At 69.1% G+C, this 57,170-nt stretch carries 50 protein-coding genes (2 of these 50 cut by a window edge); 18 read left to right on the forward strand and 32 right to left on the reverse strand.

Annotated elements, in window-relative coordinates:
- On the forward strand, nt 1-1,428 hold the 3' portion of the coding sequence (locus CFN17_RS01125) for an NINE protein (protein WP_208749588.1). It extends 144 nt beyond the left edge of the window; 1,428 of the gene's 1,572 nt are visible here — the last part of the coding sequence; the start codon falls outside the window, past its left edge; the stop codon is at nt 1,426-1,428.
- Between the two features lie 19 nt (nt 1,429-1,447).
- Here CFN17_RS01125 and CFN17_RS01130 read toward each other — a convergent pair whose 3' ends face one another.
- Nucleotides 1,448-2,320, reverse strand: a complete 873-nt coding sequence (locus CFN17_RS01130; RefSeq protein WP_208749589.1) for a universal stress protein — start codon at nt 2,318-2,320, stop codon at nt 1,448-1,450.
- Between the two features lie 190 nt (nt 2,321-2,510).
- Here CFN17_RS01130 and CFN17_RS01135 point away from each other — a divergent pair, with 190 nt between their 5' ends.
- Entirely contained in the window at nt 2,511-3,368 is an 858-nt protein-coding gene (locus tag CFN17_RS01135; RefSeq protein ID WP_208749590.1) for a hypothetical protein, read from the forward strand.
- Nucleotides 3,369-3,491: 123 nt separating this feature from the next.
- On the opposite strand, the gene gabT is transcribed toward CFN17_RS01135, so the two are convergent.
- Nucleotides 3,492-4,847: a 4-aminobutyrate--2-oxoglutarate transaminase gene (gene gabT / locus CFN17_RS01140; RefSeq protein WP_208749591.1), complete on the reverse strand. Its 1,356-nt coding sequence runs from the start codon at nt 4,845-4,847 to the stop codon at nt 3,492-3,494.
- Between the two features lie 107 nt (nt 4,848-4,954).
- The gene (locus CFN17_RS01145; RefSeq protein ID WP_208749592.1) at nt 4,955-6,385 is read right to left on the reverse strand and encodes a gamma-aminobutyraldehyde dehydrogenase; all 1,431 of its coding nucleotides are present in this window, start codon (nt 6,383-6,385) and stop codon (nt 4,955-4,957) included.
- Nucleotides 6,386-6,531: 146 nt separating this feature from the next.
- Between CFN17_RS01145 and CFN17_RS01150 the strand changes: the two genes are divergently transcribed.
- The 5 genes from CFN17_RS01150 (at nt 6,532) to CFN17_RS01170 (ending at nt 13,922) form a co-directional block, all read left to right on the forward strand.
- On the forward strand, nt 6,532-7,974 hold the full coding sequence (locus CFN17_RS01150) for a PucR family transcriptional regulator (protein WP_208749593.1): 1,443 nt from the start codon (nt 6,532-6,534) through the stop codon (nt 7,972-7,974).
- 169 nt (nt 7,975-8,143) lie between these two features.
- A complete protein-coding gene (locus CFN17_RS01155) occupies nt 8,144-9,376 on the forward strand; it encodes an MFS transporter (RefSeq protein WP_261792298.1) in 1,233 nt (410 codons plus the stop codon).
- A complete protein-coding gene (locus tag CFN17_RS01160; RefSeq protein WP_208749594.1) occupies nt 9,373-10,053 on the forward strand; it encodes a FadR/GntR family transcriptional regulator in 681 nt (226 codons plus the stop codon). The genes CFN17_RS01155 and CFN17_RS01160 overlap by 4 nt, the downstream gene beginning before the upstream one ends.
- 238 nt (nt 10,054-10,291) lie before the next feature.
- On the forward strand, nt 10,292-11,125 hold the full coding sequence (gene ppk2, locus CFN17_RS01165) for a polyphosphate kinase 2 (protein ID WP_222612647.1): 834 nt from the start codon (nt 10,292-10,294) through the stop codon (nt 11,123-11,125).
- Nucleotides 11,126-11,153: 28 nt separating this feature from the next.
- Complete coding sequence (locus CFN17_RS01170; RefSeq protein WP_261792299.1) at nt 11,154-13,922, forward strand: HAD-IC family P-type ATPase; 2,769 nt, start codon at nt 11,154-11,156, stop codon at nt 13,920-13,922.
- A gap of 18 nt (nt 13,923-13,940) precedes the next feature.
- Here CFN17_RS01170 and CFN17_RS01175 read toward each other — a convergent pair whose 3' ends face one another.
- The gene (locus tag CFN17_RS01175; protein WP_208749595.1) at nt 13,941-14,477 is read right to left on the reverse strand and encodes a hypothetical protein; all 537 of its coding nucleotides are present in this window, start codon (nt 14,475-14,477) and stop codon (nt 13,941-13,943) included.
- Between the two features lie 226 nt (nt 14,478-14,703).
- Between CFN17_RS01175 and CFN17_RS01180 the strand changes: the two genes are divergently transcribed.
- Nucleotides 14,704-15,285: a hypothetical protein gene (locus CFN17_RS01180; protein WP_208749596.1), complete on the forward strand. Its 582-nt coding sequence runs from the start codon at nt 14,704-14,706 to the stop codon at nt 15,283-15,285.
- 45 nt (nt 15,286-15,330) lie between these two features.
- On the opposite strand, the gene CFN17_RS01185 is transcribed toward CFN17_RS01180, so the two are convergent.
- From CFN17_RS01185 to CFN17_RS01215, 7 genes are all read right to left on the reverse strand, one after another.
- On the reverse strand, nt 15,331-16,323 hold the full coding sequence (locus tag CFN17_RS01185) for a DNA topoisomerase IB (protein ID WP_208749597.1): 993 nt from the start codon (nt 16,321-16,323) through the stop codon (nt 15,331-15,333).
- Between the two features lie 161 nt (nt 16,324-16,484).
- Entirely contained in the window at nt 16,485-17,963 is a 1,479-nt protein-coding gene (locus CFN17_RS01190; RefSeq protein ID WP_208749598.1) for an FAD-dependent oxidoreductase, read from the reverse strand.
- Nucleotides 17,964-18,052: 89 nt separating this feature from the next.
- Nucleotides 18,053-19,324, reverse strand: coding sequence for a uroporphyrinogen-III C-methyltransferase (gene cobA / locus CFN17_RS01195; RefSeq protein WP_208749599.1), 1,272 nt, complete (start codon nt 19,322-19,324; stop codon nt 18,053-18,055).
- A gap of 240 nt (nt 19,325-19,564) precedes the next feature.
- Complete coding sequence (locus CFN17_RS01200) at nt 19,565-19,861, reverse strand: putative quinol monooxygenase (protein WP_208749600.1); 297 nt, start codon at nt 19,859-19,861, stop codon at nt 19,565-19,567.
- A 185-nt stretch (nt 19,862-20,046) separates the two neighbouring features.
- Nucleotides 20,047-20,985: an ABC transporter permease gene (locus tag CFN17_RS01205; RefSeq protein ID WP_208749601.1), complete on the reverse strand. Its 939-nt coding sequence runs from the start codon at nt 20,983-20,985 to the stop codon at nt 20,047-20,049.
- Nucleotides 20,975-21,700, reverse strand: a complete 726-nt coding sequence (locus CFN17_RS01210; protein WP_208749602.1) for an ABC transporter ATP-binding protein — start codon at nt 21,698-21,700, stop codon at nt 20,975-20,977. Before CFN17_RS01210 ends, CFN17_RS01205 begins: the two co-directional genes overlap by 11 nt.
- A 58-nt stretch (nt 21,701-21,758) precedes the next feature.
- Complete coding sequence (locus CFN17_RS01215) at nt 21,759-22,952, reverse strand: ABC transporter substrate-binding protein (RefSeq protein WP_208749603.1); 1,194 nt, start codon at nt 22,950-22,952, stop codon at nt 21,759-21,761.
- A 327-nt stretch (nt 22,953-23,279) separates the two neighbouring features.
- Here CFN17_RS01215 and CFN17_RS01220 point away from each other — a divergent pair, with 327 nt between their 5' ends.
- Nucleotides 23,280-23,606: a GYD domain-containing protein gene (locus CFN17_RS01220; protein ID WP_208749604.1), complete on the forward strand. Its 327-nt coding sequence runs from the start codon at nt 23,280-23,282 to the stop codon at nt 23,604-23,606.
- Between the two features lie 133 nt (nt 23,607-23,739).
- Here the strand turns inward: CFN17_RS01220 and CFN17_RS01225 are convergent, their stop codons facing one another.
- The 5 genes from CFN17_RS01225 to CFN17_RS01245 all read right to left on the reverse strand — a co-directional run bounded on the left by CFN17_RS01225 (nt 23,740) and on the right by CFN17_RS01245 (nt 29,459).
- Nucleotides 23,740-25,158, reverse strand: a complete 1,419-nt coding sequence (locus CFN17_RS01225; protein ID WP_208749605.1) for a sulfate adenylyltransferase subunit 1 — start codon at nt 25,156-25,158, stop codon at nt 23,740-23,742.
- Complete coding sequence (gene cysD / locus CFN17_RS01230; protein ID WP_208749606.1) at nt 25,158-26,132, reverse strand: sulfate adenylyltransferase subunit CysD; 975 nt, start codon at nt 26,130-26,132, stop codon at nt 25,158-25,160. Before cysD ends, CFN17_RS01225 begins: the two co-directional genes overlap by 1 nt.
- A complete protein-coding gene (locus CFN17_RS01235; protein WP_208749607.1) occupies nt 26,129-26,872 on the reverse strand; it encodes a phosphoadenylyl-sulfate reductase in 744 nt (247 codons plus the stop codon). Before CFN17_RS01235 ends, cysD begins: the two co-directional genes overlap by 4 nt.
- Complete coding sequence (locus CFN17_RS01240; protein ID WP_261792301.1) at nt 26,836-28,581, reverse strand: nitrite/sulfite reductase; 1,746 nt, start codon at nt 28,579-28,581, stop codon at nt 26,836-26,838. The genes CFN17_RS01235 and CFN17_RS01240 overlap by 37 nt, the downstream gene beginning before the upstream one ends.
- A 131-nt stretch (nt 28,582-28,712) precedes the next feature.
- The gene (locus CFN17_RS01245; RefSeq protein ID WP_208749608.1) at nt 28,713-29,459 is read right to left on the reverse strand and encodes a sirohydrochlorin chelatase; all 747 of its coding nucleotides are present in this window, start codon (nt 29,457-29,459) and stop codon (nt 28,713-28,715) included.
- A 60-nt stretch (nt 29,460-29,519) separates the two neighbouring features.
- Here CFN17_RS01245 and CFN17_RS01250 point away from each other — a divergent pair, with 60 nt between their 5' ends.
- Nucleotides 29,520-30,185 carry a trimeric intracellular cation channel family protein gene (locus CFN17_RS01250; protein WP_208749609.1) on the forward strand — a complete coding sequence of 222 codons (666 nt, stop codon included), beginning with the start codon at nt 29,520-29,522 and terminating at the stop codon, nt 30,183-30,185.
- A gap of 20 nt (nt 30,186-30,205) precedes the next feature.
- On the forward strand, nt 30,206-30,628 hold the full coding sequence (locus CFN17_RS01255) for a hypothetical protein (protein ID WP_208749610.1): 423 nt from the start codon (nt 30,206-30,208) through the stop codon (nt 30,626-30,628).
- 143 nt (nt 30,629-30,771) lie between these two features.
- Here the strand turns inward: CFN17_RS01255 and CFN17_RS01260 are convergent, their stop codons facing one another.
- From CFN17_RS01260 to CFN17_RS01275, 4 genes are all read right to left on the reverse strand, one after another.
- Nucleotides 30,772-31,608, reverse strand: a complete 837-nt coding sequence (locus CFN17_RS01260; RefSeq protein ID WP_208749611.1) for a DUF559 domain-containing protein — start codon at nt 31,606-31,608, stop codon at nt 30,772-30,774.
- 385 nt (nt 31,609-31,993) lie between these two features.
- A complete protein-coding gene (locus CFN17_RS01265; protein ID WP_208749612.1) occupies nt 31,994-33,094 on the reverse strand; it encodes a polyprenyl synthetase family protein in 1,101 nt (366 codons plus the stop codon).
- Complete coding sequence (locus CFN17_RS01270; RefSeq protein ID WP_208749613.1) at nt 33,091-34,464, reverse strand: geranylgeranyl reductase family protein; 1,374 nt, start codon at nt 34,462-34,464, stop codon at nt 33,091-33,093. The genes CFN17_RS01265 and CFN17_RS01270 overlap by 4 nt, the downstream gene beginning before the upstream one ends.
- 13 nt (nt 34,465-34,477) lie before the next feature.
- A complete protein-coding gene (locus CFN17_RS01275; RefSeq protein ID WP_208751274.1) occupies nt 34,478-35,269 on the reverse strand; it encodes a demethylmenaquinone methyltransferase in 792 nt (263 codons plus the stop codon).
- A 136-nt stretch (nt 35,270-35,405) separates the two neighbouring features.
- On the opposite strand from CFN17_RS01275, the gene CFN17_RS01280 reads away from it, so the two are divergent.
- From CFN17_RS01280 to CFN17_RS01295, 4 genes are all read left to right on the forward strand, one after another.
- A complete protein-coding gene (locus tag CFN17_RS01280; protein ID WP_208749614.1) occupies nt 35,406-36,752 on the forward strand; it encodes an isochorismate synthase MenF in 1,347 nt (448 codons plus the stop codon).
- Nucleotides 36,753-36,949: 197 nt separating this feature from the next.
- Complete coding sequence (locus CFN17_RS01285) at nt 36,950-37,903, forward strand: ABC transporter substrate-binding protein (RefSeq protein ID WP_208749615.1); 954 nt, start codon at nt 36,950-36,952, stop codon at nt 37,901-37,903.
- A 35-nt stretch (nt 37,904-37,938) separates the two neighbouring features.
- On the forward strand, nt 37,939-38,910 hold the full coding sequence (locus CFN17_RS01290; protein WP_208749616.1) for an amino acid ABC transporter permease: 972 nt from the start codon (nt 37,939-37,941) through the stop codon (nt 38,908-38,910).
- Nucleotides 38,907-39,683 (forward strand): amino acid ABC transporter ATP-binding protein, encoded by a 777-nt coding sequence (locus tag CFN17_RS01295; RefSeq protein ID WP_315968643.1) that lies wholly within the window; start codon nt 38,907-38,909, stop codon nt 39,681-39,683. Before CFN17_RS01290 ends, CFN17_RS01295 begins: the two co-directional genes overlap by 4 nt.
- 96 nt (nt 39,684-39,779) lie before the next feature.
- On the opposite strand, the gene CFN17_RS19850 is transcribed toward CFN17_RS01295, so the two are convergent.
- Complete coding sequence (locus CFN17_RS19850) at nt 39,780-40,112, reverse strand: hypothetical protein (RefSeq protein ID WP_261792302.1); 333 nt, start codon at nt 40,110-40,112, stop codon at nt 39,780-39,782.
- Nucleotides 40,113-40,267: 155 nt separating this feature from the next.
- Here CFN17_RS19850 and CFN17_RS19855 point away from each other — a divergent pair, with 155 nt between their 5' ends.
- On the forward strand, nt 40,268-40,408 hold the full coding sequence (locus CFN17_RS19855; protein ID WP_261792303.1) for a hypothetical protein: 141 nt from the start codon (nt 40,268-40,270) through the stop codon (nt 40,406-40,408).
- A gap of 261 nt (nt 40,409-40,669) precedes the next feature.
- On the opposite strand, the gene menD is transcribed toward CFN17_RS19855, so the two are convergent.
- From menD to CFN17_RS01320, 4 genes are all read right to left on the reverse strand, one after another.
- Nucleotides 40,670-42,418 carry a 2-succinyl-5-enolpyruvyl-6-hydroxy-3-cyclohexene-1-carboxylic-acid synthase gene (menD, locus tag CFN17_RS01305; RefSeq protein WP_208749617.1) on the reverse strand — a complete coding sequence of 583 codons (1,749 nt, stop codon included), beginning with the start codon at nt 42,416-42,418 and terminating at the stop codon, nt 40,670-40,672.
- On the reverse strand, nt 42,415-44,202 hold the full coding sequence (gene argS, locus CFN17_RS01310) for an arginine--tRNA ligase (RefSeq protein WP_208749618.1): 1,788 nt from the start codon (nt 44,200-44,202) through the stop codon (nt 42,415-42,417). Before argS ends, menD begins: the two co-directional genes overlap by 4 nt.
- Before the next feature lie 188 nt (nt 44,203-44,390).
- Nucleotides 44,391-46,475, reverse strand: coding sequence for a PhoX family phosphatase (locus CFN17_RS01315; RefSeq protein WP_208749619.1), 2,085 nt, complete (start codon nt 46,473-46,475; stop codon nt 44,391-44,393).
- Between the two features lie 158 nt (nt 46,476-46,633).
- Nucleotides 46,634-47,671, reverse strand: coding sequence for an o-succinylbenzoate synthase (locus CFN17_RS01320; RefSeq protein ID WP_208749620.1), 1,038 nt, complete (start codon nt 47,669-47,671; stop codon nt 46,634-46,636).
- A gap of 305 nt (nt 47,672-47,976) precedes the next feature.
- Between CFN17_RS01320 and CFN17_RS01325 the strand changes: the two genes are divergently transcribed.
- Nucleotides 47,977-48,912 carry a phosphatase PAP2 family protein gene (locus CFN17_RS01325; protein ID WP_208749621.1) on the forward strand — a complete coding sequence of 312 codons (936 nt, stop codon included), beginning with the start codon at nt 47,977-47,979 and terminating at the stop codon, nt 48,910-48,912.
- A gap of 22 nt (nt 48,913-48,934) precedes the next feature.
- Here CFN17_RS01325 and CFN17_RS01330 read toward each other — a convergent pair whose 3' ends face one another.
- From CFN17_RS01330 to CFN17_RS01345, 4 genes are all read right to left on the reverse strand, one after another.
- Nucleotides 48,935-50,149 carry an MFS transporter gene (locus tag CFN17_RS01330; RefSeq protein ID WP_208749622.1) on the reverse strand — a complete coding sequence of 405 codons (1,215 nt, stop codon included), beginning with the start codon at nt 50,147-50,149 and terminating at the stop codon, nt 48,935-48,937.
- A gap of 45 nt (nt 50,150-50,194) precedes the next feature.
- Nucleotides 50,195-50,932, reverse strand: coding sequence for a GAF and ANTAR domain-containing protein (locus tag CFN17_RS01335; RefSeq protein WP_208749623.1), 738 nt, complete (start codon nt 50,930-50,932; stop codon nt 50,195-50,197).
- A 35-nt stretch (nt 50,933-50,967) separates the two neighbouring features.
- Nucleotides 50,968-52,254, reverse strand: a complete 1,287-nt coding sequence (locus CFN17_RS01340; RefSeq protein WP_208749624.1) for a MinD/ParA family protein — start codon at nt 52,252-52,254, stop codon at nt 50,968-50,970.
- 116 nt (nt 52,255-52,370) lie between these two features.
- Complete coding sequence (locus CFN17_RS01345; RefSeq protein ID WP_208749625.1) at nt 52,371-53,186, reverse strand: MBL fold metallo-hydrolase; 816 nt, start codon at nt 53,184-53,186, stop codon at nt 52,371-52,373.
- Nucleotides 53,187-53,408: 222 nt separating this feature from the next.
- On the opposite strand from CFN17_RS01345, the gene CFN17_RS01350 reads away from it, so the two are divergent.
- A complete protein-coding gene (locus tag CFN17_RS01350) occupies nt 53,409-54,038 on the forward strand; it encodes a TMEM175 family protein (protein WP_208749626.1) in 630 nt (209 codons plus the stop codon).
- A gap of 23 nt (nt 54,039-54,061) precedes the next feature.
- On the opposite strand, the gene CFN17_RS01355 is transcribed toward CFN17_RS01350, so the two are convergent.
- The 3 genes in view from CFN17_RS01355 to pdhA are tightly spaced (at most 2 nt apart) and all read right to left on the reverse strand, a layout consistent with a single transcriptional unit that may run on beyond the window.
- A complete protein-coding gene (locus CFN17_RS01355) occupies nt 54,062-55,744 on the reverse strand; it encodes a dihydrolipoamide acetyltransferase family protein (protein ID WP_208749627.1) in 1,683 nt (560 codons plus the stop codon).
- A 2-nt stretch (nt 55,745-55,746) separates the two neighbouring features.
- Nucleotides 55,747-56,859: an alpha-ketoacid dehydrogenase subunit beta gene (locus tag CFN17_RS01360; RefSeq protein WP_208749628.1), complete on the reverse strand. Its 1,113-nt coding sequence runs from the start codon at nt 56,857-56,859 to the stop codon at nt 55,747-55,749.
- Nucleotides 56,856-57,170, reverse strand: the 3' portion of a protein-coding gene (gene pdhA / locus CFN17_RS01365; protein WP_208749629.1) for a pyruvate dehydrogenase (acetyl-transferring) E1 component subunit alpha. The gene runs 900 nt beyond the window's last position; the window shows 315 of its 1,215 coding nt (coding positions 901-1,215); the start codon falls outside the window, past its right edge; it ends in the stop codon at nt 56,856-56,858. Before pdhA ends, CFN17_RS01360 begins: the two co-directional genes overlap by 4 nt.

Genomic DNA, 57,170 nt, shown 5'->3' on the forward strand with positions numbered 1-57,170 from the left:
CCGATCATCTGGGACGCCCCCGGCACGGACGGCGCCGAGATCCGGCATCACCTGCAGAGCATGGCGGACCTCATGGACACCAGCCTTCCCGTGGTGGACCTTGGCTGCGGCCACGGCACCATGTCACGGCAGCTCACCGAAATCTTCCCCACCGTGCTGGGCGTCGACATCTCACCGGAGGCCGTGGCCGCCGCAGAATCAGCCCACCCGCGGGTCCCCGGCCTTGCCTTCAAGAGCCTGGACGCCACCGACCCCGCGGCCGCGGCCAGGCTCGCCCGCGGCCTGGGCGACGCCAACGTGTTTGTCCGCGGCGTCTTCCACGTCCTGAGCCGGCGCCGGCAGGCACGCCTGGCGGAGTCGGTCGCCGCGCTCCTCGGCACCACGGGGCGGGTGTACCTAGTGGAAACGAACGTCGGCGGCGGCGCGCTGAACTATCTCCGGGGCCTCGGGGCCACCGGCAGCCACATCCCGGGACCGCTCCGCCAGGCCATCTCCGCCCTCCCGAAGCCGGGCCACTTCGGTGCCCGGCAACGCTCGCTGGCGTTCCCGGCGCGGCACTGGACGCTCATCGCGGAAGGTCCTGCCGTCCTGGAAACGGTGCCCATGGCGGCCGGCGGGTCGCCCGGGAGCATCCCCGCGTACTGGGCGGTCCTGGGCGTCCGGCCCCGAACGAATCGTCGGGCCGGGACGCTGGCTCGGAACACCGTGGACATCCCCACGGGGTTGTCCGAGAATCGGATTGTGCCCCCGACTGAGCCGTACGGGCTTTCCTTCGAAGGTGACCTCCTGCCGATGCGCTCCCTGCGCACTGCCTGGCTGCTATCCCTGTGTCTGGGCTTTACCGGCGCGGACCGGTTCTACCTGCGCAGGCCCGGCACCGGCGCCCTGAAACTGCTGACACTCGGCGGCGCCGGCATCTGGTGGCTCATTGACCTGTTCCGAATCACCAAAGAGTACGCTGCCGACGGCGCGTCCATGCCGTTGGCCGGGACCAACACCCTGCGCCGCGGCCTGCGCCTGGCCTCGACCGTCCTGACCGTCGTCCTCGTAGGTACGGTGATCTGCGTCAGCGCGGCTCCCGTCACCGGCACTGTCACCGCCACCGTCACCGCCGTCAACGCAGTGCTGAACCCGGGCCCACCACCGCCGGTGAAGGAATGGGTCACCGTCGCGGAGGCTTCCGCGACGAATCCCTCCGGGCCGGTCCTGACCCTCACTGGCAAGCTCCACATCGAGTACACCTTTACCGGGCCGGCCGTCGCCTACCTCCAACCCGCGAAAGGACCGGCGCTCACCGTGCTGTCCCTGGTCAAAGCCAGCGCCGGGGCGATCGGCGTCGCGCTCGACCCGGGGACCTACACACTGATCGTCAGCACTACCGGCACGCTCTGGCATCTCACGGCCGAGGAGTACCGCCTCCCCGGATAGCGGGGGGCGGCGGCGCCGCCTAGACCTCGGGCATCGTGTCCACCCGCTGGTAGTCACGCGGGACCACCACCATCGGCACCGGGAGGGCCCGCAGCACCTTATTGGCCGTGCTGCCGATGAACAGCTTGTACTTCTCCGCCAGGCGCGAGGAGCCCACGATCAGGACCTCGCCGTCGTCCCACTCCAGGTCATCAATCGCTTCCTCGATGGTGCGGCCGTGGGCCACCTCCACACTGACCTGGTGGCCTTCCGGCAAGCGGTGCGCGGCGGCGGCGAGGACCGTATTGGCGTGGATATGGGCGGCATTGACGTTTTCGCCGCCGTCGCCCTCGGCGTCCAGCTCCACGAGGGACACCAGGCGCAGTGGAACACCGCGGCGCTCGGCAGATTCAATCGCGACGTCAATGGCCGCCTCCGCGCCGGGGCGCTGGCCCACAGCGAGGGTCAGGCGCGAGACCGCCTCGGTCCGGCGGTAGCCGCGCGGCGCCAGTGCCACCGGGACAGGTGCGGCGTGCAGGAGGGCGTTGGCCACGCTGCCCACGGTGTGCCGTTTGAAGAGGCCGCTGCTCGCGGCGCCGACCACGATCAGGCCGGCCCGGTACTCGATTGCCGCATCGATGAGGCCCGCCGCGAAGGAGTCCGCCTGGCGGACATGGAACTGTGCCTCCAGGCCTTCCGGCACCAGCGCCATCCCCTGGCTCTCGGCCGAGTGGATCTGCTGCTCCGCGGCGCTGGCCCGGCTTCCCTCCGGATTTGTGGCCCCGTAAGGCGTGTGCCGGTCCACCACAAAAACTAGGTCGAGATGCGCTCCCTGGGCCCGGGCCATGGCTGACGCCAGGGCAACGGCATCCGCGCCGCGCTCGGTGGGTGTGTAGCCGACTACGTATCGCATGAATGAACCCCTTATGGGTCTGTGGCAGATGCCAGCTGCGCCCCGGGGGTTCCGGGCGTCGTCGGCCGGTCTGCGTGCCTGCAGTGGTAGGAACGACTCTAGTCCAGCGGCCCCGGAAAAGGTGGTGACTAATGGCCCTGAGCTGCAGAATCTTCCGCGCCTACGCTGGGATGGTCGAGGGGAGGCGGCCATGAACACCAGCAGCAGCCGCAGGGCCAACGTGGGGTCGGGGCAGGCCGCAGTGAGCCGGGCCGGGGCACGGGCCGGAGCACGGGCCGCCGGACTCGGAGCCCTGACGCTCGCGCTGCTCCTGGCCGGCTGCACGCCGCCGGCCCCGCAGCCCTCCGCCGGCAGCCAGCCGGCGTCCCCCTCCGCCACGGCGACGGCCGCCACGACGTCGGCGACACAGACAGCGACACCGTCGGCGAGCCCGGCGCCGTCGTTGAGCGGCGATGCTGACGAAACCGCCCCGCCGCAGCCCGGCGACAAGGTGATTTCCTCCACGATCACGCACGACTGGGCCGTTCCAGGGCCCAATGCGCCGTTCCGCACGGACCACCAGAACCCCGTGCCGGTCGCGCCGCCGCCGGCGCCTCCCTTGCCCGCTCTCCATGCCATCGGGGCGGGCCAGCATCCCTCCGACGCCCCGCCCTATGACCAGCTGAGCTTCCGGTTCACCGGCGGGTTTCCCAGTTACGACGTCGAGACTGTTGACGAACTCGTCGCCGACGGCAGCGGACAGCCCATCGACATGCCCGGCACCGGTTCGATCCTCGAAGTGACGTTCCACGGCGCCCAGGCGCACACCGCCGACGGCACGGCCAGCACCGTGACGAGTGCCCCGGCGCCGGCGATCGGGTACAAGGCGCTCACGAGCTACGCGCCGGCCGGGGACTTCGAGGGGGTGCTCAGTTACGGGATCGGCGTGGGCCGTCCGATGGAGACGGTCCCGGAGACCAGGGTCCGGGTCTTTGAGGTGGAGAAAATCGAACAGGGCCAGCACCTGTACGTGGTGGCGGTCCAGCTGGACGCGACCAACTGGAAGTAGGCCGGCCCAGAAGTGCCGGACAAAGCAGACGAGCCGCGGATGGTCTCCGCGGCTCGTCCGTTGTTCCGGTTGGACCGGTCCCCGGGAAGGGATTGCCTTCCCGGCAGCTTGTTGGGTGGGTGCCTAGGCGTGGGCCTTGATGGCCGCGGCCAGGACCTCCAGGCCGTCCAGCAGCAGTTCGTCGCTGATGACCAGCGGCGGCAGCAGCCGGATGACGTTGCCGTAGGTGCCGCAGGTGAGGATGATGACACCCTCCTTGAGGCAGGCGGCGGCGACGGCCTTGGTCAGCTCCGGGTTCGGCTCCTTGGAACCGGCCTGGACGAGCTCGATCGCCAGCATGGCGCCGCGGCCGCGGACATCGCCGATCACCGGCTGCTCAGCCGCGAGGGCGCGCAGCTTGCCGAGGGCAAGCTCTTCGATGTGCTTGGCGCGGGCGTTGAGGCCGTACTGCTCCATCGAACCGATCGACGCGAGCGCCGCGGCGCACGCCACCGGGTTGCCGCCGTAGGTCCCGCCGAGACCGCCCGGGTGGACGGCGTCGAGGAGGTCCGCACGGCCGGTGATGGCGGAGAGCGGCATGCCGCCGGCGATGCCCTTGGCCATGGTCAGGATGTCCGGGACGACTCCTTCGTGGTTCACGGCGAACCATTCGCCGGTGCGGCAGAAGCCGGACTGGACCTCATCGGCGATGAAGACGATGCCCTTGTCCTTGGCCCATGCGGCCAGGGCCGGCAGAAAGCCCTCGGCCGGGACGATGAAGCCGCCCTCGCCCTGGATGGGTTCGATGATGATCGCGGCCACCTGGTCGCCGCCGATCTGCTTCTCGATCATGGTGATGGCGCGCTTGGCGGCCTCGGCACCGGTGATCTCCGGGTTCTCCTCGCGGTACGGGTAGCTCATCGGCATGCGGTAGACCTCGGGCGCGAACGGCCCGAAGTTGGTCTTGTACGGCATGGCCTTGGCGGTCAGCGCCATGGTCAGGTTGGTGCGGCCGTGGTAGGCGTGGTCGAACGCGACGACGGCGTCCCGGCCGGTGGCCAGGCGGGCCACCTTGATGGCGTTTTCGACGGCCTCGGCGCCGGAGTTGAACAGGACGGTGCGCTTCTCGTGGTCGCCCGGGGTGAGCCGGTTCAGCTGCTCGGCGACGGCGACATAGCCTTCGTAGGGCGTGACCATGAAGCAGGTGTGGGTGAAGTGCTCCACGGCCTCCTTCACGGCGCCGACGACGGCGGGGTCCGAGGCGCCGACGCTCGTCACGGCGATGCCGGAGCCGAGGTCGATGAAGGAGTTGCCGTCGACGTCATGGATGATCCCGCCGTCGGCGTCGGCCACGTACACCGGGACGCTGGACGCGACGCCGGCGGCCACAACCGACTTGCGGCGCTCGGTCAGGGCGACGGACTTGGGGCCCGGGAAGTCTGCCTGGACGCGGCGCTTCTGCTCGAGCCGGTAGGTGATTTCGTGTGCGGTGGTGGTCATGGGAAGGCCTTTCTAAGCGTGCGGTTGATGCGCGCGGGTTATTGCGTCAGTTCAGTCTTGCGCCGGCGGCTGCGGCAGTTGTGCGGGACGTTTGAGCGCCCGGCGCGTCAGGCGTCCAGCGCGCTCATCACGTGCTTGATGCGGGTGTAGTCCTCCACGCCGTACATGGACAGGTCCTTGCCGTAGCCGGACTGCTTGAAACCTCCGTGCGGCATTTCGGCGGTGAGGAGGATGTGGGTGTTGATCCAGACGGCGCCGAAGTCGAGGTCGCGGCTCAGGCGCATCGCGGTGCCGTGGTTGGTGGTCCAGACGCTCGAGGCGAGGGCGTAGTCGACGTCGTTCGCCAGTTCCACAGCCTCTTCCTCGGTGCTGAACTTCTGCACCGTAATGACCGGGCCGAACGCTTCCTTCTGCACGATGTCATCGCTTTGCCGGGCGCCGGTGACGATCGTGGGCTCGAAGAAGAAGCCCTTGTCCCCGGCCTGGTGCCCGCCGGTCTCGATCCTGCAGTTCTCCGGCAGGGACTCCACCAGGGACTTGACGGCGTTGAAGTGGTTGACGTTGTTCAGCGGGCCGAAGTAGTTGTCTTCGTCGTTCTGCGAACCGGTGCGCAGCGTCTTGGTGTGCTCGACGAGGGCGGCGACGAGGTCATCGTACGCGGCATCCTCCACGAGGACGCGGGCGATCGCTGTGCAGTCCTGGCCGGCGTTGAAGAACGCGAACTCGGCGATGGCCGCGGCGCTCTTCTTGATGTCGGCGTCGGCGAACACCACCGCGGGGGCCTTGCCCCCGAGCTCCAGGTGGGCGCGCTTGAGCCCCTTGGCGGCACCCGAGGCGACCGCGATGCCGGCGCGAACGGACCCGGTGATGGACACCAGGCCAGGGACCTTGTGATCGACCATCATGGCGCCGGTCTCGCCGGTGCCCAGGACCACGTTCAGCACGCCGGCCGGGAAGATCTCGCCGGCGAGCCGGGCCAGGACCAGGGTGGACTCCGGCGTGGTGTCCGACGGCTTGAGGACCACGGTGTTGCCGGCGGCCAGAGCGGGGCCGATCTTCCAGATGGCCATGAGGAACGGGTAGTTCCACGGGGCGACCTGGGCCACGACGCCGATCGGCTCGCGCCGGACATAGGAGGTGTGGCCTTCGAAGTATTCGCCGGCGGACTTGCCTTCCATGATCCGGGCGGCGCCGGCAAAGAAGCGCAGCTGGTCAGCGCCGGCGGCTACTTCCTCGGACGCGATCAGCGACCGGACCTGGCCGGTGTTGCGGTGCTGGGCTTCCACGAGCTCGTCGCTGTTGGCCTCAACGGCGTCGGCAAGCTTGAGCAGCATGAGCTGGCGCTGCCCCGGCGTGGTGTGCTTCCAGGTCTTGAAGGCGTTCTTGGCCGCCGTCATGGCGGCGTCGACGTCAGCCTGCACCGAGACCGGCGCCTGGGCCACCACGTCGCCGTTGGTGGGGTTCACAATGGGCAGCAACCCTGTGCCGGCGGGGGTGACGAACTCGCCGTTAATGAAGTTCTGCAAGGTTTGGACCACGATGTGCAACCTCTTTCTTACTGCCAATGACGGATGTGGGGCTGGTCACGAGCCTATGCCAGCGCGGCACGCCAGGGAATAGGCACCTGCACACCATCTCCGCGAAGCTTTAGTGCGCTTGCCCAGCACCCGGCTATCCTGAATCCATGGCCATTTCACTCGCCGCGCTGCTGGGGGTTCCGTCCCTCAAACTCACCAAGGCCGGTCTCGCCGAGACCACGTCGCACCAAGACATTCTCTGGGTGGCGGTCACGGAGCAGGAGGATCCGCAGCGCTTCCTCAACGGCGGTGAACTGATCCTGACCACGGGCATGCGGCTCAAGAGTGCCGCGGAGCAGCGCCGCTTCGTGCGCCAGGTCCAGCGGGCCGGGGCCGTGGGGATCGGTTTCGGCGTCGGCCTGACGCACGACGTCGTGCCACCGGCCCTCATCGCGGAGGCCAACCGCTGGGGGCTGCCGGTGGTGGAGGTGCCCTACGAGACCCCGTTCATCGCGATCGGCAAGCTCGTGGCCGATGCCCAATCGGCGGACCACTTCGTCAAGCTCGAGCGGCTCATCGCCGGGCACCAGATCCTGGCCCGGGCCCTGCTCACCGGCGGCGGCCTGGCCGAGCTCCTCAAGCACCTGGGCTCGATGCTGCGCACCGAGATCATCCTGACCCAGTTCACCGCGCAGCTGTACAACAGCATGCCCGGCCATCCGGCCCCGACCGCCGAGGGCTGGGCCTCCTACCCCATCCCGACGGGCCGCCGCGACGCCTGCACGCTGTGGGTGAAGCAGCCCTTCGAGGACTCGGGCATTGTCGGCTACGCCCAGAACCTGATCAGCGTCGAGCTGAACAACATGGTCAAGCAGCGCCAGGCCCAGCGCGCCCTGGCCGGCCAGGTCCTCGAGGACGTCATTCACGGAACGCTGGAGACGTCCGAGGCCACCCGGCGGCTTGCCGGCGTCGGCATCAACAGCACCCGCAAAAACGTGGTTCTGCTCGCCGAGTCGGCCGCCCACCACAAGCAGCTCGGGAGCTCCTCCCTGCCCCAGCCGCTCGAGAACGCGGTCAGCGCCGTCGTCGGGAAAGACCTCGTGGTGGTGACGCCCGACGACGGCAGCGGCGCCAGCACCCTCGCCCGCGGCCTCAGCGACCACCTGGCCGAGGCCGGAATCCATGCCACGATCGGCATCGGCGGGGCCTACACCAAGCCCAACGGCCTGCGCTGGAGCTACTTCGAGGCCCGCGACGCGGCCACCCACGGCCTGCCGGTCAACGAACCCGAGCGGCTGAGCCTGACCTCGCTGCTGCTGGCCAGCGAGGACGTTCCGTTGGCGGACATGGCCAACGAGTCGCTGAACCCCCTGCGGGCCTTCGACGCGGCGCACGGCGCCGAGCTCATGACCACGCTGGAGAGCTACCTGAACAACAACGGCTCGGTGGCCGCCGTCGCCGAGGAACTCACCCTGCACCGCAACACGGTCCGCTACCGGCTGGCCCAGATCACCGACCTGACCGGCTATGACCCGGCCCAGACGGCGGACCGGGTGCAGCTCTGGCTGGCGCTGGCTGTCCAGCGGCTCGGCGCCCGCCACCCGCGCTGACAGCCCCCTTCCCACTGCAGCGCCACCGCAACGCGGGGTCAGATATCGCCCATCCCGGGGCCTTTCATGGGCGATATCTGACCCCGCGTTGCTTTTGGGAGGTTCTCCGGACGGGAGATGTTCACCACTAAAGGCTGACTCTCAAACATCAAACGTCTAACCTTTAACCATGGCTAGCAGCACCGCGGTTTCCGCCCTCCCCCAGACAGCTCCGCCCGGTACCGGACGCCCGCGCGGCGTGGTCGTCGCCGGCGTCGTGGCACTCGTGCTGATCGGCCTCAACCTCCGCGCCGGCATCACCGGGTCCGCGGCGCTCTTCCATGACCTGCAGTCCGTACTCGGATACGGCCCGCTGATCGCGTCGCTGCTCCCCTCGATCCCGACCCTGTGCTTCGCGGTCGCCGGCGCGGCCACCGCCTGGCTCACGCGCCGGCTCGGCCTGGAAAAGGCCATCCTGCTCTCCCTCGTTATGCTCGCCGCAGGGCTGCTTCTGCGGGGCATCCCGTCCACCGGCATGCTGCTCGCCGGAACGGTGGCCGGAATGTCCGGGCTGGCCGTCTGCAACGTGGCCATGCCGGCCTTCATCCGGGTTCACTTCGCGGACCGCACATCCCTCATGACCGCCCTCTACACCGTGACCATGACCACCGGGGCCACGGTCACCGCCGTGCTGATCGTGCCGGTGGCACAGGCCCTGGGCTCACCGTCCGCCGGAGTGGGCGCCATCGGCTTCCTGGCCCTGTCCGCGTGCCTGGGCTTCCTGCCGATTGCGGTGCACGCCCACCGCAACGCCACCGCCGGCAAGGCCGCCCGCGTGTCCCCGTGGCCGCTGCTGCGCACCCGCACCGGGGCGCTGATCACGCTCGGCTTCACGGTGCAGGCGCTCCTGGCCTACGCCGTCCTGAGCTGGTTCCCCTACATGCTGGCCACCATGGGGCTCACCGCCTCGGACAGCGGGCTGATGTTCGGGCTCATGCAGCTCATCTCCGTCCCCGCCGGGATGGTGCTGGTGGCCATCGGTTCGCGGCCCCGGATGCTGCGGCCCTCCTTCTACCTGGCCACGGTGACGATGGCGCTTGGCGTCCTGGCGATGCTTGTCCTGCCGGCGGCCCTTGCGCCGCTGACCGCGGTCCTGCTGGGCTTCGGACTCGGCATCTTCCCGCTGGTCATGGTGATGATCAGCCGCAGCGGCCGCACCACCGCCGAGACCACCGCGCTGTCCACCGTGGCCCAGTCGGCCGGCTACCTGCTGGCAACCCTCGGGCCGTTCGGCATGGGCCTGCTGCACAGCGCCACCGGCTCCTGGACCCCGCCGCTGGTTCTCCTGCTGGCAGTGGCCCTGGGCCAGATCGCCGTCGGCCACCTGCTGACGGCCACCCCGGCAGGAAGGACCCGGCGATGACCCTCACTGCCTCACACCGCCCGCCGCTGGCGGAGGAAATCACGGCCAAACTGCGCGCGCTGATCCATTCGGGGGAATGGCCGCTGCAGCAGCGCATCCCGGCGGAACCGGAGCTCATGGCGGCGTTCGGCGTCTCCCGCGGGACACTGCGCGAGGCCATCAAAGCACTGGCCCACTGCGGGATGCTGGAAGTCCGTCGCGGGGACGGCACGTATGTGCGTGCCACCAGCGAGATCGCCGGGGCCACCCAGCGGATGCAGCAGGACCATTCCCAGGAGCACATCCTCGAAGTCCGGGTGGGGCTGGACACCCAGGCCGCCCGGCTCGCCGCCCGCCACGCCACGGACGACGACGTCGAGGCCCTGCGGGCGCTGCTCACCGAACGCCGCGACGCGTGGCTGGCCGGAGACTACGCCGGCTGGGCCCGCGCCGATTGGGACTTCCATGTGCGGGTGGCCCAGGCCTCCGCCAACCCGCTGCTGCACGAGCTGTACAGCAGCTTCGGCGCGGTCTTCCACAACGACCTGCTCCGGCAGCAGCGGCGGGGAGGATTCAACGGACTGCCGCTCGAAGGCCATGACGAACTCGTAGAGGCCATCGCCGTGCGGGACGAGGCCGCCGCCGTCGAAAGCGTCACCCGGAACCTCAACACCTGCGCCGAGTGGCTCCGGGCGTAGCTTCCTAGGGTTTTTCCAAGGCCGCGGTACCAAGCTCAGTCTCAGCCGTGCCCCTGCGCCCAGCAGCAGGGGCTCGGCGCTTCATTAGGGTCTTAGTGCCGTAGACCGGACACTGCCCCGGGTCAACACTGAGACTTGCAGGACGCTGCACGCGCATGCACGCGGTTTGGGCGCAGGCCGGATCCCGTAACGCGGCTTCCTGATTCGCCCCGGCAAGCACCCGGCGAGGAGGTCGACGGTGGGCAAGAAAAAGAAGAAGAACGCCGACAAACAGGCAGGCCCTGACGGGCAGTCCCGGAAAAAGATGCCCCGCAAGGAATACGAAGCCGAGATGGCTAACCTGCAAGGCGAACTGGTCGCGATGCAGGAATGGGTGAAGGCCACCGGAGCCAAGGTCTGCATCGTGTTCGAGGGACGCGACACGGCCGGCAAGGGCGGAACGATCAAACGGATCGTCGAACGGGTCAGCCCCCGGGTGTTCCGGGTAGTGGCGCTGCCGACTCCCACCGACCGGGAGAAGTCGCAGATGTACCTGCAGCGTTATATGGGGCATTTCCCGGCGGCCGGCGAAGTGGTCATCTTCGACCGCAGCTGGTACAACCGGGCGGGCGTGGAGCGCGTGATGGGCTTCTGCACCCCGGAGCAGACACAGCGGTTCCTGGACATGACACCGCTGGTGGAGAAGGCGATGGTCGACTCCGGGATCATCCTGCTCAAGTACTGGCTCGAAGTCAGCCCCGACGAGCAGACCCGGCGGCTGGAGAGCCGCAAGGACGATCCGCGCAAGACGTGGAAGCTGTCGCCGATGGACCTGAAGTCCTACAGCCGGTGGTATGACTACTCCCGGGCCAGGGACGCCATGTTTGAGGCCACCGACACCGCGTGGGCGCCGTGGTATGTCGCCAACAACGACGTCAAGAAGCGCGGCCGGCTCAACATCATCAGCCACCTGCTCAGCCAGGTGCCCTACGAGCCCTTCCCGGGGCTCGACGTCGAACTGCCCAAGCGCCAGAAGCCCGGCAACTACCGCGAGCCGACCCTGGCAGTGCGGCGCATCCCCACTCCGTTCTGAGCAGTGCCCCGGCGATGAGGAGGAAGTCATGAACGACAATCCCGGAGCAGCGGCGGGGCTGGCCCCGGCCGAAGCGGACGCGGCCTGGTACGCCCTGGCACCCGCGGAGGTGGCAACCGAGCTGGGGGTGGACCCGGCAAGCGGGCTGAGCGCAGCCGAGGCGCAGCAGCGGCTGCAGGAGTACGGCCCAAACGCACTGGCTGCCGCGAAGCAGGAGCCGGTCTGGAAACGGTTCTTCAAGCACTACCGGGACTATATGCAGATCGTGCTCGTGGTCGCCGCCCTGGTCAGCCTGGTGATTGCGGAATACGGGACAGCAATCGGGCTCGCCCTGCTGACGCTGTTCAACGCGTGGCTGGGCTATCACCAGGAGGGCAAGGCCGAAGCGGCCGCCGCTTCCCTCAGCCAGATGATGAAGTCGATGGCCAAGGTCCGGCGCGACGGCGACGTGGTGGAACTCCCTGCCGAGGAAATCGTGCCCGGGGACATTGTGGTGGTCGACGCCGGCGACCGCGTCCCGGCCGACGGCCGGATCATCCAGGCCGCGACCCTGCAGATCGAGGAGGGCGCCCTGACCGGCGAGAGCGTCGCGGTTGAGAAGGATACCGGCGCCATCAGCGGGCACGACGTCGGCATCGGCGACCGCCTGAACATGGCGTTCATGAACACCAACGTGACCCGCGGTCACGGCGAAATCCTCGTCACCACCACCGGCATGGGCTCGGAGGTCGGCCACATCGCCCACATGCTGTCCGGGCAGAAAGTGGAGAAGACCCCGCTCACCAAGCAGGTGGACCGGCTCACCATCTTCATCATCATCGCCGCCCTCTTCGCCTTCGTCGCGATCGTCGTGATGGGCCTCGCAGCGGGCGACTCCTTCGCGGTGCTCTTCGGGATCGGCGTGGCACTGGCCGTCGGCTCCATCCCTGACGCGCTGCCCGCCGTCGTCACCACCATCCTGTCCGTGGGATCGGTCAACATGGCGAAGAAGAACGCCATCATGAAGGTCCTGCCGGCAGTCGAGACGCTGGGATCCACCTCGGCGATCAATTCGGACAAGACCGGCACCCTGACCCTGAACCAGATGACGGTGCGCGAGTTCAGCACGGTGCAGCACCACTACACCGTGAGCGGTGAGGGTTACAGCTTCGACGGCCAGGTCCAGCGGACCACCGGGGATGCCGAACGCGACCTCGACTACGTGATGTTCCCCTGTGCCCTGTGCAATGACTCTGACATCAACGACGGCGAGGTGGTCGGCGACCCGACCGAGGCGGCCCTGTACGTGCTGGCGCAGAAGGGCGGCGTGGACGTCAAGGAATTCCGCAGGAACAACCCACGTGTGGCGTCGGTGCCCTTCGACTCCGACTACAAGTTCATGGCCACGTTCCACCTGATGCCCGGGGCCGACGGCCGGTCCGTGGTCCGGGCGTACGTGAAGGGCGCCCCCGATGTCGTCCTGGGCCGGTCATCCTTCGGGCGGATGCCCGGCGGGATCGCCGAGCCCCTCACCGAGGAAATGCGCGGCAAAGTCCTCGCCGAGAACGACCGCATCGCGGGCCAGGGCCGGCGGGTGCTCGCCCTGGCCCAGCGGGAGTTCGATCCGGCCACCTTCGACCCCGACGGCGACCTCATGGCGCTCATGCAGGATCTGGAGATCTCGGCGCTGATCGGCGAGGTCGACCCCCCGCGCGCCGAGGCGGTGGCGGCCATCGCGACGGCCAAGCACGCCGGCATCCGGGTCCGGATGATCACTGGCGACCATGCCGTCACCGCTGCGGCGATCGCCGGCGAACTTGGCATCCGGGGCCGTGCCGTCACGGGTGCCGAGTTCGCCGCAATGAGCGACGACGAGGCCGACAGCCAGGTGGACGGAATCGGCGTGATTGCCCGGGTGGCGCCCGAACACAAAGTCAGGCTGGTCGAAGTCCTCAAGCGCAAGGGCAACGTCGTCGCCATGACCGGCGACGGCGTGAACGATGCGCCAGCCATCGCCGCGGCCGACATCGGAATCGCGATGGGCATTACGGGCACCGACGTCGCCAAAGGTGCGGCCAAGATGATCCTGGCCGACGACAACTTTGCCACCATCGTGGCGGCCGTCGAAGAAGGCCGGCTGGTATACGACAACCTGCAGAAGTTCATCCGGATCCAGGTCGCCAACCTGTTCATGTTCATCCTGGCGTTCATCGGATCGTCCGCCTTCGCGATTGCCGGCACGGCACTGCTCAGCCCCGCCCAGGTGCTGTGGATCCACATGGCGATCGTCGCCCCGATCGGCGCGGTCATGGGGCTGGACCTCGCCACACCGGGCATCATGGACCGCAAGCCGAGGCCCTTCAACCAGCCGATCATTGTCCGTTCGATGATGGTGCGCCTGTTCGTCGTCGGGCTGTTCATGGCGGCCGCGACGCTGGTCCTCGTGCAGGTTGGCAAAACCTCCTACGGCTCCCTCGAGATCGGCCAGAGCATGGCCATCGTGGGGCTGGGGCTGATGAACATCGCCGTCGCCCTCAACCTGCGCTACCCCGCCGAGAGCGCCTTCGGCCCCTCCACGATCTCCAACCCGAAGCTGCTCTGGGCGTTCGCGTGGGCCTTTGTCGGTTCGATGCTGATCACCCAGATCCGGGTGCTGCAGGACCTGTTCGGCACCGTCCCGCTGACCGGCGCACAGTGGCTGGCCTGCCTGGTGCCGGCCGTGCTGCTGCTGCTCCTCGGCGAACTGTTCAAACTCATCCTGCGGTTCCGGCATGCCGGAGCGCACGCCAGGGGCGCGGCTCCGGCAGTGCCGGCGTAGCCGGGACCCGGGCCCGCGTTAGCGGACGAGGCCCTTCAGGACGTTCCTGGGGCGCTGCATTTCGCCGTGCTTGGCGCCGAGAACGATCACCCAGCCGGCAAAGACAGGGATGGCCCACTGCAGGATCTTCAACTGCTGCTGCGCGGACCGCAGTTCGGCTGAAGCTTCAGGCTTCGGTTCGGTGGCGCCCTTGGCGCCCTCTGCGGCCAGCTTGTCCACCTTGGCGCCCTGCAGCCCGGCGTACAGGGTGACCGCCGCACCGGCAAGGGTGACAACCGACTTGTACACGCTCAGGCGGGCCACGCCGTCCTGCGCGGCAAGCCGCCCCTTGTTTTCACGCATGATGGCGAGTCCGGAAATCAAATGCGCACCGAATGCGGCAGCCTGGTACGGCGCCCACTTCTTCCACCCCAGGCTCGACAACCGGGTGCGCTCCGCCGGGTCCTTGGCTTCCGCCGTGGCGCCGTTGAGTCCGATGGCACCCATCAGCGAACCCCCGAACCAGGCGGCGGCGGTGAGGTCATGAATGGAGCGGGCCACAAGATTTCCTGCCATGTTGAGCTTCCTATCGTCTGTCTTCGAATCCGGAATCGCCGGGCGCCGCAACGCCCGGGCTAAGGTAAGCATACTTATCACCAGCGGGATAGTCCCTCCTGGCGGCCTCGTCCCCGCCGCGTCGGGCCGCGGCTTCCTTGTTGGCACCAGGCCCCGGGACTATCGTGGATATACCTTCGGGCCGGGCTGGGACGGTCATCGGTGGCAGGTCTCGCAGAGGTATGTCATGAGCTATATCCCCGTCAGCAGACGCACCATCAGAAGGCACCGCGAATCCGAGCGCTCCACGCGGCGCCTCGTGTTCGTCCTGTGCGCCGTGGCCGCGGTGGCGTGGCTGCTGTCCGTCGTATTGTCCACCGAAGTCCACGTGGACAGCTTCGCCTTCAACGTCGCCGTCGTGATGCATGTGCTGGCCCTGGTGGTGGCTTTCGGAGCCATCATCCTGGTCGACTGGCACGGCTTCCTGTGGCTCATCGGCAGGCGCGAACTGGGCGAGATCATCCGCCTCGACGGCGCGGCCACACCGCTGATCTGGGGCGGGCTCGGCGGCCTGCTGGCCACGGGCGTGTTCCTGAGCCCGCACCTGTACAACCCGATGACGGACGTCAAGCTCGCGGCCGTCCTCGTGCTGAGCCTGAACGGGATCCTGCTCATCCCGCTCATGCGGCGGCTGGCCCGGCTGCCGGCCGACGCGGCATTCACGGACCTGACCAGGGGCCAGCGCGTGCACATGGTGTCCTGCCTCGTGATCTCGCAGCTGTGCTGGTGGACCGCCATCATCATCGGGTTCATCAACGGCCAGTTCTGAGCAGCAGCTCGCCGGGAATTGTCCGCCAGGCCGCACCCGGCCGGGCTAGCCGCGCAAGGGCACCACTTCGCCCTGCTGGTAGAGCAGCGCCCGGACCTCGGATTCGGCGGAGTCCAGGCGTTTGGGGTCAATGGTCGCGCCGGAGGCGAAATGGTCCAGGAGCCGGGGGTCCACGTAGCTTTTCCGCGCAATCGACGGCGTGTTGCCCAGCACCTCCGACGCCTCGACCATGGCCCGGCTCACCGCCCGTTTGCGCGCGGACACCTTGGCCTGGGGCCCGCTCCGCGCCAGGCTGACGGCCGCCGCCACGGTCCCGCGGAGGGTGCGGAAGTCCTTCGCGGTGAAGTCCTCCCCCGTGCGTTCCTTGACGTATTCATTGATGTCCGCACTGGACACCGGGTGCCAGCGCCTGCCGTCCTTGTAGGCGAGCAGCCGTGAGTTGCCGCCGCGCCGCTTGAGCTGGCGCACCACGGCGGCGAGGTCGGCGTCGTCAATCCGCGACTCCCAGTTCTTGCCGCTCTTGGCCGGAAAACTGAGCCTGAGTTCGTCCTGGCGGACGCGGACGTGGGCGCACAGCAGGGTGGCCAGGCCGTGGCTGCCGTTCTCGTTCGTGTACCGCTCGGAGCCCACCCGGAGGGATCCGCTGTCCAGCATCCGGAACGCGGCCGCCAGCACGCGCTCCCGGGTGAGTCCCTCCGAGCGCAGGTCCATGGTGACGCGGCGGCGTGCGGCCGGGAGCGTCTCGGCCAGCTGGAGGGCGCGGTCAAACTTGAGCCGGTCCTTTTTCTCGCGCCAGCTCGGGTGGTAGATGTACTGCCGCCGGCCGACGGCGTCGAGCCCGGTCGCCTGGATATGCCCGTTGTCATAGGGCGCGATCCAGACGTCGGTCCAGGCCGGGGGGATGCCGATATGCTCCAGCCGGTCCCGGACGGGGCCGGCCGGCAGCGTGGACCCGTCCAGGTCCTTGTAGCTGAAGCCCGTGCCGGCGGGGACCCGGCGGTACCCGCGGCCGGACGCGTTGCTGTGCCGGAGCCTCACCGGAGGCCTCCAGGGGGGACATGCTCATCCATGACGGTAAGCCTACTGACTACCGCCGCGGTTTTCCTCCCGAAACAGCAACGCGGGGTCACTCCGCGCCCATAAATCCCGCTGGAATGGGCTGTGAATGACCCCGCGTTCGGAGGTGAGTAGGTAGCGGGTTAGAGGTGGGCTGCCACGCCGCCGCGGGAAATCGACACCATGTCCTCGCGCGGGACCACCTTGACGCGCTCGCGGGCGACCTCCACGCCGTGCGTGGTGCCGGCCGCCGTCGCGGCGTCACCCAGGGCACGTTCGTGGGCGTCGAGCGCCAGCCAGCCTTCCCAGCTGGTGTACTCCACACCGCGGCGCTCCAACAGCTCGACGACGGCGTCCGGGGCCGGGGCCGCGGCCAGCGGCAGGTTTTCCCGGTCCTCGAGCAAGTAGGTGACGGTTTCGAGCGCGTCGCCCTTGGTGTGGCCGATCAGCCCCACCGGTCCCCGCTTGATCCAGCCGGTGGCGTAGATGCCCGGCACGTGGGTGCCGGAGGCGTCCAGCACGCGGCCGCCGTCGTTCGGGATCACACCCTTGCTGTGGTCGAACTCGACCTCGGGCAGCGCCGAGCCGAAGTAGCCGATCGCGCGGTAGACGGCCTGGACCGGGTAGTCGACGATCTCGCCGGTGCCGCGGGCGTTGCCGGTGCCGTCGAGCTCGGTGCGCTCGAACTTGATGCCGGCGACGCGGCCCGGGTCCCCGGCTCCGCCGGTAGTGTCCCCGTACACCTCGACCGGGCTGTGCAGGAAGTGCAGGTGCAGCCGGCGGGAGGCCTTGAGCTCGGAGAGGTCCTCCGGCTGTTCGGCGATCCAGTTGGTGAGCGTACCCACCATGGTCTTGGTCTGGTTGTTGGTCTGGATCTGCCGGTCGGATTCGGCGTCGAACTCGAAGTCCTCGGCGTAGAGGATGATGTCCACGTCCTTGGAGTGGGAGAGCTCGCGCAGCTCCAGCGGCGTGAACTTCACCTGGGCGGGCCCGCGGCGTCCGAAGACGTGGACGTCGGTGACGGGCGAGGCCTTCAGCCCGGCGTAGACGTTGTCCGGGATTTCAGAGACCAGGAGGTCGTCGGCGTGCTTGGAGAGCATGCGGGCGACGTCCAGGGCCACGTTGCCGTTGCCGATCACGGCGATTTCCTTGGCCTCGAGCGGCCACTCGCGGGGCACATCGGGGTGGCCGTCGTACCAGGAGACGAAGTCGGCGCCGCCGTAGGAGCCCTCCAGTTCGATGCCGGGGATGTTCAGGTCCGCGTCCTTGATGGCGCCGGTGGCGAAGATGACGGCGTCGTAGTGGGTGCGGAGGTCCTCGATGGACAGGTCCGTGCCGTAGTCCACGTTGCCGAAGAAGCGGATGTCGCCGCGGTCCAGCACCTTATGCAGGGCGTTGACGATGCCCTTGATGCGGGGGTGGTCGGGGGCCACACCGTAGCGGATCAGGCCGTAGGGTGCCGGGTAGCGGTCGAAGAGGTCGATGCTGACGGTGAGTTCACCGCTCTTGACGGCCTCGCTCTTGGTCAGGATGTCAGCGGCGTAGACGCCGGCGGGGCCGGAGCCGACGACGGCGACGCGCAGCGGGCGGGCGGCAGTTCCTACGGTGGTGCTAGATGACACGGCTGTGTTCCTTTGTTCTTCTGCATCCGGTGCTCCGTAACTGCCCTTTTCGGGCCTGATAACGGCAGTCGTGGAGCAATCGACGGGGTTTAGGGGGTCAGTACGCGGGCTTTGGTGGTGCGGGGGGTGTTCGGGGTGGTGGTGCTGTAGTCCGCGGTCTTGAAGTGCGACGGCGCGAACGGGCTGACGCGGACGACGTCGCCGATCACGATCACGGCGGGATTCGCGACGCCAGCGGCCTCGGCCTGGTCCGCGATGGTCCCGAGCGTCCCGATGGTCACCCGCTGGTCAGGCAGGTAGCCATTCTCTACGATGCCAACCGGCGTGCCGGCTGGCAAACCGGCGCGGGCCAGGGAGGCCGCGGATTCCCGCAACTGGCCCACGCCCATGAGCAGGATCACGGTGTGGTCGGCGCGGGCCGGGACTTCGGAGAGCTCCTCGTGGCCGGTGACCACGCTGAATCCCTTGGCCAGGCCGCGGTGCGTGACGGGGATGCCGGCGGCGGCCGGGACGGAAATGGCGGACGTGACGCCGGGGACCACCTCGACGTCGACGCCGTGCTGGCGGCAGAATTCGGCTTCTTCGCCGCCGCGGCCCAGGACGTAGGGGTCGCCGCCCTTGAGCCGGACCACGCGATGGCCCAGGAGCGCCTCGTCAACCAGGATCCGGTTGATCTCGGATTGCGGCACGGGGTGGTGGCCCGGGGTCTTGCCGACCTCGATCACCCGGACGTCGGGGGCGAGTTCGGCCAGGAGGTCCCGCGGGCCGAGCCGGTCGGCGACCACGACGTCGGCCTGGCCGAGCAGCCGCCGGCCGCGGACCGTGATGAGCCCGGTGTCACCGGGACCGCCGCCCACCAGGGCAACGGATCCGGTCGAGGCGCGGCGCCGGCGCAGCGGCAGGTCACCGGTTTCCAGGGCGGTCGCGACGGCGTCGCGCAGGGCCATGGCGCGGCGCGGGTCTCCGCCGGCGTTGACGGCAATCTTGACGTCATCGACGACGGCGACCGCGGGCGTCCAGGCGGCGGAGGCTTCGTGGTCGGAGGCGTTGACGCACCAGATGCGCTGCGCTTCGGCGTCGGCGGCAACCCGGGCGTCCACGGCGGCGTCGCCGGTGGCGGTCTGCACGAACCAGACGGCGTCGACGTCGGAGGAGCGGTACGGGCGGGCCTCCCAGGTGAGGAGGCCGGCGGCGGCCAGTTCGGCGAGCGCGGGAGAGGCAACGGGCGCCACGACGGTGACGCGGGCGCCGGCGTCGAGCAGGCCCTTGGCGCGGCGCGCAGCGACGGGTCCGCCGCCCACAACCAGCACGGCCCGGCCGAGGAGGCGCAGCGCCGTGGGGTAAATGTCCTGAATTGCCATGCATCGACGATAGGGGGACGTCACATTGCGGAACAACGGTGCGGAAACACCAGTTCACGCAAGGTAACGCCGCGTCACATTCTTGGCAGCGTCTCCGGCCCTGCCCGGGACGCGGTCCGGGACGCGGTCCGGGGGCACTTTGACGGCCGCCGGAGCCGTTTTGGGCGCAAACGACGGCGTGTCCCCGGTCAATGTGCCCCCGTCCGGCAGCCGGGCACGCCGCGGGGGAGCACCCGGGGGTTATTTCACGGCGATGAGTTCGATCAGCTTGATGTCCGGGTCCTTGGCCAGCATGGCCGGCCCGTGTTCGCCGAGCGCGGCGGGGATGGCCCCGGTGAGGTGGGCCTGCCGGTCTTCCTCGGAGTCGAAGGTGTCGAAAATGCCGAAGGTGTTTTCGTTGACCCGGAAGGCGTACCAGGTCCGGGTTCCGGGCTCGGTGAGCACGATCTCGCGGCCCCCGTTGAGGAAGGCCCAGACATCCTGTTCTTTCCCGGGCTTCGCCTCGACCAGGGCCAGCACGCCAAATTTTGGTGCCACAGCTATCTCCTCAGGTTCGGACCGGGAACCGGCCGTTGCCCGGCCTCTAGGCGTGAGTGTAGGCCCGTGCCCGGGCCCCGGCAAGGCCCCGCACAAAGAGCAACGCGGGGTCATCTACGGCCGATAAATCCGGGGATTATGGGCTGTAGATGACCCCGCGTTGCTGTGGCGGGGTGGCGCTGTAACTAGCGGGTGCTGCCGGCGAGGAGGCCGCGGCGGCGCAGGAGCCGCTTCTCGATCGGGGCGAAGACGAGCAGTTCGATCAGGATGCCGACGGCGAGGATCAGCAGGATGGCGGACATCACGATCGTCATGTCGGACAGGACGCGGCCCTGGTCCAGCATGGAGCCCAGGCCGAAGCCGATGGTGCCGCCGACGGCAATGATTTCCGCGGCCATCAGCGAGCGCCACGAGAACGCCCAGCCCTGCTTGAGGCCGCTGAGGTACCCGGGCAGGGCGGCGGGCAGGATGATCTGCAGGGCCAGCTGGAGCCGGGAGGCGCCCAGGACCTTGCCGACGCTGCGGTACTGCGGCGGAATCTGGTCCACGCCGGAGATCAGGCCGTTGATGATCGAGGGAATGGCCCCCATGAACACCACGAAATACACGGTGGCGTCGGTGAGGCCGAACCAGAGGATGGCCGCGGGCACCCAGGCCACGGAGGGCAGGACCTGCAGGCCGGAGATCAGCGGGCCGAAGGCCCGGCGCAGGGGTGTCACCTGGGCCAGCAGGAGTCCCACCGGCGTCGCGATGACCACGCTGATCAGGAAGCCGACGACGCCGCGCTGCAGCGAGGTCCAGACCGCTTCCTGCAGCTTGCCCTCGGCCCACAGGGTTCCGACCTGGGCGAGCACGTCGAGCGGGCCGGGCACGATGTCGCGCCGCTTGAACCCGAGGGACACGTACAGCTGCCACAGGATCACCAGCACGGCGAGCGCGGCGACCGGCAGCAGGATCCGGCTCCAGTCGACGCGGGCTTTGCGGACGGCGTCGGACTGGAGGGAGTCGAGGCCCGCTTCCAGCTCGCGCAGGTCTTCCTGGCCGCTGGAGGAGCGGGTCAGGGCCGCGTGAACCTTGCGGGTCTCGGCCGGGGCGTCGGCCACTGGGAGTTGGTTACTTGGCATGGCGGCGGATCTCCTCGCGTAGCCGGGCGGTGATGACGCCGGTGAGCTGGCCGGCGAGGCCGGCATCGGTGCGGTGTTCTTCGGTGACGTGCCACTCCTGCACCACGCGGCCTGGCCGGGAGGAGAGCAGGAGGACGCGCTGGCCAAGCCGGACGGCTTCGCGGACATTGTGGGTGACAAAGACGATGGTCCGGCCGGTTTCCTTCCAGATCCGTTCCAGCTCATCGTGGAGCAGGTCCCGGGTGATGGCGTCGAGGGCCGCGAACGGCTCGTCCATCAGGAGCAGCTGCCGGTCCTGGGCCAGCGAGCGGGCCAGGGCCACTCGCTGGCGCATCCCGCCGGAGAGTTCGTGCGGGCGCTTGTCCCCCGCGCTGCCCAGGTGCACGAGATCCAGCAGCTCGCCGGCTTTGGCCCGGCGCTCGGCCTTCCCGAGGCCGCGCAGTTTCAGGGCCAGTTCGATGTTTTCCCGGGCGGTCAGCCACGGGAAGAGGGCTGAGTCCTGGAACATGAACGCGGCACCGTCGCTGGGCACTTCCAGGGCGCCCGACGTCGGGGCCTCCAGTCCCGCCATGATGTTGAGCAGGGTGGACTTGCCGCAGCCGGAGGCACCGAGCAGGGCGACGAACTCGCCCTGCCCGATGGTGGCGTTGACGTCGTCCAGCACCGGGGCACCGTCGCCGAAGCGCTTGCCCAGGTTTTCCAGTACGACTGGCATGGTCGGGTCCTTACTGTTGGAGCGGAACTGTGGTGGTGGATGGCCGGCGGCCGGGTCGCTAGTCCTTGCCGAGGCCTGCGGCGGAGATCTTTTTCCCTGCCGCGCTCTCGGGCAGGACGGTGTTGAGGGCGGTGAGGTCGAAGAGGCCGGTGAGGTCGGCCTGCTTGGTGGTGCCGGCGTCGACCCCGTCCTGGAGCAGCTTCTTGTACGTCCCGGCGAGCGGGTCGACCGTGAAGACGATGTTCTTCAGCGACCGGTCGATCACGTCCGCGGCGAGCGCGGACCCGGCCGCGGCCTTCAGTCCGGCGTTCAGGACCGTGGCCTTCTCCGCCGGGGCGGCGGCGTTGAGCCAGTCCACCGACTCCACATGGCCCTTCAGCAGCGCCTGCACCGTGGCCGGGTGCTCGGCCGCGAACTTCTTGTTCACAATCAGGACGGTAGTGATGAATTCGCCCTTGTCCCACAAATCCTTCTCATCGACCAGGACCTTCGCCCCGGCCTGCAGCACCAGCCGCGACGCCCACGGCTCCGGCAGCCACGCCCCGTCCAGCTTGCCGTCCTGGAACAGCTTCAGCGTCTGGGCGTTCTCGGTCGGGTTGATAGCCACGTCCCCGCCGCCGTCCGTGGAGGTCTTGAACCCCTGCTTCCCCAGCCAGGCCCGCAGCGCCACATCCTGGGTGCCACCCAGCTGCGGCGAGGCGAGGGTCTTGCCCTTCAGGTCCGCCGCCGAGTTGATTCCGGGCTTGACCACCAGCTGCGCCCCGCCGGACGCGGCACCGGCGATGATGCTGATCGACTCGCCCTTGCTCTTCACGAACGAGTTGATCGCCGGGTTCGGGCCGATATACGTCGCGTCGATCGCGCCGGCGTTCAGCGCCTCGATCGCGGCCGGACCGGCGTTGAACACCTGCGTGGTCAGCTTCGTCTGGCCCAGCTCCTTGGCGATGAACCCCTGGTTCACCCCGACCAGGGCCGGGCCGTGGGTGATGTTGCCGAAGTAGCCGAGCTTCAGCTCCGCCGCCGGGCTGCCATCCGCCGCGGCTACCGGCGCGGCCTCCGGGCCGCGGGACAAGGTCGACGCCACCGCCGCACCGCCGCCGATCAGGAGCACCAGGGCGGCGGCCAGGGCGATCTCAAGGATGCGCTTGCGCTTGGGCTTGCCGGTTTCACCGGCAACGATCCGGATGGTGCCCGGCGTCCCCGACGTGCCGGGCTGCGAACCGGGCGTGCGGTTCTCGGGGGTGCGTGACATGGGGTGAGGTCCTGTTCTGGGGTGGGTGCGGAAATACCGGTCTGCGTGGTCAGCCCCGGCGGCATCGCCCCTGGAGGTTCCTGCGGGGGAAGCCGTGGATCCATTCCGTCGTCTTCATTCCTAAACCATAGGGAGTGGCATAAACGCGGTTCAACGGTCCGGAAACCGGGGGTCACGCGAGTTCATGCAGCGTCATATTCGGGACATATGGGTTCAGGCCATTCCCGCCGGGACAGGGTCCGGGATCCGTTGCCGGCCGGGCGCCGGACTGCCATTCTGGCTGGATCGACCCGCCGGCACTGCCGGCACTGACGAAAGGACGGGACGATGCCGCTCTATCTGTCGAAGTTCAGCTACACGCCGGAGACCTGGGCGAAACTGATGCATAACCCGGAGGACCGCAGAAAGGCCGCGCAGGCGTACATCGAGGCGGTCGGCGGGAAGCTGCACGGCTTCTGGTACGCGTTCGGCTCCCATGACGGCTTCAATTTGTGGGAGGCCCCGAACAATGTGTCCATGGCGGCGGTGGCACTGGCGATCAGCGGAGGCGGGGCGCTGAGCTCCTTCGAGACGACGGTGCTCCTGACGGTCGACGAGACACTGGAGGCCCTGCGGCAGGCCGAGCAGATCAAGTACCGGCCTCCCGGAGCCTAACGGTCATTGCCCGGCTCCTGCCCCCGCCAATTACCCGGCCAAATACCGGAAGCCCCGGTCCGGTTCATTCCGGACCGGGGCTTCCCGCGCCGATCAAGTAGCCGATCAACGAACGGCGGACCAGTCCAGCAACCTAGATCGAGTAGCGCTCGTCCTCGTGGTCGCCGGGGTGGTCGTTGACCAGGCCCGCGGCGAGCGTGTTGCCGTCGAGCGGGTCGATCACCAGGAACGCCCCGGTGCGGCGGTGGTGCAGGTAGTTCTCCAGCGGCAGGGGCGCGGCCAGCCGGAGCTGGGCATGGCCAATGTCGTTCAGTTCCAGGGTGCTGGCGGGCCCGAGCTGGAAGCTCGCGAGGTCCAGCTTGCCCGTCACGTTCCGGACCAGGGCCTGGACCGTGCGGGTGCCGTGCTTGACCAGCACCTTCGCGCCTTCCCGCAGCGGCTTGGGCGAGAGCCAGCACAGCGCGGCATAGAGGTCCGCCGAGGCCTCCGGTATTGTGCCCCCGGCGGGCCCCGCCGCGGCGATCGTGTCGCCGCGGGCGACGTCGAACTCGTCCGCCAGCCGCAGCGCCACGGACTGCGGGGCGGCCGCCTCGGCCAGCTCGCGGCCGGCGAAGTCGATTCCGGTGACGGTGGTGGTGCGCGGTGCCTGGCCCGGCGTCAGGACGCTGACGTGGTCCCCGACCTTCACGGAGCCTTCGGTGATCTGGCCGGCGTAGGCCCGGTAGTCGCGGTACGCCTCGGGATCCAGGCCGCCGTCGACGGCGTCGGGCGCCAGCGCGCCCTGCGGCCGGATGACCAGCTGGACCGGGAAGCGGAAGCTCTCCAGGTGGCTTTCGAGTTCGTCGGCTGCCGGCAGCGTCTCCAGCACTTCCAGCAGTGCCGGGCCGCTGTACCAGGGGGTGCGGTCGGAGCGGTCCACGACGTTGTCGCCGTCGAGCGCCGACACCGGGATGACCAGCAGGTCGCTGATTCCGTCGGACCCCAGCCCGAGCTCGCGGCCCACCTGCTGGACGTCGGCCTCAATGGCGCGGAACACGTCCTCGCTGAAGTTCACGAGGTCGATCTTGTTCACGGCAACGATCACGTGCGCCACGCGCAGCAGCTGCAGGACCGAGAGGTGACGGCGGGTCTGTTCCAGGACACCCTTGCGGGCGTCGATGAGGACGACGACGGCATCCGCAGTGGACGCGCCGGTCACCGTGTTCTTGGTGTACTGCACGTGGCCCGGGCAGTCCGCGAGGATGAAGCTGCGGCGGTCCGTGGCGAAGTAGCGGTAGGCGACGTCGATGGTGATGCCCTGCTCGCGTTCGGCGCGCAGGCCGTCGGTCAGCAGGGCGAGGTCGATCCCGCCTTTATCGCCACCGAAGCCGCGGTCCGCGGACGTCCGGGCGACGGCGTCGAGCTGGTCGGCGAGGATCGCCTTCGAGTCATGCAGGAGCCGGCCCACCAGGGTGGACTTGCCGTCGTCGACGGAGCCGGCGGTGGCAAAGCGGAACAGCGTGGTGGGCAGCGCGTCCAGTCCGGCGTCGGGGAGGAAAATTTCGGTGCTCATTAGAAATAGCCGTCCTTCTTGCGGTCTTCCATGGCGGCCTCGGAAATGCGGTCATCGGCCCGGGTGGCGCCGCGTTCGGTGATGGTGGAGGCGGCAACTTCAATGACGACCTCGCGCACGGTGGCGGCGGCCGATTCCACGGCGCCGGTGCAGGACATGTCCCCGACGGTCCGGTACCGGACGGTCTTGGTGATGACTTCCTCGTGCTCGAGCGGCCGGGAGACCTCGCCGACCGCGCGCCACATGCCGTCGCGGGCGAAGACTTCACGCTCGTGGGCGTAGTACAGGCCCGGCAGTTCGATGTTCTCGCGTTCGATGTAGCGCCACACGTCCAGTTCGGTCCAGTTGCTGATCGGGAAGGCCCGGACGTGCTGGCCAACGGTGTGCCGGCCGTTGTAGAGGTTCCACAGCTCGGGCCGCTGGTTGCGCGGGTCCCACTGGCCGAATTCGTCGCGCAGGCTCAGGATCCGTTCCTTGGCCCGGGCCTTGTCCTCGTCGCGGCGGCCGCCGCCGAAGACGGCGTCGAACTTGTTGCGCTGGATCGCGTCCAGCAGCGGCACGGTCTGCAGCGGGTTCCGGGTGCCGTCGGCGCGTTCGGCCAGTTCGCCGGAGTCGATGAACTCCTGCACGGAGCCGACGACGAGTTTGAGGCCCAGCCGTTCCACCGTGCGGTCGCGGAAGTCGATGACCTCCGGGAAGTTGTGGCCGGTGTCGACGTGCAGCACCGGGAAGGGCACCTTGCCGGGCCAGAACGCCTTCGTGGCCAGGTGGAGCATGACCACGGAGTCCTTGCCGCCGGAGAACAGCAGCGCGGGCTTCTCGAACTCGGCGACGACCTCGCGGATGATGTGGATGGCCTCGGACTCAAGCGTGTCCAGGCTGGAAAGGCGGGCCGGGGCGGCAACCGGTGTCGCAGCAGCGTCGTTATCCAGCACAGCCAGCTCCAGGTCCTCGTTGGTGATTTGAGTGCTCATACGTGTAGTCCGCATTCTGTCTTGTCGGTTCCTGCCCAGCGGCCGGCGCGGGGGTCCTCGCCGGGCGCTACCTTGCGGGTGCAGGGCTGGCAGCCAATGGACGGGTAGCCCTGGGAAAGCAGCGGGTTGACGGGCAGGAGGTTGTCATCGGAGTACTGCACCAGCTGGTCGAACGTCCACGCCGCGACGGGGTTGACCTTGACCAGCCCGTTGGCTTCGTCCCAGGTGATCAGCGGGGTGTTGGTCCGGGTGGGGGCCTCGTCGCGGCGGACCCCGGTGAACCAGAGTTCGTAGCCGGCGAGGGTGCGCCGCAGGGGCGCGACCTTCCGCAGGGCGCAGCACTGGGCGGCGTCGCGGGCGAAGAGGTCCTTGCCCAAGAGCCGGTCCTGCTGCTCCACGGTGTTTTCCGGCAGGACGTCCACGATGTTGACGCGGAGGTTCGCCGCGACCTCGTCACGGGTCGCGTAGGTCTCCGGGAAGTGGTAGCCGGTTTCGAGGAAGAGGACGTCGACGCCGGGGAACTGGTCCGCGACGAGCGCCGGCAGGACGGCGTCGGCCATGGAGCAGGCGACGGCGACCGCGGGGAGCTCGAAGTTGCGGGCCACCCAGGCGATGACGTCGCGGGCCGGGGCATCCCAGCCGAGCTCGGCGGCGCCGGCCTCGGCCAGGGCCTTGAGCTCTTCCTTGGACCGGAGTGCCGTTGTCACTGGAGCGCCTCCTCGTCTGCGGCGTGGGCCCATTCGGCGAAGGTCTGGCCCTCGGCACGGTCCGCCACGAACCTGCGGACCACGCGTTCGACGTAATCCGGGAGGTCGGCGACGTAGACCTTGAGGCCGCGGACGGTGCGGCCCAGGCCGGCCTCTTCCCGGCTGCTGGACGCCAGCCCGCCGCCCAGGTGGACCTGGAAGCCGGGGGTGGGGTCGCCGCCGGGCGTGGGCAGCATCATGCCCTTCAGCCCGATGTCCGCGGTCTGGATGCGGGCGCAGGAGTTGGGGCAGCCGTTGATGTGAAGGGACAGTGCCTGCGGCAGCTGGCCGCTCCCGGCGAGGTCCGCCAGGCGGCGTTCCAGCTCGGCAACGGCGGTGGCCGCGGTGACCTTGGTTTCCACGATGGCCAGCTTGCAGTACTCGATGCCGGTGCAGGCGATGGTGCCGCGGCGGAATACGGACGGCCGGGCGGACAGGCCCAGTTCGTCGAGTTCGGCGACCAGCGGTTCGACCGCGTCCTTGGGCACGTCCAGCACTACCAGCTTCTGGTGCGGCGTGGTGCGCAGACGGTAGGAGCCGCGGGCTTCCAGGGTGTCCGCGAGCTTCACCAGCTGGGAGCCGGAGAGCCGGCCGGCAATCGGGGTGGCGCCGATGAAGAACTTGCCGTCCTTCTGCTCGTGCACGCCGACGTGGTCGCCCGGGGTGGACGGCTTGGGCGCGGCGGGGCCGTCGGCCAGCTTGTAGCCGAGGTATTCGTCCTCGAGGATCTGGCGGAACTTCTCCGGGCCCCAGTCGGCCATCAGGAACTTCAGGCGGGCCTTGGTGCGCATGCGCCGGTAGCCGTAGTCACGGAAGATGCTGGTGACGCCAAGCCACACGTCGGCTGCCTGCTCCGGCGTGACGAACGCGCCGAGGCGCTTGCCGAGCATCGGGTTGGTGGACAGGGCGCCGCCGGCCCAGAGGTCGTACCCGACGCCGAGCTCGGGGTGCTTCACGCCGACCAGGGCGAAGTCGTTGATCTCGTGCACGACGTCCTGGCTGGGGTGGCCGGTGATGGCGGTCTTGTACTTGCGCGGCAGGTTGGACAGCAGCGGGTTGCCGATGAACCGCTCCCCCAGCTCGGCGATGAGCGGGGTGGGGTCGATGATTTCGTCCTTGGCGATGCCGGCCACGGGCGAGCCCAGGATGACGCGGGGCACGTCGCCGCAGGCTTCGGTGGTGGACAGGCCGTTGCTCTCGAGCCGGCGCCAGATCTCCGGGATGTCCTCCACGCGGATCCAGTGCAGCTGGATGTTCTGGCGGTCGGTGAGGTCGGCGGAGTCGCGGGCGAAGTCCACGGAGATCTGGCCGATGACGCGCAACTGCTCGGTGGTGAGTGCGCCGCCGTCGATCCTCACGCGCAGCATGAAGTACTTGTCCTCGAGCTCATGCGGCTCCAGCGTTGCCGTCTTGCCGCCGTCGATCCCGGGCTTGCGCTGGGTGTAGAGGCCCCACCAGCGGAAACGGCCGTGCAGGTCCTGGCCGGGGATGGAGTCGAAGCCTTCCTTGGAATAGACGGATTCGATACGCTCCCGGACGTTGAGGCCGTCGTCTTCCTGCTTCCAGGTTTCGTTGGCGTTCAGCGGCGTGGTGCCGTCCACTTTCCACTGGCCGTGCGGTTTTGCGGCGGGGCGGGAGGGGCGCTTGGTGCGGCCGGCGGCAGCCTCGTCCGTGGACGCTCCGGCTAGAGCTGTATCAGTCATGCATCGACTGTAGGGGTGGCCGTAATGCCGTCACAAAGGGTCGGAAACGAAGAGTCACCTAGGGAAACAATTCGTCACGAACCGCCGGGAAACCTTGAACAAGCCGCCCGGCTGTGCATCCCGGCGGCCGGTCAGGCCGGGGGCAGGGCGGCCGCCGCCAGCGCGGCGTCATAGCGTTCCAGGGCGATCTCGGCGAGGACCGGCGAGGGCAGCAGCGGCGCCGTCACGAGATCCGCGCCGGCCTTGGCCAGCTGGTCGTGGAAGAAACCGGGCGCCAGGAGGTAGGAGGCGATCACCACCCGTCCGCCCAGGTCCACTCCCCCGGCCGATTCCCCTGCCCCGGCGCCCCCGGCGGCTTCCTCACGAAGCATGGCGACGGCGTCGGGCACCGAGGGGGTGGCGGAGGCGCCGTAGGCGGCGACGATGCGGTTGGAGCGCAGGGCGCCGAGCTGTCCGGCGAGTTCCTCGACGTTGCCCGAGGCGCCGGGGTCGGAGGACCCGGCGGCGGCGAGGACCACGGCGTCGTTGTCCGTCACGCCGGCCTCGCGCAGGCGCTGGTCCAGCAGCGCCGCGAGCCGCGGGTCCGGCCCCAGCGGCGCGGCGGCCAGGGTGTCCGGCCGGCTCTTCACGGCCCGGGCGATGTCCACCTTGACGTGGTATCCGACGCTGAGCAGCAGGGGAACCACGACGGCGGTTTCGCCCGCCGGGAGCCCGGACACGACGGCCGGCAGCTCCGGATCCTGCACGTCGACGTAGGCCTCGCGGACGTCGAGTCCGGGGCGGAGCGCGGCGATGCCGTCGCGGAGCGCGTTGACTTCCGTGGCTCCGAGCGGGCTGGACGTGCCGTGGGCGCAGGCGATCAGGATGGGGCTATTCATAGCCGTTAGCGTAACCTTGGAGCCGCCCTATCCGCCCCCTGTTATCGACCGGGACGCTTCATGACTTTCTCCTTCAACCTTGTCCTGGTCTGGCTCGACCTCGCCGGCGTCTTCTTCTTCGCGGTCTCCGGTTCGCTGCTCGCGGCGCGGAAGCAGTTCGACATTGTCGGCTCGGTGCTGCTGGCCTCGGTGGTGAGCCTGGGCGGCGGCGTCATCCGCGACATCATCATCAACACCGGGCCGCCGGCGGCGTTCACGAACCCGGCTTATCTGGCCCCTCCCTTGCTTGCCGCGGTGCTGGTCTACTTCCTCTTCTCCAGCGTCCAGCGCTACACCTCCTTGCTGGTCCTGTTCGACGCCGGCGGCCTGGCCCTGTTCTGCATTACCGGCACCCTCAAGGCCCTCGCGGCCGGGATGAATCCCGTGGCCGCCGTCCTGCTGGGAGTCACGACGGCGGTGGGCGGCGGCCTGCTGCGCGACATCACCGCCAACGAGGTCCCGCAGTTGTTCGACCCCAGGGACCTCTACGCCTTGCCGGCGTTCGCCGGGGCGGCCTCCACCGCGGTCCTGTCCCTCACCGGGACCTTCACCGCGGTCACCGCCACGGCCGTCACCGCCGTCGTTTTCGCCTTCCGGGTCACGGCCTGGCGGCGGCACTGGCACGTTCCCCTGGCCGTGCGCGGCTGGCACCGGCTGGGCCTGGGCCCTGCGGAAAACGGCCGCTGAGGATTAGCTAGGATAAGACCATGACTGACATGTTCCTCGAGAAATTCCGTGCGCTGGTCCCGAAGTATCTCGAAGACGAATGGCAGGAAGAGGACGGGCTCACGGCGGACGAACTCGACGCCGCCCTGGCCGACCACCAGTTCCAGATCCCCTTGGTCCTGCGCGAGTTCTACCTGGCGCTCGGGGGCTGCGAGGACCTCATGGAGGCCTACCACTACTTCTGGGACCCCGAAGAGCTCGAAGTCGATGACGAAGGCTTCCTCATGTTCCTCGAGGACGAGGAAGAGCAGTTCACCTGGGGCTTCCGGATCGGCGACCTCGGTGTGCCGGACCCGATCGTGTACCGCCGCAACAACGCCCGCGGCCAGTGGAAGAGCGAGGAAGGGACCTTCTCCGAGTTCGTCTTCGACATGTTCGAGTGGGCCTTCGAGGACGAGGACTAGGCGGGGCTCGCCCAGGGTCTGGACTCCCCCAACGTGACGCCTTGCCGCCGTCCGGGGGCACTTTGACACGGACACGCCGGGCTTTTCCCCTCAACCGGCGATTCCAGCCTTCAAAGTAGCCCCGGAGCGCTTCACCGCACCGCTCAGGGGTGAAACGCACCCCGGCGCCACAGCTCCAGCACGGTTTTCACCTCGGCCACCATGCGCTCGGGGTGGTGGACGACGTCGTCGTATCCGTACCTCAACACGAGGTACCCGCCCACCACGGACGCATTATTGCGGCGGCGGTCCTTCTTGACCTGCTGCGGTTCCAGATGGCTGCCGCCGTCGGTCTCCACGATGATGCAGTCCTCCACAAGGAAATCCACCTCCCCCACGGCGGGAATCTCCACGTGGCGGCGAACGGTCAGCCCGGCGCGGCGGAAAGCCATGTTCGCCAGGACCTCCAGGACCGAGTCGGCCCGCGGAATCACGAGATCCAGAACAGACCTCGCCCGCGCGTTCCGGTTCCCCACCAGCTTCCGGCGCAGGAAATCCAGGCTGATGTCGCCACGGCCGACGGCGCATTGCACCATCACGAGCGCCTGCCGGTCCGGCAGGCAGCGCACAGCGTGGATCAGCACATCCGCCAGTCCGGCGACCGGCAACCACGGATGCTTCGGGTAATGGCACGGGCCGTGCGGCACGACGCCGGCGGGATGAGCCCGGTGCCCGACGCACAGGTGCAGTTCCTGCGCCGGAGCCAGGGTCCACAGCCCGTAACTGGGTGCCGCGGACAGACACGTCAGCCGGCCGCGCAGTTCCCGGGCAGCCCGGAACGCCGTCGCGTCCTCCGGCAGTCCGTAGTGGCCGCGGCGGATCCTGGCGATGGCGCCCGCCCTCAGCGCGGCGTCGATGTCACTTCGGCCGAATCCGGCCCGGATGATGCCGGCGGTAATGGCCGACCCGCCGTTCGCTGCAAGGAAAGCTTCGAGTCTCATGTTCCCAAAGTGCCCTGCGGCCGGCTGCCCCGGTGGACCCGGCTTGGTCCATGTGGACAACCCCGCGCCGTCCGGGGGCGCTTCGACACGGACACGCCGTCCCAGGGCCCGGTACCAGCCGATCTGCCCCTCAAAGCCGCCCCGGACGGCGTCACGGGCCGCCTGCAAACGCGTGAAAAGTTCATTTACAAAAATGCTGGACAGCGTGACAAATCTGTCATAGTCTCTTTCTTGGGTTCACCAAATGCCTCCGGTGGACCTGATGCGAACGGAGAAATGGCCCCGGTTCGGCACAACGGATGACTCGAACGTTGTGAGGAACCGGGGCCATTCCGTTTAAGAATCCGCCCAGGCAGCGGCAGCCGTGCCGCGACTATTCAGCAGGCTAGGAGCTGCGGTCGACGACGGCGCGGGCGAAGCTGGTCAGCGACGCCTTCACGACGCCTTCGGGCAGCGGGGCCAGGGCGGCGATGGCGTCGTCGGCCCAGGCGCGGGCCACTACCCACGACTCCGCGGTGACGGGGTGTTCGCGGAGCCCGGCCACGGCCGCCGCGAGGGCCTCGTCCGAGCTGAGGTCGCCGTCGATCAGCTTCAGGAGGTCGACGGCGGACTGGTCGCCTTCGCGGGCGGCGCTGCGCAGCAGCAGCACTGGCAGCGTCGGGACGCCTTCGCGCAGGTCGGTTCCCGGGGACTTGCCGGACTTGACCTTGATGCCGGTGACGTCAATGACGTCGTCGGCCAGCTGGAACGCGACGCCCACCTTCTCGCCGTACTCCACCAGGTGGGCCTCGTAGGCCTCGTCGGCGCCCGAGAAGATCGCACCGAGCTGGCCGGAGGCCGCCACCAGCGAACCTGTCTTGTCCGCAATCACGGACAGGTAGTGCGCCAGCGGGTCTTCGTCGGGGCGGGGACCCACGGTCTCGTGCAGCTGGCCGAGGCAGAGCCGCTCAAAGGTCCGGGCCTGGATGCCCAGGGCACGGGAACCGAGCTCGGAGACCAGGATGGAGGCGCGGGCAAAGATGAGGTCGCCGGTCAGGACGGCGACGGAGTTGCCCCAGACCTCGTGGGCCGTGGGAGCACCGCGACGGAACGGGGCCGAGTCCATGACGTCGTCGTGGTACAGGGTGGCCAGGTGCGTCAGCTCAACGACGACGGCGGCCTGCACCACGGCGGGCAGCGAGGCATCGCCGAGGTGCGCGCACAGCAGGGTCAGGAGCGGGCGGATGCGCTTGCCGCCGGCTTCCACGAGGTGACGCGACGTCGCGTCGGCCAGCGGGTCCGAGTTGGCAATGGCTTCCCGCAGCTTCTTCTCGACCCGCGCCAGGTTGGTGGTGATGGCGGGGCCAAGCTCGGGGTCGCCCGCGATCGCCGCGAAGCCTGCCGGCAGCTGGAGTCCGGTGGCGATCGCCGTGGTGTTGAGGCTGGGTTCAGAGCCCGGCAGGCCGTGTCCGGCGTGCTCCCAGCTTTGGTCTGCAGAGTTGGTCACGGGTTAACCCTAACTTTTGTTGCGGAAACCGCGGAGTCGGCGCCGGAGTGCGGACCGCCGTCCGTGGCGGGCATGGCCTGGTTGGACGTGGCGGGCACCAGTGATTCCAGGATCCGGATAACCCTGTCCTCGAACCCCCTGGCGGCCGGATCGGTGAGGTTGGCCAGCATCCGGACCACGAACCTCATGAGCACGGGGATGGGCATGCCCGTCCGGAGGGCGAGCTTCATCACGGCCGGTTTGCCGATCAGCGCGGCGAAGGCCCGGCCCAGAGTGAAGTGCGAGCCCCACTGCTGCCGCACATAGTCCGCGTACCGCGCAAGGTGCGCGTCGGCGTCGGCCGTCACAGCGGAACCGGTCAGGCCGGTCGAAGCGGACCGGGCGGCGGCGTCGGCGATGAATTCGGCGGCGAACCGGGCGGACTCCATGGCGTAGGAGATGCCTTCGCCGTTGAACGGGGACACCATGCCGCCGGCGTCGCCGAGCAGCAGCAGGCCGGGTGAGTAGTGCGGCGTGCGGTTGAAGCCCATGGGCAGGGCGGCGCCGCGGATCTCGCCCACTTGGTTCTCCGGGGTGAAGCCCCACTCGCCGGGCATGCCGGCGGTCCATTCGCGCAGCACCTGCTTGTAGTCCAGCTTGCCGAAGTCCTTGGAGGAGTTCAGGATGCCCAGGCCCACGTTGGAGGTGCCGTCGCCCACACCGAACACCCAGCCGTAGCCGGGCAGCAGCTTGCCGTCGCGGCCGGGAAGTTCGAGCCAGCCTTCCATCCAGTCGTCGTCGTGCCGCGGGGACGTGAAGTAGGTCCGGACCGCCACTCCGAGCGGGCGGTCGTCCCGCTTCCGGATGCCCAGCGAGACGGCGGTGCGCGTTGAGTTGCCGTCCGCGGCGAGCACGACGTCGGCGCTGAAGTCGCGCGTCTCGCCCGTCTTGCGTCCGGCGTCGTCCAGCACTGCGGCACGGACGCCGGTGACCCGGCCGTCCTCGGCGCGCAGGGCCTCGGTGACACTGTGGCGTTCGAGCACGACGGCGCCCGCGGACCGGGCGTGCCGGGCGAGCTCTTCGTCGAAGCCGAGGCGGGTCCGGATCAGCCCGTACTGCGGGAAATCGGAGACCTCCGGCCAGGGCAGCTCGATGGTGCGGCCGCCGGCGATCAGGCGCAGGCCCTTGTTGCGCCGCCAGCCCCCGGTTTCGGGATGCGGCAGCCCCAGCTTCTGGATTTCACGGACCGCGCGCGGGGTCAGCCCGTCGCCGCAGACCTTCTCGCGGGGAAAACTGGTCTTCTCCAGCACCGTGACATCAATGCCGGCCTTGGCGAGGTAGTAGGCGGCAGTGGATCCGGCCGGCCCTGCCCCGACGATCAGTACATTCACAGCAGGTATCGGCCTAACGCCCGGGCCGGGCGATATTGCGGCGCAGCTTCGCCACGGGCCCGGTGTGGGCGGCGATGGCCGCCGCGCCGGCGGCAGGGCCGGCTTCCGGACCGGCCGGCTTCTGGGCGCGGTGCACAGCGACAATGCCGCCGCTGAGGTTGCGGTATGTGACGGACTCCCAGCCGGCTTCCTGCAGCCAGGCGGCCAGGTGGTCCTGGTCCGGCCACGCGCGGATGGACTCGGCGAGGTAGACGTAGGCATCCGGGTTGGAGGAGACCTTCACGGCGATCGCCGGCAGGGCGCGCATGAGGTATTCGGTGTACATGGTGCGCCAGAGCGGCACCACGGGCTGGGAGAACTCTGCGATGACCAGCCGGCCGCCGGGCTTGGTCACCCGCAGCATCTCGGCCAGGGCCTTCTTGGGCTCGTTGACGTTGCGCAGGCCGAAGGAAATGGTGCTGGCATCGAACGTGTTGTCGGCGAACGGCAGGCGGGTGGCGTCCCCGGCGATGAAATCGATGTCCGGGCGGCGGCGCTTGCCGACCTTGAGCATGCCCAGGGAGAAGTCGCAGGCAATGACGTTGATGCCGGCGTCGGCGTAGGGCTCGCTGGAGGTCCCCGTGCCGGCGGCCAGGTCCAGCACCCGCTGGCCGGCCGAAACGCCCATGGCCTCTACCACTACCTTGCGCCAGCGGCGCGTCTGCCCCATCGACAGAACATCGTTGACGACGTCGTATTTGGGGGCGACGTCGTCAAACATCGTGGCTACTTCGTCCGGACGCTTATCCAAGGATGCTCGGTTCACCATGACATTGTCTCAAATGATCGGCGCCCCCACGAACCACGGCCCGGGGCGGCCTGAGCAGGGAGTCCGGGCATGGAAAGTCACTGTGCGCCGCCGAATCCGGGGCGGGGAAACACAGTAGTAGTGTTATGCCATCATGACGAGCACGTTCCGCACCGGCATTATCAAGACACTGACAGTTCCCCTCCATGCCGAATCTTTCCCCGGGGGCCTGCCGTCGTTTCTGGTGCGGGATGACATCCTCTGCTGGACCCGCCGCGAGGCAGGGCTGGTGGGCTTCGGCGAGATCGCCCGGTTCACCGCCACCGGACCCGAACGGTTCCTGGAGGCGGACATCTGGTGGCGCCACCTGGTCCTGGAAGCGGACATCGAGGACGCGGTCGATTGCCCCGGCACCGGGCCGGTCGCGTTCGGCTCGTTCGCCTTCTCCAAAGTTTCCGCCCACGAGTCGCGCCTGCTGGTCCCGGAAATCGTGGTGGGCCTGCGTGACGGCCAGGCCTGGCTGACCCAGCTCACGTTCGACGACGGCGAGCTCACCGAAGCCGGCGCCCGCGCCGCCCTGGACCGCTGGCTTCGCAGCGACAGTGCCAGCGCCGACTCTGATCCCCCGCTGCTGGCGGCGGAGGCTCCGGCGACGGAGGCAACACTCCACACCGGCTCGCTGAGCGAGGAAGACTGGATGTCCGCCGTCGCCGCCGGGGTGAAGGAAATCCGGACCGGTGCCCTCGAGAAACTGGTCCTGGCCCGGGATATCGTGGCCACCATCCCGGCCGGCGTCAACGCCGCCCGGGTGCTGCGCGAACTGTCCGCCCGCTACCGCGAATGCTGGACGTACGGGGTGGATGGGTTGGTGGGCGCGACGCCGGAGATGCTGATCCAGGTGGAGGGCCGCACCGCCCAGGCCCGCGTACTGGCCGGCACCCTGGACCGCCGCGACGCCGACGGCATGGCCGGTTCCCCGCTGGAGTTCGCCGAGCGGGTCCTTGCCGGGTCCGAGAAGCAGCGACACGAGCACGACATCGCCATCCAATCCCTGACCACACAGCTGGCCCCCTTCTCCGAAGCCATGAATGCCCACAGCGAGCCGTTCATCCTGGAACTGCCCAATGTGTGGCACCTGGCTTCCGACGTGAAGGCCGAGCTCGCCGAGGTGGAGGGCCACGTCCCCACGTGCCTCGCGCTGATCAATGCGCTGCACCCCACGGCGGCGGTCTGCGGCACCCCCACCACCGTGGCCGGAGCCCTGATCCGCAAGCTGGAGCACCTGGACCGCGGCCCGTACGCCGGACCGGTGGGCTGGCTCGACGCCGCCGGCAACGGCGAGTGGGGCATCGCGCTGCGCGGCGCGGTCATCGAGTCCCCGCAGACGGTCCGGCTGTACGCGGGATGCGGCGTGGTGGACGGCTCGGTGCCCGAGACCGAACTCGCCGAGACGTGGGCGAAGTTCCGCCCGATGCTCGAATCGCTGGGCATCAGCAGCTAGCCGCCGCCGTCGGCACCGTCGCCGACTCAATGACGTGATTCCGGGATTACAGACAGCTCCGCCGTTGGAGATCTTGCTTTTGGGTCTGGTTTAGTTATCCAATAGTGAAACTTAGTTTTCTGTGACGCACATCTCATGTTCGGCGCTACACTATAACCGGCCTCGTTACCATCCCTCCGGCAACAAAAGGTAAGAAAATGCAGATCTCCCGTTCGCTCCTGAGCAACTCCATGCTTAAGACGGCAGCCGTCCTGGCCGTCGGCGCCCTGGCCCTCTCGGCCTGCACCAACGCTTCCGAAACCGGTGGCCAGGGGGCAGCGTCGCCCTCCGGCAGCGCCGCAGCCAGCTTTGACCCGACCACGGTCCAGAAGGACGATGCCCTGGCAGCCATGTTGCCCGCCGCGATCAAGTCGAAGGGCACCCTGACCGTGGGCTCCGATACGTCCTACGCACCGGCCGAATTCCTGGGTACGGACGGCCAGACTCCCGTCGGGTACGACGTCGACCTCGCCAAGGCGATCGGCGCGGCACTGGGCCTGAAGGTCCAGGTCCAGACGGCCGAGTTCACCGGCATCCTCCCGGCTCTCGGCCCGAAGTACGACCTCGGCATCTCCTCGTTCACCATCAACCCTGAGCGGCTCGCCGCGGTGAACATGGTCAGCTACTTCAACGCCGGCACCGCCTGGGCCGTCCAGAAGGGCAACCCGAAGAAGGTCAATCTCGATGACCTCTGCGGCAGGTCCATCGGCGTCCAGACCGGCACCGTCCAGGAGGACCCCGACCTTTCGGGCCGCAACAAGAAGTGTGTGGACGCCGGCAAGCAGCCCATCAACATTGTCACGCTCAAGACCCAGACGGACATCACCACCCGCCTGGTCAACGGCAGCATCGATGCGATGGCGGCCGACTCCCCCATCATCGGCTACGCCCTGACCCAGACCAACGGCCAGCTCGAAAAGCTGGGCGAAGTCTACGACTCCGCACCCCAGGGCATCGCCGTCGCCAAGTCCGATACCGCACTGGCAGAGGTCATCCAGAAGACCGTCGCCAAGCTGATGGAAGACGGCTCCTACAAGAAGATCCTTGAGGGCTGGGGCAACGCCGACGGCGCCATCACCAAGTCCGAGGTCAACCCGGCGGTCGGCTCTTGAGTCTCCCCTCCACCGACCGCAAGTCAGGTGCACAGATGGACAGCCATCAGCACAAAGACACCGCACCGGTACTGAACAATCCAGTACCCGTCAGGCACCCCGGCCGCTGGGTCAGCGCCGTGGTCATTCTCGGGGCGTTGGCTCTGTTCCTGCAGAGCCTGTTCACGAACCCCAACTTCCGCTGGGACGTTGTCGGCACCTACATCCTGGACGTTAAGGTGGTTCAGGGCGTCGTCTGGACCTTGGTCCTGACGGTTGCCTCCATGGTCCTGGCCATCATCCTGGCCATCCTGCTGGCCTTCATGCGACAGTCCGAGAACCCCATCTTCCGGTGGTCCAGCTGGACCTGGGTCTGGTTCTTCCGAGGCACCCCGGTCTACACCCAGTTGATCTTCTGGGGCCTGATCGCAGTCCTTTACCCCAAAATCAGCGCCGGCGTCCCGTTCGGGCCGGAACTGTTCAGTGTGGACACCAGCACCATCGTCACCGCCACGGTGGCGGCGATACTGGGCCTGGGCCTGAACGAGTCAGCGTACCTGGCGGAGATCTTCCGGGCAGGCCTGAAGTCCGTGGACCGGGGCCAGACGGAGGCTGCCGAGGCCCTGGGCATGGGCAAGACCAAGATCATGTGGCGGATCGTCCTGCCGCAGGCCATGCGGGTCATCGTTCCGCCGACCGGCAATGAAACCATCGGCATGCTGAAGACCACCTCGCTGGTCCTGGCCGTGCCGTTCACCCTGGACCTGACGTTTGCCACCAATGCCCTGGCCAACCGGACGTACCTGCCGGTTCCGCTGCTGATCGTGGCAGCCATCTGGTACCTGGTCATCACCAGCCTGCTGATGGTGGGCCAGCACTTCATCGAGGCCCACTACGGCAAGGGTGTGGACAACCGTGCCCCCGCCCTGGTGAACCCCGCCGCCGCCAAGGCTGCCGCTGCCGGGGCGCCCAGCGCCGAAGCCGAGCCTGAACTGAAGATGGACTTCCCCGGGGAGGACTCAAAATGACCGTCACCACTGAGAATCCACTGGTCAAGATCGAGGGCCTGCACAAGTACTACGGCGACCACCACGTGCTGCGCGGCATCGACATGGAAGTCAAGCAGGGCGAGGTGTCGGTGGTGATCGGCCCGTCCGGTTCGGGCAAGTCCACCATGCTGCGCTGCGTGAACCTGCTGGAGACCATCAGCGCCGGCCGCATTTCCGTGGGCGGCGAACTGATCGGCTACCGCGAGGTCAAGGGCCGCCTCCACGACCTGAAGGCCAAGGAGATCGCTGCCCAGCGCCGCGAAATCGGCATGGTGTTCCAGCGCTTCAACCTGTTCCCGCACATGACGGCGCTGCAGAACATCATGGAAGCCCCGGTCCAGGTCAAGGGCCACTCGAAGGCCGTGGCAAAGAAGCGGGCGCTCGAACTTCTGGACCGCGTCGGCCTCGGCGACCGTTCGGGCCACTACCCGAACCAGCTCTCCGGCGGCCAGCAGCAGCGCGTGGCAATTGCCCGGGCCCTGGCCATGGACCCTGAGCTCATGCTCTTCGACGAGCCTACGTCCGCGCTCGACCCTGAGCTCGTGGGCGATGTCCTGAACGTGATGAAGGATCTAGCTAAGTCCGGGATGACCATGATCGTGGTGACCCACGAGATCGGCTTCGCCCGCGAGGTCGGTGACCGCCTGACGTTCATGGACGGCGGCGTGGTCGTGGAGTCCGGCGACCCGCGGGAGGTTCTGGCCAACCCGCAGCACGCCCGCACCAAGGAGTTCCTGAGCCGGGTGCTGTAACCCGACGCGGACTTCACCTGTCGACGCGCAAATGCCCTGTCGCGACCGTATTCCGGTAGCGGCGGGGCATTTGCGCGTCGCAGGACAGATTCCCTGTCACGGCCACACGGCGGAACGGGCCCGACGACGGGGCACACCGAATGCGGCGAGCTTCCGTTCCAGCCGGGCCGGCTCCATGAGGTCCGCCCAGACCCACCGGACTACTTGCAGCCCCGTGGCCCGGATCCGGTTTTCGCGTTCCTTTTCGTCCACGACGGCCTGCGACACGGTCCGGCCCCGGAGGTATTCGGGTTTCACGTACTTCTCGACGCCGTCGAACTCGCCCACCAGCCGCATGGTGTCCCAGTAGTAGTCGGTGTAGCCCACGCGGCCGGCGGCGTCCCGGACGCCGTGCTGAAGGTCGGGCGGCAGGAATCCGGCGACCCACATGAGCGCGCGGCGGTAGGACCCTCCCCGTGACCAGAAGGCCCTCGCGCCGGAACACCTTGAGGCCCTCCGGAGCCGCGTAGTGCCGCCGCACGCCGGCCCGTGAGCGTCCGCCGCCGTTCTGCAGCGTCAGGGCATGGACCGGATGGAGCTGCCCGATGGTCGGCACTCCCCACACGGACGCGGCGGAGTGCCTGGCGAAAACCGTCGGCGCCGTGAACGTCTCCGCCGCGGCGCTGACCCGGAGCCGGTATTGTTCCCACGGCTGCAGCGCCCGCCATGCCTCCCCGTTGACGTAGACGCCGTGACGGACGCGGACCAGCCCGCCGGACCGGCAGCTTTTCGCGAGCTCATTCGGAGTGAGCCCCTGCTGGACATGCTCACGGGCCAGGACCAGTCTGGGCGTTGGGAGCACCGGCGCCATGACCGTCCTCCCGGATGCGGACAACCCGACGCGGTTTCCGCCCGGCGACGCGCAAATCACCTGACGCGCCCATATTCGGGCCTCGGCGGGTATTTAGCGCGTCGCCGGACAACAAGCGCGTCCGCGGTCCGGCGGGTTACGGCTGCGGGACGCCCTCGACGGCGGCGTCCACCGCGGCGCGGATGGCGCGGTGCAGTTTCCCGAGGCTGTGCCGGTCCGTGCGCACTTCGATGATGCTGCGGCCCTCCACCGGCGAGGTCAGCGCGTCGGCGAGCTCCGCCGTCGTGCCCACCCGGCGGTGCGCGACGCCGTAGGCGGCGGCGAGCGCGGCGAGGTCCACCTGCTGGGGGGTGGCGAAGAGGCGTTCGACGGCGTTGCCGTAGCGTCCCGCCGCGGCGACCGCGCCGTGCTCGAGGAGGCCGAAGATGGCGCCGCCGGCGTCGTTGTGGACCACGATCCGCAGCGGTGGTTCGGCTTCCCCGGCGCCGAGCAGGAGGCCACCGGCGTCGTGCAGGAAGGTCACGTCTCCCAGGAGCACCGTGGTTTCCTGCCGGCCGCCGAGCGCGATGCCCGTGGCGGTGGAGGTGGTGCCGTCAATTCCGGCGAGGCCCCGGTTGGCGAACATGGTGGCCTGCGGCTCGGCCGGCGGCGCCCCGGCGAGGTCGACGTCGCGGATCCCGTTCGAGGAACCCAGTACCAGCTGGCCGCGGCTGTGGTTCCAGACCGCGGCGCCGACGGAGGGCCCGGTCGCGGCGGGGGACGCGGCCAGCACCAGGTCCACGGCGTGCTGCGCCGCGGCCCCGGCCAGCAACCACGCATCGAGCCACGCGGCCGGTCCGCGGCCGGCGAACTCGGCCAGGTCCGCGAGTGTCTGCAGCGGCAGTTCGGTCCGGCGGCCGGGTTCGTACCAGGCCACCGGAACGGGCTGGTACAGGGCCGACGGCACGTCGGCCCTGGCCAGCAGCGCGCTGACCGGCCGGGACAGGGTGGGCCGGCCGAACAGGACCACGCGCTCGATCGGCTGGGCCGCGTCCGCGCCGAAGTGGTCAATCAGCAGCCGGTAGGGCCCCACCGCGTTGGGGCCGAACCGCGCGTTGGAGGACGGTTCGGCCAGCAGCGGCAGGCCGTGCGCGCGGGCAAAAGCCTCGGCGACCGGACCGGCGTCGTGCCCGGCCAGCACCACGGTGCGGCGCTCCGGCAGGGCGGGCGGCGCCGCCGGGAAGTCCAGCGCCAGGGGATTCCGCGCGGCCCGGTACACGCCGCGCCCGGCCGCCGCGGGCAGCCCGTCGCCGGCCGCCGGGACCAGCGGGTCGCGGAAGGCCAGGTTGAGCTGGACCGGCCCGGGCGGCGTGTCCTCGAAGGCCCCGGTGGCGGCGCTCAGGGCCGTTTCCACGGCGCGCTGCGGGTCGCTGCCCGCGGGGACGTCGACGGCGAACCGGACGTGCTCGCCGAACAGGTCCAGCTGCACGGTGGTCTGGTTGGCCCCGGTTCCGCGCAGTTCCTCGGGCCGGTCCGCCGACAGGACGACGAGCGGGACCGCGGCGTGGTTCGCCTCCATGACGGCCGGCAGGAGGTTGCCGACGGCGGTCCCGGACGTGGTGAGGACGGCGGCCGGGGCGCCCGTGGCCAGGGCCAGACCCAGGGCCGTGAACCCGGCCGAGCGCTCGTCGATCCGGACCAGCAGTTCAACCTGCCCGGCGGCGTCGGCCTCGGCCAGGGCGTAGGCCATGGGCGCCGAGCGGGACCCCGGGGACACCACCACGTGGCGCACTCCGGCAGCGAGCAGGGTGGCGACGGCGATCCGCGCCGCCTCCACGGCGGACAGCTGCCCGGAGCCGGACGGGCCGCCCGGGCCGGACTGCGTGTCGGGACCGGACGGGCTCACATGTTCTCCGGCGTCTCGATGCCCAGCAGCTCCAGCCCGCCGGACAGGCGGCGCAGCACGAGCGCGCACAGGGCCAGCCGTGATTCGCGGACCGGCTCCTCAGCCTTGAGCACCGGGCACTGGTCGTAGAAGGACGTGAACAGCTGGGCGAGCTCGAACAGGTAGCCGCAGAGCCGGTGCGGCTCCAGGGCGTCCCGGACCTTGCTCAGAGTCGTGTCGAACTCGAGCAAGTGCAGGGCCAGCGCGCGTTCTGCCGGTTCGACGACGGCGATCGCCCGGGCGGTCCCCCCGCCGTTAGCGGGGGTGCCGCCGTCGGCGTCCTGTTCCAGAGCGCCCGCCTTGCGCAGGATGGAGCGGATCCGTGCCGCAGCGTACTGGACGTACGGCCCCGTGTTGCCGCTGAGGGCGAGCATGCGGTCGAAGTCGAAGACGTACTCGGTGTCGTGGCCGGTGGAGAGGTCTGCGTACTTGACGGCGCCGATGCCCACCTGGCGGGCGGTCACGGCGCGTTCGGCGTCGCTGAGTTCGGGTCGGCTCGCGTCGATGACGGCGCGGGCGCGGTCAACGGCTTCTTCGAGCAGGGCCATGAGCTTGACCGGGGCACCGGAGCGCGATTTGAGGATCTTGCCGTCCGCGCCGAGCACGTTGCCGATCTGGACGTGCACGGCCTCGACTGTGTCCGGCAGCCAGCCGGCGTCCCGGGCGGAGGCCATGACCATGCGCAGGTGGACGTTCTGCGGGGCGCCGACGACATAGAGGACCCGGTCGGCCCCCAGTTCGCGGACACGGTAGCGGATGGTTGCGAGGTCGGTGGTGCCGTAGCCGTAGCCGCCGTCGGACTTGCGGATGATCAGCGGCAGCGGCTGCCCGTCCCGGCCGGTGAAACCCTCGGGGAAGGTGCACAGGGCGCCGTCGCTGATCCGGGCGAGGCCGCGCTCCTCGAGTTCCTGGCACAGCTGTGCCAGATGCGCGTCGTAGGAACTTTCACCGGCGATGTGGTCGTCGGTGAGGCTGATGCCCAGCATGTCGTAGATGGCGTTGAAGTAGCGCCGGGACTGGGCGACGAGCCGCTGCCAGACGGCGAAAGTCTCCGGGTCTCCGCCCTGCAGGGCCACGACGCGGAGCCGGGCGCGGGTCGCGAACCCGTTCTCGTCGTTGGCGGAGGCGTCGAACTTGGCCCGGGCCGCCTGGTAGAACGCGCTGGGATCGTCCACCAGCAGCGCCGCCTCCGGGGAGTCCTCGCCGATTTCGAGCCAGTGCTCGATCAGCATCCCGAAGGGGGTGCCCCAGTCGCCGATGTGGTTCTGCCGGATCACGGTGTCGCCCAGGGCTTCGAGCACCTTGACGAGGCTGTCCCCCACCACCGTGGTGCGCAGGTGGCCGACGTGCATTTCCTTGGCGACGTTCGGGGAGGAATAGTCGACGACGACGCGCTGCGGTGTCGCGGCGGGCGTGACCGCGGTGGCCGGGGACGCGGCCTGGGCCGCCTCGGCGTTGAGCAGTTCCTCGATCCAGGCGCCGTCGTAGCTGAGGTTGATGAAGCCGGGGCCGGAGATTTCCACGCGGGTGCAGATGCCGTCCAGGTCCAGGGCGTCCACGATCTTGGCGGCGGCCTCGCGCGGCGGCAGGCCGGCCTTCTTGGCCAGGGCCATGGCGGCGTTGATCTGGATGTCGGCGAACTGGGAGGGCCTGACCACCGGGTCCGCCTGCCGGAACTCTTCGCCGAACGCGGTGGCAATTGCAGCCTGGACTCTGGGGACAACCAATTCGGCCGGATTATTCACAGTCCCAAATTATCAGTTCACCCCCACCCCCGACGCTCCCTCACGTCCCGGCCCCAAACAACGGACGCTCCCTCACGTCCCGCCCCCAAACACCCGACGCTCCCTCACGTATCGCCGCCGGCGGGCCAAACGTGAGGGAGCGTCGACCCGGAACCTGCGAAAGGGTGAGGGAGGATCGGGAGGGCGGGTCAGGCGTCGGTGCGGAACACCTGGACCACGGACGGGCGCGGGGCGCGCACCTGGCCGGGCTTGGGCGTGGCCCCGGCGGCGACGTAGTCCGGGAAGTAGGAGTGCTGGGCGGCGAACGTGCCCTCCTCCCCCGGGTGCTGCACGGCTACGAACACGGTCCGCTCGTCGTCGTGGATCACCGGCCCGCACGTCTCGGCGTCGCGCGGGACGGCGAGAAACTGCTCCACCTTGCCGCGTTCGGCACCGTCCAGGGTCACCTTGAAGAGCCCGTCGGCGTAGCCGATGCTGGATGGGGCGCCGTCGGTGGAGATCCACAGGTTGCCGACGGAGTCGAAGGCGACGTTGTCCGGGCAGGAGATCGGCGAGACCTGGCTGGCCGGGAAACCGGCGAAGTAGGCGGCGGAGTTCTTGGCCGGATCGCCGCAGACCATGAGCAGGTTCCAGCCGAACGTGGTGGAGGTCTGGTCCCCGGTTTCGGTGATTTCCACAATGTGGCCATCGCGGTTGAGGGTGCGGGGGTTGACCTCCGTGGCGCCTTCCTTGCCGGCCTTGCCGCGGTCCGCATTGTTGGTGCAGACCACGTAGACCTTGCCGGTGTGCAGGCTGGGCTGGACGTCCTCGCAGCGGTCCATCTTGGTGGGGCCCACCTTGTCCGCGGCCAGGCGGGTGTAGACCAGCACCTCTTCCACGGACATACCCGCAACGGCAGACTTTCCGCCCACCACGAGCGGCAGCCAAACGCCGGAACCGTCGAAGGCGCCGTCCGCGGGGAGTTTGCCGGAGCCGTCGATCTCGGCCGGGGCGGAGTTGCCGTTGAACTTGGCGACGTACAGGTCCCCTTCGGAGAGCAGCGTCAGATTGTTCTTGCGGTCGCCTTCGATGTAGACGCCGGCCGAGACGAACTTGTACAGGTAGTCGAAGCGCTCGTCGTCACCCATGTACGCGACCACGTGGCCGGACTTGGCGACGATCACGTTGGCGCCCTCGTGCTTGAAGCGGCCCATCGCGGAGTGCTTGCGCGGCGTCGAGGAGGGGTCGAACGGGTCCACTTCCACGATCCAGCCGAAGCGGTTTGCCTCGTTCCCGTACCCGGCGTTGCGGGTGTCGAACCGGGGGTCGTCGAGTTCCCACTGCCGCGCGGTGGGCTTGCTGGTCAGGCCGTACCGTTTGTCGGCGTCGGACGTTCCGGGCGCGGCAAAGTAGCCGTTGAAGTTTTCCTCGCCGGAGAGGATGGTGCCCCACGGGGTGGTGCCGCCGGAGCAGTTCCCCAGGGTCCCCTTGATGGCCCGTCCGGTGGGATCGGCGGTGGTCCTGACCATGGCGGAGCCGGCGGCCGGGCCGTCGAGTTCGTAGGTGGTGTCGGTCAGGAAGCGGCGGTTCAGGCCGGCGCCCCGGACGTAGTTCCACGGCTTGTTCTTGTTCTTCCGTTCCAGCTCCACGACGGTCAGGCCGTGGGCGGCGCGGCCGATCGCGCGGGTCTCGGCGGCGTCGAATCCGGCCGGCACCATGATGTTTTCGTTGGTGTATTCGTGGTTGGTGAACAGCACCGCCCGGCGGTCCTTGGAGCCCTCGATCGGCAGGATGTCCGTGTAGTCGTTGTTGTAGCCGAACTGGCGGGCCTGGGCGGCCGCGCTCTGGCGGTCAAGGTCGAACGCCGGCGAGTCGTTGAAGAGCGGGTCACCCCAGCGGATGACCGGCTGCCAGGTGAAGCCGGCCGGGACGGTGAAGGCGTCGACGGCGGCATCGACGGGGGCGATTGCGCTGAACTTCAGCTTCGAGGCGCCGAAGCCGTCCTTCGCGGCGGCGGCAAGGCCCGGACCGCCGTCGGCCGCGGCCGGACCCGCGGAGGTCACCGCGTTGCCGAGGACGACGGCGAGCGCGCCGGCGGCGCCGAAGCCCAGGGCGGCGCGGCGGGACATCGTGGCGGAGGCGATGTCGCGGAAGTAGCTGTTGGTGCTGGTGTTGCAGACCTCGCCCGAGCAGGCGTTGTCGCATTTCAGTGCGCACGTAACGGGGCTGCGCTTGCCCTTCGTGTGGCCCAGCATGGGCAGCAGGGAGAACGTGCGTCCGGACGATACAGGCATTCAGAGACCTTCCAAGGAGCGGGATGCGGTAGCGCCCACCCTTCCAGCCGTTATCTACCGAGAGACGTCTCCCGGGTGAAGAGCCGGTGAACGCTCACCTTGCCCGCCCAACCCGCCGGTTGCTCCGTAAACGCCCTTTTCAGGGCCGTAAAGGACCGTTACGGAGCAGCTGCTGCGGCCAGCGCCGCGTGCACCCGCCGCAACCGGTCCAGCCACCAGTCCCGGCGCTCCGGGGGTGCGGCGTACTCGGCCAGGAGTTCCGGCGCCGGGTTCACGTCGCGGAGGCGGATGGCGCCGTCGTCGGGCACCAGGGAATCGGGGGTGACGTCGGCCGCGAGCAGGGACACCGTTCCCAGGCCGCAGGCGTAGGGCAGTTCAGGCAGCGCGGCGGCCAGGGCCAGCCCGGCCCGGATCCCCACTGAGGTGTCCAGCGCCGAACTCACCACTGCCGGCAGCCCCGCCTGCGCCACAATGTCCAGGGCCCGGCGCACTCCGCCGAGCGGGGCTACCTTCACCACGATCAGGTCTGCCGCGCCGGCGCGCGCCACCTTGAGGGGGTCGTCCTCCTTGCGGACGCTCTCATCCGCGGCGACCAGTACGGGGACGCCGGCGGCGCGGAGCCGGTGCCGGACCTCGGCCAGGCCCGCAATGTCCGGCACGGGCTGTTCGGCGTATTCAAGTCCGACGGCGGCGAGCCGGGTCAGTGCCGTGACGGCCCCGGGCACGTCCCAGCCGCCGTTCGCGTCGACCCGGATCGCGGCGCCCGGCAGCGCCTCCCGGACGGCCGCCACCCGGGCGGTGTCGTCCGCGAGGTCCTGGCCGGGTTCGGCAACCTTGACTTTGACCGCGTCCACCCGGCCGAAGCGGGCCAGGACCTCGGGCACCCGGCCCGCCGGCACGGCCGGCACGGTGGCGTTGACCGGGATGCTTTGCCGCAGCGGCGCCGGGAACCCGGACCAGCCGGCCTCGACGGCGGCGGCGAGCCAGCGGGACGCTTCGGCGTCCCCGTACTCGGGGAAGGGACAGAATTCGCCCCAGCCCAGCGGCCCGCGCAAAAGCAGGGCCTCGCGCTGAAGGATGCCCCGGAACTTCACCCGCATCGGCAGGCTCACCACGTGGGCGCCGGCGAGGAGTTCATCGAGGCCCGGGAGGAAGGCGGCAGGAGGTGCCTGGGAATCCGGGGGCAGGGCGGGCATGATGCCACTGTACCGGGAAGCCCGCAGTGCTCCGGCCCTGCCGGGAGGAACCCTGATTGGGCTGGCATCGACTGGGGGTGAGTTCCTGGACCAGGAAACTCGTCTCCGCCGGCCCCTCAGGGAGCGTGCTGCCGGCGACAAACCACGCCGGCAGCAGGCATGACCGACCCTACGGCCACTGTCCGCGATCAGCCCGGGTAGCGTGTACTCGATTTCCCGTGCGGCCACCACTTCCCCGCCCGTTTCCCGCGCCGCGCGCCCTGGCCATCAGCTGGCGTGCAGGGTTCCATGGGACCCTTAATGGCATGACTTTTCGGCAGGAACACATCCCCGTGGACCCGTCTGCCCGAGTCCGCGAAACACCGCTCCCGCCTGCGCGGTGGTCCCCCGGCAAAGGCACGGCCGCGTTGTTCGTGCTCGCCGCCGTGGCTTGCGTCGCCGCGTTGGCCGTCACATACCTGTTCTTTGTCCGCACCACCACGGGCCAGTTCATTGACGAATCAGCGCTCGTGGAGGCGGTGGAGCTCAGCGGTACCGCGGGCAAGGCCGCCACCAAGCTGCTGGACTGGCTGCCGGCGCTCTCCGTGGTGATCGCTTCGGTCGTGGTGGTTTTCGTCACCGTCCTGCGCCGCCGCTGGGCTGCGGCCGGAATCGCGATTGCGGCCTGTGTGGGCGCGAACCTGGCCACGCAGCTCCTGAAGGACATGCTCCCCGTCCGGCCGTACCGCGGCGTGGAAACGCTGGAACTGAATTCACTGCCCTCGGGCCACACCACCATGGCGGCCTCGGCCGCCGCCGCCGTGTTCCTGATGGTCTCGCCGCGCTGGCGGCCGCTGGCCGGCTACCTGGGCGGCAGCTTCGCCGTCGCCACCGGGGTGTCCACCCTGATCAATCAGTGGCACCGGCCCGCCGATGTGGTGGCTGCCTTCCTGGTGGTCGGCGCGTTCATGATCCCGGCCGGCTGGCTGGTCATCCGCAGCGGCGCGCGGTGGAACGTCTGGGACGGATACAACCGGCATTGGGCCTCGGCGCGGGTCTGGGTGGCGCTCCCCGTCCTCACGGGCCTCGTTGCGGCCGGCGTGGCAGCTTACGCCTTGCTGAGCATCGGCCCGGGCGGGCAGGAGATCAGCACTGTCAGCTACTTCTGGGCCGGAACGTCGCTGATCGTCATCACCGGCTACCTCGCCACCGTGGCGGGCGTGTGGTTGTTCGGACTGGCCGCACGGCGCCGGGACGTGTAGCAGCGGGTGCCGCCGGGCACGGTCAGTAGTTCCGGCGGTGCTTGAGCCGGGGGATGGTGACGGCGAAGACCGCGGCGGCGGCGAAGCCGAGCACCCCGGTGGCTGCCACGCCGGCGCCCAGTGCCACGGAGGCGGTGACAGCGGAGAGCAGGACCGGTCCGCCGGTGGCCCCGGCGTCGGCCATGAAGCGCCAAATGCCCAGGAACTGGCCGCGGCCGTTGTCCGGTGAGAAGTCCGCGCCGAGGGTCATGTTCAGGCCGGAGCTGATGCCGTTGCCGAACCCGACCAGGAGCGCCGCCAGCATGAGCGAGGAAAAGCCGGTGGTGAGCGGGATCAGCAGCATGGCCGTCCCCATGATGAGTGTGGACGGCACCGCCACCCATTGCCGGCCTTTGCGGTCCATCAGCCGGCCCGCCGGGTAGAACACCAGCATGTCAATGGCCCCCGAGATCCCGTAGATGAGGGAGGCCTGGGTGGGTTCCATGCCCAGGTGGTCGGCCCACAGCGGGATGACGGCCTGGCGCGAGGCCCGGAGCGCGCTTAGGAGCAGGACCCCGGCCCCGACGGTCAGGAAGACGCCGGCGTGAGAGGTCGCGATGCTGCGCAGGGTGGGCTGGTGCGGCGGAACGCCGTCAGCCGGGACGGGCGCGGCCTCGAGGTCGGGAATGGTGACGGAGACGGCCGCCGCGGCGGCCATCGCGACGACCCCGGCCCAATAGGCCCCCGTGATGCCGGCGAAGTGCATCACCGCGGCGCCGATGAACGGACCGATGAAGATGCCGATCCTGTTGACGCCGCCGAGGGTGGACAGGGCCCGGGCCCGGAGCTGGACCGGGACGGCCTCGGTCAGGTACTTCTGCCGGGCCAGGCTGAAGACGCTGGCGGCCATGCCGACCACCAGCATCGCCGCCGCCAGCAGCCAGAGCCCTTCCGGGACCAGCGGTGCGACGGCCGCGGCGGCGAGGGCGGCGGCGCTGGCGGCCGCGGCCCCGACGATCGCCCAGCGCTCCCCGAATTTCAGGGTGATCAGCGACGCCGGCAGGTTGAAGAACCAGGAGCCGAGTCCGATCAGCGTGACGATCAGGGCGGCACCGGCCACCGAGGCTCCGAGGTCGCGGGCGGACAGGGCGACGACCGGGAGGATCGCGCCTTCGCCAAGGCTGAACATGAGCGCCGGACCGAACGCGGGAACGGCGATGCTGCGGAGGCTGAAGGGGGCCAGTCGTGTGGTGGTCATCCCCTTCATCCTAGGCACGCGCCGCGACGTTCCCGGACACAACAGCTACGCGTCGAAGTGCGTACGGACTTCCTCGGTGGTGAGGTTCCGGAGCACATCCGCGGCGACGTCCCGGAGCTTCTGGTTCCGGTTGCTGGAGACCCGGGTCAGGATGGCCATGGCCTCGTCCTGGGAGCAGCGGTTCTGGGCCATGATCACGCCGCACGCGAGGTTGATGGACGTCCGGTGTTCCATGGCGGCCTGCAGGTCCTCGGCCCGGGACTGGAAAGTTCCGAGCCGGACGGCGAGGCGGAGGGCCCGTCCTGCGAGGTCGGCGAACCCGGCGGCTTCGGCGATGATGTCCTCGGTGAAGATCCCGGTGTCCCCGCCAAAGAAGTTCAGGGCGGCCGCGGCGTCGTCACCGATTTCCAGCGGGACGCCCAGGGTGCTGCGGCAGCCGTGTGCAGCGAGCTGGCGCTGGTATTCCGGCCAGCGGGGATCGGTATCGACGTCCGCCAGGAGAACCACGCCCTTGGTCCGCAGTGCCTCAATGCAGGGGCCGTCGCCCAGGCTTTGTTCAATCCGGTCCAGGGTGACCGCCCGGGGGCTGCTGCCCGCGACCGTCATGGTCCGCTTCCGGCGTTGCAGCGTGACGCCGCAGTCGATCTCGGTGCCGGTGGTGCGGCTCAACGCAGCGGCCGAGAATTCGGCCAGGCGGCCCAGGAAGTCCTCGACGTTTTCGGTGCCCAGGAGCAGGTCCTGTAGGTGCAGGGCGGCGTCATCCCCGATTGCGTTATTGGCCATGCCTTAATTTACCGCGGCGCGCCCGGCAGGCGGGCTTAGACGTACCCGTCCACGATCGCGGCGGCAATCTCGCGGTAGGCACGCCGGGTTTCGGGCCGGAGCACGTCCAGGGTCACGAGGTCGCCGTCGGCCACGCCGCGGTCGTGCGGGACGGCGATCAGCTGGCGGCAGATGCCGGACAGGTGCTCTTCGATGGCGTCCTTGTCCACCCGGGTGGAGACCTCGTCCTTGTCCGTGATGACGACGACGGCGTTGCGCGCCAGGTCCTCGTAGCCGTGGCTGGCCAGCCAGTGGAGGGTGCTGCGGGCCCGTTTGGCGCCGCTCACGGCGTAGCCGGCCGCAATGATCAGGTTGTCCGCAGACTGCAGGATGCCGCTCATCGCATTGTGCGTGACACCCGTGCCGCAGTCGATCAGCGCCACCGAGTAATAGGCGGCGATGAGCTTGCGGATCCGCAGGTACTCCTCGGCCGTCAGGGAATCCGAGACCTCGGGGTCCTGTTCACCGGCGATGAGGTGGAGCCTGCCGGCATGATGCATGTAGCGTGCCAGTGCGGTGAGCGAATCGACCGACTCGATGTTCTTGAGCAGGTCCGTGATGGTGCGCGGGCTCTGCTGCTGGTAGATCCCTTCGCCGAGGGCGCGTTCGACGAGGTCGCCGGAGTCCGGGTTGGCGTCGATGGCGCACGGCGGGTCGCCGCGGAACTCCGCGAGGGTCAGTCCGACGCCCACGGTGGTGGAAGTCTTGCCGATCCCGCCCTTGAGGCTCAGGACGGCCGTGTTGTAGCTGCCCTGAAGCTGGCGGGAGATGCGCCGGGCGAGTTCGTCCTCTTCACGCTGGCGGGCGCTGGGGCCAAGGTTCAGGCCGCCGCCGGTCAGCTTATAGAGGGCGCCGCGAAAACCGCCGACAGGCCGGGGCTTCTGCTCGCGGACAAAGAGTCCGGGGGAACTGATGAAGTCCGGCACCGGGGCTTCGGCCAGGGCCGCCGCGCGGCTGGCCGAGCGGGTGGCGCGGGCCGGCTGGGCCGGCACGGCGGGAGCGGTCTCGGGGGCCGGCGGTGTCCGGACGGGGTCCTTGGCCGGCATCGCCGGACGCGCCGGCGCGTCGGCGGCGTCCGCGGCGGCGGCAGCCTCCGCCCAGGAATTGCTGGGGGCTGTCGGGCGCTGGTCGGCCTGGTTGCTGGAGATGATGGGCATGGTTCCTGTCCAGGCGTCGGTGCCGTCGCGGCGGCGGGCGCGCCGCCGCGTGAGCTCGGGCTGCTCTGCAGCTGCGTCAGCGTCGGCAGCGGTGTTGGCGGTCTTGTTGTCGACCGGTTCGGGCATGTTGGTTCCCCCCAGGGATCACAGCGCGGGCCGCTGCGGTGCTCGATTGTCATCGTTCAAAGGACAAGTCTAGGGGCAGTGATGCGCACCCTTACCATCGGACGCCAAAACCGGCCCTAATGATTGGCGCGCGTGTCCTGCAGCCTCTTGATGAACCAGCGGGATTGCTCCGGCCCGTACGGCAGAATCGGGATCGCCTTGGTGGCATCTTCCGGGGTTTCCCGGGTGGCTTGGGTTGCCTGCCGGACCGCGGTGGTCATGGTGTTGGCCATGGTTTTCACGAACTGGTCGCTGCACGGCTCGCCGTGGCCGGGGATCAGGAACTCGTAGCGGTGCCGCAGCGCAGACAGGTGCCGGAGGGCATCAGCCCATTCCTCGGGGTACGAATCCTCGAAGGACGGGTGCGATCCCTGCTCCACGAGGTCCCCCACGAAAAGCGTGCTCGCCGTGCCGACCAGCAGGTCGCCGTCGGTGTGGCCACGGCCCAGGTAGAACAGGGTAACGCTCTGGCCGCCGAGGTCCACGAGCACCGGCTGGTCCTTGACGATCGCGTTCGGCACCACCAGTTCGACGTCGGCGCCCTCCCCGGCTGCCATCTCCGGCTCCGCCGCGGCCACGAAGCGGCGCTGCTCGTCGCCGTTCTCCTCGATTTCCTCGGCGCAGTTCTCGTGCGCCCAAAACTCCGTCACGCCGTCGGCGGCGAAGACGGCGTTGCCGAAGAAGTGGTCATAGTGGGCGTGGGTGTTGACCACGACGAGCGGCAGCGCGGTCTTTTCCCGCACCGCGGCCAGGATCTCGCGGCCCTGCCGCGGGCCGCCGCCGGTGTCGATCACCATGGCGCGCTCCGTGCCGACCACCAGCCCTGTGTTGAGCCAAGAACCTTCAGTTGTCAGTACGTAGTTGTCCGGACCGACTTCGAGCCATCGTGACATTAAATCTCCGTAATTCAGACGCTATTCCGGCGTTGTTGGTGCGCTGTGCAGGCCTCGATTCTACCCGCGCCGGCTGGCAATTTTCCGGAGGGCATGCCCGGTCCGCGATGACGTGCGCCGATGCCGGGAAGCCATCGCCGCGGACGTAAAGACGGTGTAGCGTGTGGGCTACCTTACTTGATCCGCCATGTGCTCCACCGAACGATCGAAAGGTGGCTCCCGTTGAATTCCGGTTCATCACTGGAGCGGCTGGTGTTCTTCAGCGATGCGGTCTTTGCCATCGCCCTGACCCTCCTGGCGCTGGACTTGAAGCTGCCCGAGGGCATCCCCGCGGCGGACCTGGACGATGCCCTGGTCCAGGCCTGGCCGCAACTGTTTGCCTATGCGCTCTCGTTCCTCATCATCTCCCGGACGTGGATGTCACACAGGTCAGACTTCGCACGGATCCGGCACTTCAACGTGCCCCTGGCCAGGCTGAACCTGGCCCTGCTGTTCTTCATCGCCATGCTGCCTGCGCCCACGTCGATCCTCAGCGACTACGGGGACGACCCCACGCCCTGGCCCAGCGTGCTCTACGCCACCAATATTGCCGCGGTCTACCTGACGATGGCGGCTATCTGGGGCTACGCCAGGCGGGCCGGCCTGTTGGAGCGTGAAGTGGCCGCACACGTCCACCGGCCGGTCTTCAACGCCCGGCTCGTCGGGGCCGCCATCTTCCTGGTCTCGATTCCCGCGGCGTTTGCGCTGAACTCCTATACACCCCTGTTGTGGCTGCTGCTCCTGCCGGCGCCGTGGGTGACGCACCGGGTGTCGGTGTACCGGCAGGCGCGGGAGGGGACCGCGCAGGCCTGACGGCCTGGCCCCGTCCCCCGGACTCACATGTCCGCGAGCGCTGTCCCCGGGTTCTCGATCGCGTCCGCGACGTAGCGCAGGAAGCCGCCGGCCGTGCCGCCGTCGCACACGCGGTGGTCGAAGGTGAGCGTCAGCTCGGTGACCTTGCGGACGGCCAGTTCGCCATTAACCACCCACGGCTTGTCGATGATCCGCCCGACGCCGAGGATCCCCACCTCCGGGTGGTTGATGATCGCGGCGGAGCCGTCCACACCGAACACGCCGTAGTTGTTCAGCGTGAACGTGCCGCTGCCCAGTTCCGCCGGGGTCGCCTTGCCGTCGCGGACGATGGCGGTGAGGCGGCGGATCTCGGCGTCGAGTTCGCGGGCGCTGAGTTTGTCCGCGTTGCGCACCGAGGGCACCATCAGTCCCCGGTCCGTCTGCGCGGCGAAGCCGAGGTTGACGCCGTCGAACGCCACGATCTCCTGGCTGGCGCCGCCGGTGGTGTCCTCGGTGGTGACGATCCTGGTGTTCAGCGCCGGGTACTTCTTCAGCCCCGCGGTGACGAACCGGGCGATGAACGCCAGCAGGCCGGGCGTGTTCTGCGGGTCCTGCCGCTTCAGGGCGGCCCGCATGTCCACGAGCGCTGTCGCGTCCACGTCCACCCACACCGTGGCTTCCGGGATCTCGGAGCGGCTGCGGGTCATGTTGGCGGCGACGGCCTTCCTCACGCCCCGGACGGGGGTGCGCCCGGCGATGCCCAGCCCGGTGCGGGCATCGGTCCCGGCGTCCCCGTCACGCCCCGCCACCGGCTGCTGCATTACCGGCTGCCCGGTTACGGGTTGCTCCGGCGCCGGGGCGGGCTTGATGGCCGCCTCGACGTCGCGGCGCATGATGAGCCCGCTGGCCCCCGACCCCTGGAGTCCCCCCAAATCAACCCCATGATCGCGCGCCATCCGGCGGACCAGCGGAGAAATAACGGCCCCCAGCTTCCCGGGAACCCGGGTCCGCAGGAGCAAAAGGTCATCGGCGGCCTGCTCGGCTTCCGAGACGACGGCCACCGGAGCAACCCCCGCAGCCCGCTTGGGAGCCCGGGTCCGCCGGGCCACCCCATGCCCGCCAGGAGTCCCATACCCGATCAGGACATTGCCGGACCCGGCCTTCTCCTCCTCGCGGTACGCCTCAGCAGCAGCGGCAGCAGGCGAGGAGGCAACGGAGTCAGGTGAGTCGGCAACAGCGGCCGGCGACGTACCGGCAGACCCAGCCGACGCAGGCAATGCCGCCCCGGGAGTGGCATCTAAGGACCCGGACGAGGGCCCCGATGCGAGCTTGCGAGCATTGGGAAGTCCGGGGCCGCTTCCGGAGCCGGACGGCATGCTGCTTGCAGCAATGCCGTCCGGCGAAGGGGCGGGGGCGGCATTGCCTGTGGCGGCGCCATCAGCGGGAACTGCGGCGGCGCCACCCGCGGCGGGAACGGACGCACCAACCGGCATCACCGAGATCAGCGGCTTCCCGACGTCGAGCGTCTGCCCGGGCTCGCCGTGCAGCACGGCGACGGTGCCGGCGTACGGGGAGGGCACCTCCACCATGGACTTCGCCGTCTCCACCTCGGCGATCGGCTGGTCGACGCGGATTTCGTCGCCCACGGCCACGAGCCAGTTGATCAGTTCGGCTTCGGTCAGGCCCTCGCCGAGGTCCGGCAGGAGGAATACTTTCGGTTCGCTCATGGTCAGTCTTCCCACTGGAGGTCGTCAACGGCGTCGAGGATGCGGTCGACGCCGGGCAGGTAGTAGTGCTCGAGCTTCGGCGCCGGGTAGGGGACGTCGAAGCCGGTGACCCGGCGGATCGGCGCGGCGAGGTGGTGGAAGCAGCGTTCCTGGACCCGGGCGACGATTTCCGAGGCCACGGACGCGAAGCCGTGGGCCTCGGCGATCACCACGGCGCGGCCGGTCTTGCGGACGGAGGCGCAGACGGTGTCGTCGTCGAAGGGCACGATCGAGCGGACGTCGATCACCTCGAGGGACCGGCCCTCCTCGGCGGCGGCGGCCGCGGCGGCGAGCGCCGTCGGGACGGAGGGTCCGTAGGCGATCAGGGTGGCGTCGGTGCCGGAACGGGCGACTGCGGCGCGGCCCTCGGAGGATGTCCCGCGCCGGGTGTTGGCGGTGTGCTCGGCGCGCAGGGCGCCGAGGTCCACCTGGTCCTTGGACCAGTAGAGCTTCTTGGGCTCCATGAACATGACCGGGTCATCGGAGTCGATGGCTTCGCGGAGCATCCGGTAGCCGTCGGCCACGGTGGCCGGGGTGAACACCTTCAGGCCGGCCGTGTGCGCGTAGTACGCCTCGGAGGAGTCGCAGTGGTGCTCCACTCCCCCGATGCCGCCCGCGTAGGGGACCCGGATGACGATGGGCAGCTTCACGGTGCCCTTGGTGCGGTTGTGCATCTTGGCGACGTGGCTGACGATCTGTTCGAAAGCCGGGTAGGCGAAGGCGTCGAACTGCATTTCAATGACGGGGCGCATGCCGTTCATCGCCATGCCGACGGCCATGCCGACGATCCCGGATTCCGCCAGCGGGGTGTCGAAGCAGCGGTTCTGGCCGAAGGTCTTGGTCAGGCCGTCGGTGATGCGGAAGACGCCGCCGAGCATGCCGACGTCCTCGCCGAAGACCAGGACCGACTCGTCGGCGTGCATGGCGTCGGCCATGGCGGTGTTCAGGGCCTTGGCCAGGGTGATGGTCTGCGGGCCGATCTTTTCGGCTTCTACAGCGGCCTTGGCGGCAGCGCGGGCCGTGGCGGCGCTGACGTTGCCGTTCGCCTCGGAGGACGTGGTGACGGTGGGGCTCATTTCCCGGCCTCCGTGGCGGTTGATGCGGCGTCGCGGGCGAGTTCGTCGGCGAGCATGGCGGACTGTTCCCGCAGCTGCGGGGTGGGGGTGGAGAAGACGTACTTGAAGAGGTCCTGTGGATCCACCGGGACGTCCTCGCCCAGGCCCTCGCGCAGCTGGCTGGCAACGGCTTCGGCCTTGTCGGCGATCCCGGCGGCCCGGGCGTCGTCGAGCAGCCCGCTGTCCGTCAGGTAGGTCTTCATCCGGCTCAGCGGATCCTTGGCCACCCATTCGGCAACTTCGCTGTCCTGCCGGTAGCGCGTGGCGTCGTC

Origin of the sequence: Arthrobacter sp. PM3, from assembly GCF_003352915.1 — a bacterium.
Taxonomy (GTDB): Bacteria; Actinomycetota; Actinomycetes; order Actinomycetales; family Micrococcaceae; genus Arthrobacter.

Coding starts and splice junctions, on each gene's coding strand:
- cobA (WP_208749599.1), bottom strand. CDS start 19,324: ATGGCAATTCAGGACATTTACCCCACGGCGCTGCGCCTCCTCGGCCGG.
- CFN17_RS19855 (WP_261792303.1), top strand. CDS start 40,268: ATGGTCGGCACTCCCCACACGGACGCGGCGGAGTGCCTGGCGAAAACC.
- CFN17_RS01320 (WP_208749620.1), bottom strand. CDS start 47,671: ATGCCCGCCCTGCCCCCGGATTCCCAGGCACCTCCTGCCGCCTTCCTC.
- gabT (WP_208749591.1), bottom strand. CDS start 4,847: ATGACCACCACCGCACACGAAATCACCTACCGGCTCGAGCAGAAGCGC.
- CFN17_RS19850 (WP_261792302.1), bottom strand. CDS start 40,112: ATGTGGGTCGCCGGATTCCTGCCGCCCGACCTTCAGCACGGCGTCCGG.
- CFN17_RS01240 (WP_261792301.1), bottom strand. CDS start 28,581: ATGACTGATACAGCTCTAGCCGGAGCGTCCACGGACGAGGCTGCCGCC.
- CFN17_RS01295 (WP_315968643.1), top strand. CDS start 38,907: ATGACCGTCACCACTGAGAATCCACTGGTCAAGATCGAGGGCCTGCAC.
- CFN17_RS01155 (WP_261792298.1), top strand. CDS start 8,144: ATGGCTAGCAGCACCGCGGTTTCCGCCCTCCCCCAGACAGCTCCGCCC.
- CFN17_RS01135 (WP_208749590.1), top strand. CDS start 2,511: ATGAACACCAGCAGCAGCCGCAGGGCCAACGTGGGGTCGGGGCAGGCC.
- CFN17_RS01255 (WP_208749610.1), top strand. CDS start 30,206: ATGACTGACATGTTCCTCGAGAAATTCCGTGCGCTGGTCCCGAAGTAT.
- CFN17_RS01315 (WP_208749619.1), bottom strand. CDS start 46,475: ATGCCTGTATCGTCCGGACGCACGTTCTCCCTGCTGCCCATGCTGGGC.
- CFN17_RS01225 (WP_208749605.1), bottom strand. CDS start 25,158: ATGAGCACCGAAATTTTCCTCCCCGACGCCGGACTGGACGCGCTGCCC.
- CFN17_RS01335 (WP_208749623.1), bottom strand. CDS start 50,932: ATGGCCAATAACGCAATCGGGGATGACGCCGCCCTGCACCTACAGGAC.
- CFN17_RS01160 (WP_208749594.1), top strand. CDS start 9,373: ATGACCCTCACTGCCTCACACCGCCCGCCGCTGGCGGAGGAAATCACG.
- CFN17_RS01285 (WP_208749615.1), top strand. CDS start 36,950: ATGCAGATCTCCCGTTCGCTCCTGAGCAACTCCATGCTTAAGACGGCA.
- CFN17_RS01325 (WP_208749621.1), top strand. CDS start 47,977: ATGACTTTTCGGCAGGAACACATCCCCGTGGACCCGTCTGCCCGAGTC.
- cysD (WP_208749606.1), bottom strand. CDS start 26,132: ATGAGCACTCAAATCACCAACGAGGACCTGGAGCTGGCTGTGCTGGAT.
- CFN17_RS01215 (WP_208749603.1), bottom strand. CDS start 22,952: ATGTCACGCACCCCCGAGAACCGCACGCCCGGTTCGCAGCCCGGCACG.
- CFN17_RS01245 (WP_208749608.1), bottom strand. CDS start 29,459: ATGAATAGCCCCATCCTGATCGCCTGCGCCCACGGCACGTCCAGCCCG.
- CFN17_RS01340 (WP_208749624.1), bottom strand. CDS start 52,254: ATGCCCGAACCGGTCGACAACAAGACCGCCAACACCGCTGCCGACGCT.
- CFN17_RS01235 (WP_208749607.1), bottom strand. CDS start 26,872: ATGGGCCCACGCCGCAGACGAGGAGGCGCTCCAGTGACAACGGCACTC.
- CFN17_RS01290 (WP_208749616.1), top strand. CDS start 37,939: ATGGACAGCCATCAGCACAAAGACACCGCACCGGTACTGAACAATCCA.
- CFN17_RS01330 (WP_208749622.1), bottom strand. CDS start 50,149: ATGACCACCACACGACTGGCCCCCTTCAGCCTCCGCAGCATCGCCGTT.
- CFN17_RS01170 (WP_261792299.1), top strand. CDS start 11,154: ATGAACGACAATCCCGGAGCAGCGGCGGGGCTGGCCCCGGCCGAAGCG.
- CFN17_RS01175 (WP_208749595.1), bottom strand. CDS start 14,477: ATGGCAGGAAATCTTGTGGCCCGCTCCATTCATGACCTCACCGCCGCC.
- CFN17_RS01220 (WP_208749604.1), top strand. CDS start 23,280: ATGCCGCTCTATCTGTCGAAGTTCAGCTACACGCCGGAGACCTGGGCG.
- CFN17_RS01205 (WP_208749601.1), bottom strand. CDS start 20,985: ATGCCAAGTAACCAACTCCCAGTGGCCGACGCCCCGGCCGAGACCCGC.
- CFN17_RS01260 (WP_208749611.1), bottom strand. CDS start 31,608: ATGAGACTCGAAGCTTTCCTTGCAGCGAACGGCGGGTCGGCCATTACC.
- CFN17_RS01360 (WP_208749628.1), bottom strand. CDS start 56,859: ATGAGCCCCACCGTCACCACGTCCTCCGAGGCGAACGGCAACGTCAGC.
- CFN17_RS01355 (WP_208749627.1), bottom strand. CDS start 55,744: ATGAGCGAACCGAAAGTATTCCTCCTGCCGGACCTCGGCGAGGGCCTG.
- CFN17_RS01250 (WP_208749609.1), top strand. CDS start 29,520: ATGACTTTCTCCTTCAACCTTGTCCTGGTCTGGCTCGACCTCGCCGGC.
- CFN17_RS01345 (WP_208749625.1), bottom strand. CDS start 53,186: ATGTCACGATGGCTCGAAGTCGGTCCGGACAACTACGTACTGACAACT.
- CFN17_RS01150 (WP_208749593.1), top strand. CDS start 6,532: ATGGCCATTTCACTCGCCGCGCTGCTGGGGGTTCCGTCCCTCAAACTC.
- CFN17_RS01280 (WP_208749614.1), top strand. CDS start 35,406: ATGACGAGCACGTTCCGCACCGGCATTATCAAGACACTGACAGTTCCC.
- CFN17_RS01210 (WP_208749602.1), bottom strand. CDS start 21,700: ATGCCAGTCGTACTGGAAAACCTGGGCAAGCGCTTCGGCGACGGTGCC.
- CFN17_RS01130 (WP_208749589.1), bottom strand. CDS start 2,320: ATGCGATACGTAGTCGGCTACACACCCACCGAGCGCGGCGCGGATGCC.
- CFN17_RS01180 (WP_208749596.1), top strand. CDS start 14,704: ATGAGCTATATCCCCGTCAGCAGACGCACCATCAGAAGGCACCGCGAA.